At 43.7% G+C, this 46,771-nt stretch carries 54 protein-coding genes and 4 pseudogenes; 43 read left to right on the top strand and 15 right to left on the bottom strand.

The window, feature by feature from the left end:
- Nucleotides 1–93: 93 nt before the first annotated feature.
- The 3 genes and pseudogenes from C4S39_RS12070 to C4S39_RS12060 form a co-directional block, all read left to right on the top strand.
- Nucleotides 94–891: pseudogene (locus tag C4S39_RS12070) on the top strand (transposase); the annotation flags it as partial.
- 87 nt (nt 892–978) lie between these two features.
- Nucleotides 979–1,212, top strand: coding sequence for a hypothetical protein (locus C4S39_RS12065; protein ID WP_103967231.1), 234 nt, complete (start codon nt 979–981; stop codon nt 1,210–1,212).
- Nucleotides 1,213–1,256: 44 nt separating this feature from the next.
- On the top strand, nt 1,257–1,583 hold the full coding sequence (locus C4S39_RS12060) for a hypothetical protein (protein WP_103967230.1): 327 nt from the start codon (nt 1,257–1,259) through the stop codon (nt 1,581–1,583).
- 511 nt (nt 1,584–2,094) lie between these two features.
- On the opposite strand, the gene traF is transcribed toward C4S39_RS12060, so the two are convergent.
- The 4 genes from traF to traJ are packed head-to-tail and all read right to left on the bottom strand — an operon-like array spanning nt 2,095 to nt 6,584.
- On the bottom strand, nt 2,095–2,637 hold the full coding sequence (gene traF / locus C4S39_RS12055) for a conjugative transfer signal peptidase TraF (protein WP_103967229.1): 543 nt from the start codon (nt 2,635–2,637) through the stop codon (nt 2,095–2,097).
- Entirely contained in the window at nt 2,634–4,517 is a 1,884-nt protein-coding gene (locus tag C4S39_RS12050) for a type IV secretory system conjugative DNA transfer family protein (protein ID WP_103967228.1), read from the bottom strand. Before C4S39_RS12050 ends, traF begins: the two co-directional genes overlap by 4 nt.
- Nucleotides 4,514–6,184, bottom strand: a complete 1,671-nt coding sequence (gene traI, locus C4S39_RS12045) for a TraI/MobA(P) family conjugative relaxase (protein WP_103967227.1) — start codon at nt 6,182–6,184, stop codon at nt 4,514–4,516. The genes C4S39_RS12050 and traI overlap by 4 nt, the downstream gene beginning before the upstream one ends.
- A gap of 31 nt (nt 6,185–6,215) precedes the next feature.
- Entirely contained in the window at nt 6,216–6,584 is a 369-nt protein-coding gene (traJ, locus tag C4S39_RS12040; protein WP_103967226.1) for a conjugal transfer transcriptional regulator TraJ, read from the bottom strand.
- A 384-nt stretch (nt 6,585–6,968) separates the two neighbouring features.
- On the opposite strand from traJ, the gene C4S39_RS12035 reads away from it, so the two are divergent.
- From C4S39_RS12035 to C4S39_RS12015, 4 genes are all read left to right on the top strand, one after another.
- On the top strand, nt 6,969–7,406 hold the full coding sequence (locus C4S39_RS12035) for a TraK family protein (RefSeq protein ID WP_146059768.1): 438 nt from the start codon (nt 6,969–6,971) through the stop codon (nt 7,404–7,406).
- Nucleotides 7,407–7,627: 221 nt separating this feature from the next.
- Nucleotides 7,628–8,359 carry a nucleotide-binding protein gene (locus C4S39_RS12025; RefSeq protein WP_103967223.1) on the top strand — a complete coding sequence of 244 codons (732 nt, stop codon included), beginning with the start codon at nt 7,628–7,630 and terminating at the stop codon, nt 8,357–8,359.
- Entirely contained in the window at nt 8,356–8,805 is a 450-nt protein-coding gene (locus C4S39_RS12020) for a hypothetical protein (RefSeq protein WP_103967222.1), read from the top strand. The genes C4S39_RS12025 and C4S39_RS12020 overlap by 4 nt, the downstream gene beginning before the upstream one ends.
- Before the next feature lie 206 nt (nt 8,806–9,011).
- Entirely contained in the window at nt 9,012–9,650 is a 639-nt protein-coding gene (locus C4S39_RS12015) for a DUF4145 domain-containing protein (RefSeq protein WP_103967221.1), read from the top strand.
- Nucleotides 9,651–10,030: 380 nt separating this feature from the next.
- Here C4S39_RS12015 and C4S39_RS12005 read toward each other — a convergent pair.
- The 5 genes and pseudogenes from C4S39_RS12005 to C4S39_RS16095 all read right to left on the bottom strand — a co-directional run.
- Nucleotides 10,031–10,683 (bottom strand): annotated as a pseudogene (locus tag C4S39_RS12005) (IS66 family transposase zinc-finger binding domain-containing protein); the annotation flags it as partial.
- Between the two features lie 140 nt (nt 10,684–10,823).
- A complete protein-coding gene (tnpB, locus tag C4S39_RS15885; protein WP_258039431.1) occupies nt 10,824–10,928 on the bottom strand; it encodes a transposase in 105 nt (34 codons plus the stop codon).
- The gene (tnpA, locus tag C4S39_RS15375) at nt 10,915–11,166 is read right to left on the bottom strand and encodes an IS66 family insertion sequence element accessory protein TnpA (protein WP_181023819.1); all 252 of its coding nucleotides are present in this window, start codon (nt 11,164–11,166) and stop codon (nt 10,915–10,917) included. Before tnpA (C4S39_RS15375) ends, tnpB begins: the two co-directional genes overlap by 14 nt.
- A gap of 221 nt (nt 11,167–11,387) precedes the next feature.
- Nucleotides 11,388–12,479: a hypothetical protein gene (locus tag C4S39_RS11990; protein WP_103967218.1), complete on the bottom strand. Its 1,092-nt coding sequence runs from the start codon at nt 12,477–12,479 to the stop codon at nt 11,388–11,390.
- A gap of 310 nt (nt 12,480–12,789) precedes the next feature.
- Nucleotides 12,790–12,915: pseudogene (locus tag C4S39_RS16095) on the bottom strand (helix-turn-helix domain-containing protein); the annotation flags it as partial.
- An 86-nt stretch (nt 12,916–13,001) separates the two neighbouring features.
- On the opposite strand from C4S39_RS16095, the gene C4S39_RS11980 reads away from it, so the two are divergent.
- Nucleotides 13,002–13,817, top strand: coding sequence for a PQQ-dependent sugar dehydrogenase (locus tag C4S39_RS11980; protein WP_219817955.1), 816 nt, complete (start codon nt 13,002–13,004; stop codon nt 13,815–13,817).
- A gap of 92 nt (nt 13,818–13,909) precedes the next feature.
- On the opposite strand, the gene C4S39_RS11975 is transcribed toward C4S39_RS11980, so the two are convergent.
- From C4S39_RS11975 to C4S39_RS16090, 3 genes are all read right to left on the bottom strand, one after another.
- Nucleotides 13,910–14,350 carry a hypothetical protein gene (locus C4S39_RS11975; RefSeq protein WP_103967217.1) on the bottom strand — a complete coding sequence of 147 codons (441 nt, stop codon included), beginning with the start codon at nt 14,348–14,350 and terminating at the stop codon, nt 13,910–13,912.
- Nucleotides 14,351–14,454: 104 nt separating this feature from the next.
- Complete coding sequence (locus C4S39_RS11970) at nt 14,455–14,709, bottom strand: BrnA antitoxin family protein (protein WP_103967216.1); 255 nt, start codon at nt 14,707–14,709, stop codon at nt 14,455–14,457.
- Nucleotides 14,675–14,896: a BrnT family toxin gene (locus C4S39_RS16090; protein ID WP_219817953.1), complete on the bottom strand. Its 222-nt coding sequence runs from the start codon at nt 14,894–14,896 to the stop codon at nt 14,675–14,677. The genes C4S39_RS11970 and C4S39_RS16090 overlap by 35 nt, the downstream gene beginning before the upstream one ends.
- Before the next feature lie 303 nt (nt 14,897–15,199).
- Here C4S39_RS16090 and C4S39_RS11960 point away from each other — a divergent pair, with 303 nt between their 5' ends.
- The 6 genes from C4S39_RS11960 (at nt 15,200) to tnpA (C4S39_RS11930) (ending at nt 19,722) form a co-directional block, all read left to right on the top strand.
- Complete coding sequence (locus tag C4S39_RS11960) at nt 15,200–15,778, top strand: recombinase family protein (protein ID WP_103967215.1); 579 nt, start codon at nt 15,200–15,202, stop codon at nt 15,776–15,778.
- Nucleotides 15,779–15,882: 104 nt separating this feature from the next.
- Complete coding sequence (locus C4S39_RS16150) at nt 15,883–16,122, top strand: AbrB/MazE/SpoVT family DNA-binding domain-containing protein (protein ID WP_103967214.1); 240 nt, start codon at nt 15,883–15,885, stop codon at nt 16,120–16,122.
- Nucleotides 16,123–16,139: 17 nt separating this feature from the next.
- On the top strand, nt 16,140–16,394 hold the full coding sequence (locus C4S39_RS11950; RefSeq protein WP_181023817.1) for a PIN domain-containing protein: 255 nt from the start codon (nt 16,140–16,142) through the stop codon (nt 16,392–16,394).
- Between the two features lie 1,370 nt (nt 16,395–17,764).
- A complete protein-coding gene (locus C4S39_RS11940) occupies nt 17,765–18,418 on the top strand; it encodes a ParA family protein (RefSeq protein WP_097107564.1) in 654 nt (217 codons plus the stop codon).
- A complete protein-coding gene (locus C4S39_RS11935; protein WP_097107561.1) occupies nt 18,418–18,669 on the top strand; it encodes a hypothetical protein in 252 nt (83 codons plus the stop codon). The genes C4S39_RS11940 and C4S39_RS11935 overlap by 1 nt, the downstream gene beginning before the upstream one ends.
- 615 nt (nt 18,670–19,284) lie before the next feature.
- Entirely contained in the window at nt 19,285–19,722 is a 438-nt protein-coding gene (gene tnpA, locus C4S39_RS11930) for an IS200/IS605 family transposase (RefSeq protein WP_097106033.1), read from the top strand.
- A 97-nt stretch (nt 19,723–19,819) separates the two neighbouring features.
- Here tnpA (C4S39_RS11930) and C4S39_RS11925 read toward each other — a convergent pair whose 3' ends face one another.
- Nucleotides 19,820–20,149 carry a KfrB domain-containing protein gene (locus C4S39_RS11925; RefSeq protein WP_103967212.1) on the bottom strand — a complete coding sequence of 110 codons (330 nt, stop codon included), beginning with the start codon at nt 20,147–20,149 and terminating at the stop codon, nt 19,820–19,822.
- A gap of 153 nt (nt 20,150–20,302) precedes the next feature.
- Between C4S39_RS11925 and C4S39_RS15175 the strand changes: the two genes are divergently transcribed.
- Nucleotides 20,303–20,512 carry a hypothetical protein gene (locus C4S39_RS15175; protein ID WP_146059767.1) on the top strand — a complete coding sequence of 70 codons (210 nt, stop codon included), beginning with the start codon at nt 20,303–20,305 and terminating at the stop codon, nt 20,510–20,512.
- A 421-nt stretch (nt 20,513–20,933) separates the two neighbouring features.
- Here C4S39_RS15175 and C4S39_RS11920 read toward each other — a convergent pair whose 3' ends face one another.
- Nucleotides 20,934–22,001, bottom strand: coding sequence for a hypothetical protein (locus C4S39_RS11920; RefSeq protein WP_258039429.1), 1,068 nt, complete (start codon nt 21,999–22,001; stop codon nt 20,934–20,936).
- Nucleotides 22,002–22,144: 143 nt separating this feature from the next.
- Nucleotides 22,145–23,053 carry a ParB/RepB/Spo0J family partition protein gene (locus tag C4S39_RS11915; protein WP_103967211.1) on the bottom strand — a complete coding sequence of 303 codons (909 nt, stop codon included), beginning with the start codon at nt 23,051–23,053 and terminating at the stop codon, nt 22,145–22,147.
- A gap of 239 nt (nt 23,054–23,292) precedes the next feature.
- Here C4S39_RS11915 and C4S39_RS11910 point away from each other — a divergent pair, with 239 nt between their 5' ends.
- The 28 genes and pseudogenes from C4S39_RS11910 to C4S39_RS16065 all read left to right on the top strand — a co-directional run.
- Entirely contained in the window at nt 23,293–23,676 is a 384-nt protein-coding gene (locus C4S39_RS11910) for a helix-turn-helix domain-containing protein (protein WP_103967237.1), read from the top strand.
- A 62-nt stretch (nt 23,677–23,738) separates the two neighbouring features.
- Nucleotides 23,739–24,701, top strand: a complete 963-nt coding sequence (gene trbB / locus C4S39_RS11905; protein WP_181023816.1) for a P-type conjugative transfer ATPase TrbB — start codon at nt 23,739–23,741, stop codon at nt 24,699–24,701.
- 18 nt (nt 24,702–24,719) lie between these two features.
- Nucleotides 24,720–25,154: a TrbC/VirB2 family protein gene (locus C4S39_RS11900; protein WP_103967210.1), complete on the top strand. Its 435-nt coding sequence runs from the start codon at nt 24,720–24,722 to the stop codon at nt 25,152–25,154.
- A 2-nt stretch (nt 25,155–25,156) separates the two neighbouring features.
- A complete protein-coding gene (locus C4S39_RS11895; RefSeq protein ID WP_097107551.1) occupies nt 25,157–25,468 on the top strand; it encodes a conjugal transfer protein TrbD in 312 nt (103 codons plus the stop codon).
- Nucleotides 25,465–27,999 (top strand): VirB4 family type IV secretion/conjugal transfer ATPase, encoded by a 2,535-nt coding sequence (locus C4S39_RS11890; RefSeq protein ID WP_103967209.1) that lies wholly within the window; start codon nt 25,465–25,467, stop codon nt 27,997–27,999. The genes C4S39_RS11895 and C4S39_RS11890 overlap by 4 nt, the downstream gene beginning before the upstream one ends.
- Nucleotides 27,996–28,751, top strand: coding sequence for a VirB8/TrbF family protein (locus C4S39_RS11885; RefSeq protein ID WP_103967208.1), 756 nt, complete (start codon nt 27,996–27,998; stop codon nt 28,749–28,751). Before C4S39_RS11890 ends, C4S39_RS11885 begins: the two co-directional genes overlap by 4 nt.
- 13 nt (nt 28,752–28,764) lie before the next feature.
- Nucleotides 28,765–29,676 (top strand): P-type conjugative transfer protein TrbG, encoded by a 912-nt coding sequence (trbG, locus tag C4S39_RS11880; protein WP_103967207.1) that lies wholly within the window; start codon nt 28,765–28,767, stop codon nt 29,674–29,676.
- A gap of 1 nt (nt 29,677) precedes the next feature.
- Entirely contained in the window at nt 29,678–30,115 is a 438-nt protein-coding gene (locus C4S39_RS11875; RefSeq protein WP_103967206.1) for a conjugal transfer protein TrbH, read from the top strand.
- Nucleotides 30,116–30,122: 7 nt separating this feature from the next.
- Complete coding sequence (locus tag C4S39_RS11870) at nt 30,123–31,493, top strand: TrbI/VirB10 family protein (RefSeq protein WP_103967235.1); 1,371 nt, start codon at nt 30,123–30,125, stop codon at nt 31,491–31,493.
- Nucleotides 31,494–31,510: 17 nt separating this feature from the next.
- Nucleotides 31,511–32,308: a P-type conjugative transfer protein TrbJ gene (gene trbJ / locus C4S39_RS11865; protein ID WP_103967205.1), complete on the top strand. Its 798-nt coding sequence runs from the start codon at nt 31,511–31,513 to the stop codon at nt 32,306–32,308.
- 32 nt (nt 32,309–32,340) lie between these two features.
- On the top strand, nt 32,341–32,535 hold the full coding sequence (locus tag C4S39_RS11860; RefSeq protein ID WP_103967204.1) for a hypothetical protein: 195 nt from the start codon (nt 32,341–32,343) through the stop codon (nt 32,533–32,535).
- Between the two features lie 32 nt (nt 32,536–32,567).
- Nucleotides 32,568–33,707, top strand: a complete 1,140-nt coding sequence (gene trbL, locus C4S39_RS11855) for a P-type conjugative transfer protein TrbL (RefSeq protein ID WP_258039428.1) — start codon at nt 32,568–32,570, stop codon at nt 33,705–33,707.
- A gap of 26 nt (nt 33,708–33,733) precedes the next feature.
- Nucleotides 33,734–34,474, top strand: a complete 741-nt coding sequence (locus C4S39_RS11850; RefSeq protein ID WP_103967233.1) for an OmpA family protein — start codon at nt 33,734–33,736, stop codon at nt 34,472–34,474.
- A gap of 3 nt (nt 34,475–34,477) precedes the next feature.
- Nucleotides 34,478–34,921 (top strand): transglycosylase SLT domain-containing protein, encoded by a 444-nt coding sequence (locus C4S39_RS11845; RefSeq protein WP_103967203.1) that lies wholly within the window; start codon nt 34,478–34,480, stop codon nt 34,919–34,921.
- 138 nt (nt 34,922–35,059) lie between these two features.
- Entirely contained in the window at nt 35,060–35,407 is a 348-nt protein-coding gene (locus C4S39_RS11840; protein ID WP_258039427.1) for a KfrB domain-containing protein, read from the top strand.
- Nucleotides 35,408–35,412: 5 nt separating this feature from the next.
- Nucleotides 35,413–35,622 carry a hypothetical protein gene (locus C4S39_RS16145; RefSeq protein WP_445641273.1) on the top strand — a complete coding sequence of 70 codons (210 nt, stop codon included), beginning with the start codon at nt 35,413–35,415 and terminating at the stop codon, nt 35,620–35,622.
- A gap of 13 nt (nt 35,623–35,635) precedes the next feature.
- Nucleotides 35,636–37,915 (top strand): zincin-like metallopeptidase domain-containing protein, encoded by a 2,280-nt coding sequence (locus C4S39_RS11830; protein ID WP_103967201.1) that lies wholly within the window; start codon nt 35,636–35,638, stop codon nt 37,913–37,915.
- A 9-nt stretch (nt 37,916–37,924) separates the two neighbouring features.
- Complete coding sequence (locus tag C4S39_RS11825; RefSeq protein WP_103967200.1) at nt 37,925–39,037, top strand: JAB domain-containing protein; 1,113 nt, start codon at nt 37,925–37,927, stop codon at nt 39,035–39,037.
- Between the two features lie 14 nt (nt 39,038–39,051).
- Entirely contained in the window at nt 39,052–39,465 is a 414-nt protein-coding gene (locus C4S39_RS11820) for a hypothetical protein (protein ID WP_103967199.1), read from the top strand.
- Between the two features lie 100 nt (nt 39,466–39,565).
- Nucleotides 39,566–40,171 (top strand): LexA family protein, encoded by a 606-nt coding sequence (locus tag C4S39_RS11815; RefSeq protein WP_103967198.1) that lies wholly within the window; start codon nt 39,566–39,568, stop codon nt 40,169–40,171.
- Complete coding sequence (locus C4S39_RS11810; protein ID WP_103967197.1) at nt 40,168–41,562, top strand: exonuclease domain-containing protein; 1,395 nt, start codon at nt 40,168–40,170, stop codon at nt 41,560–41,562. The genes C4S39_RS11815 and C4S39_RS11810 overlap by 4 nt, the downstream gene beginning before the upstream one ends.
- Nucleotides 41,552–42,838, top strand: a complete 1,287-nt coding sequence (locus C4S39_RS11805; RefSeq protein WP_103967196.1) for a Y-family DNA polymerase — start codon at nt 41,552–41,554, stop codon at nt 42,836–42,838. Before C4S39_RS11810 ends, C4S39_RS11805 begins: the two co-directional genes overlap by 11 nt.
- Nucleotides 42,839–43,231: 393 nt before the next feature.
- Nucleotides 43,232–43,534 (top strand): annotated as a pseudogene (locus C4S39_RS16080) (DUF4062 domain-containing protein); the annotation flags it as partial.
- Nucleotides 43,535–43,992: 458 nt separating this feature from the next.
- Entirely contained in the window at nt 43,993–44,379 is a 387-nt protein-coding gene (locus C4S39_RS16075) for a WD40 repeat domain-containing protein (protein ID WP_374953033.1), read from the top strand.
- Nucleotides 44,271–44,546: an IS3 family transposase gene (locus C4S39_RS16070; protein ID WP_103967193.1), complete on the top strand. Its 276-nt coding sequence runs from the start codon at nt 44,271–44,273 to the stop codon at nt 44,544–44,546. Before C4S39_RS16075 ends, C4S39_RS16070 begins: the two co-directional genes overlap by 109 nt.
- Before the next feature lie 15 nt (nt 44,547–44,561).
- The gene (locus C4S39_RS11785) at nt 44,562–45,905 is read left to right on the top strand and encodes an adenylate/guanylate cyclase domain-containing protein (RefSeq protein ID WP_103967192.1); all 1,344 of its coding nucleotides are present in this window, start codon (nt 44,562–44,564) and stop codon (nt 45,903–45,905) included.
- Nucleotides 45,906–46,135: 230 nt separating this feature from the next.
- Entirely contained in the window at nt 46,136–46,456 is a 321-nt protein-coding gene (locus C4S39_RS11780; RefSeq protein ID WP_103967191.1) for a hypothetical protein, read from the top strand.
- Nucleotides 46,457–46,637: 181 nt separating this feature from the next.
- Nucleotides 46,638–46,771: IS3 family transposase (locus tag C4S39_RS16065; protein WP_181023815.1), on the top strand; the 134-nt coding region annotated here is incomplete at its 3' end.

Below are 46,771 nucleotides of genomic sequence, written 5' to 3'. Positions count from 1 at the left end.
GACTTATCCACAGTGGTATAGTACGCTATACCACTATTTCACCTAGTCAAATTTCAATTAGCACAGGTGGTCAGTTTTCAGTTAGCAGCAACACATATTGAAGAAATGCTGACGGAATATCCACATGGCACGCCCATACCAATACCCAATGGGTTGTTACGCCGCTACTGGGTATTGCCCCATTTATACCAACAACAATATGAGATGTACAAAACCAACACCAGACGTTGTGATGATCGCATCGTCAGTATCAGTCAGCCGTATATTCGACCCATTATCAGGGGAAAGCCCGGCAAGACAGTGGAATTTGGCGCCAAAATAAGCGTGAGCTTGACAGGCAAAGGGTTGGCACATGTCGACAAGCTGCACTGGGACGCACAGCACGAAGGTCATGATCTTGAAGCGCAAGTTGAGGCCTACAAAAAACGTTACGGCTATTATCCCGAAGTCGTCATTGCTGACACGCTATATGGTTCACGTGATAATCGCAGCTACCTGGCACGCAATCATATCCGCTTCGCAGGCAAACCACTGGGACGTCCACCAAAGATTACACCTGCAAACAAAGATGAATTGATGCGCATGAAAGCACAACGTCGACCGGAATATCGCGAGCGCATTCCGATTGAAGGGAAGTTTGGCCAAGGAAAGTATGGATATCGACTCAACAATATCCGAGCCAAGCGGGCTGACACCTCTGTCGCATGGATCAATAGCATCTTCCTGGTCATGAATCTGCTCATCTTGGTGCGGGTTTTTATTTGCCTGAGGAATCTTGCTGCCAAAATAGCATCCTGGGTGACAAAAAAAAGCATGCCAAGAGAAATTCCGTTTGCGCGTGCCTGCCAATTCAGCTCAAACCGGAATTCTTACTTGGCAGCGCATATCTGATCGCTGTATTTCTGAGTAAGCTCTACTTAGGAGCCGTTGCCTCATCTAAAATCAAACCAACTTGAAACAATAAGAAAGGAGATTTAGATGATGATGAAATCAATGAGCCTGGCTGCTCGGAGGGAGTTGCAGGCAATTATCAAGCAGAAGTATCATAATGCAAGTTGGGCGGAGAGGAGTAAGTTATTGGATGGATTTGTTGCTGCCACAGGTTACGAGCGGAAATATGCCATTCAGCTGTTGAACAGTGTTGAAATGCCAGTCTTCCAAAGAAGCGGCCAGCATCCCAAAAGTATGACGAACAAGTACGACAAGCTTTAATTTCAGTCTGGTTTGCCGCTAACCAAATTTGCTCAAAGCGTCTCGTGCCGTTTTTACCGCAGCTGGTAACGGCCATGGAGCAACATGGCCACTTACGGTTACCAGCAGATGTGCGAGCACACCTGCTCAGCATCAGTCCCGCAACTGTAGATCGCATGTTGAGACCAGAGCGAGAGAACATTAAGAGAAGCATCAGTACTACGCGTCGTGGCAATCTTTTAAAGCATCAAATTCAGGTAAGGACATTTGCTGACTGGGACGATGTTACTCCAGGTTTTCTGGAGGCTGACTTGGTCGCGCACTGTGGTGGAAACACTAATGGCGCTTTTTTAAACACACTGGTTCTGGAAATCAAACTGAAAATAGTATAGAGGTATAAAACGTTTTTACCCATTTTGGCGTAGAAACTAGATAACAGATCACTCAATCAGGAGCATCACAAATAGCTGAATACCGGCTGTGCCTTTAAATCCCCTAAATTTCCATTACGCACAACTTCAGGGAAATCGCCCCAATCAGCACTCTCACCGGTACTGCCAAGTTAACTGTAGCTGAGCGATAATAGCGGAATAAATAGTGCAGCGGCCATATACAAACGCCATCGATTTAACTTAAGTCACCGGGACATCGAAGACCGGTTGGCTGAAAAGGAGATCGATGTAACTCATGAATTGATTCGTCTGTGGTGCATCAAGTTTGGCCCAAGATATGCCAGAAAGCTGAGGCACCAACACGAAGATTGGCCAATATTCCGGTTATTCTCGCAGAGAGTTTTAACCATATGAACTATAGATCAAATCTTATTTTGTAATTTAGGTTCTATGTCCCGATCTAAATCCAACGAATATGGCCCTTTATACGGGTATTGCAGAAGAACCCCACTTAATAACCCCAAGTAAAAACCGGTTCAACAACATGTTGAATCTGCAAACTCACAATCAGTCCAAAATACCGCGCATCAAAAGAATTGGGGTTTACATCAGACATAAGCAGATATTCAGAATCACCCAGCATCTTCTCCCCCAAACGATATTGCGGCAGTTCAGAACCATCAATATCTGTTTTTAACTGGACACTGTTAGGCAACAGTTCACCGTTAACCTTAATCCCTGCCCCACCGATAGAAACAGTGTCTCCTGCCTGTGCAAAAACACGTTTCAGCAACATTCCATAACCACCCGGACAATTACCAGTACTAATGTAATGGCGTGCCACAGCCATATCAAAAACTTCGTCTTGTGGTGGGCAGAAAGAGACGTATGCGCCCTTCCCTACCGGCGCATCGATGATCTTGTAAAACCCCACCGGAAGACTCGGCGTATTATTGTAATAAATACCGCTGACACGAAAAACAATACTTAACAAAAATATCCCGACACTGACAGACAAAACAATGCCTGCCAGAATATTGCATGCTTTTCTCATGATGATTGGATTATTTTGTCGCTGTAAGCTGGTGCAGGAACAGCCGTCCGCGCAGAAAACAGTGAATCTTGAAAATACAAAGGTTGCTTGCCATATATAGCAGGATAACCCGCCACATAAATAATCATGTCACCCGGCTTGGTAATTTTGCCTTCAGCATCTTTTTCTGGTGAAGGCATGCGTAAACACTCGTCAGGTGTTAGTAAAGGACGCTGTGTTTCCTGCATGGTTCGTGTCACGTTAGCATGCATCATCCCTACCCGCCTACCACTGGTCGTAATCTGCTCCTTGATGACCGTGGTTTGTCCGGTCAGCTTGGATAAATGCTCGGCTGTCTCAATCCGGTTGGGTGGAAAGGCATTTTGAATATGACAATTGGATGTGATGGCCTCATCGTGGCCGTATCCCGTCTCGCGGCTTTTAAGCTGATTGATGTCCTGACAGATCAAATAGGCTTTAATACCGTAGCCAGCAATAAACGCCAAGGATTCCTGGAAGATTTCCAGTTTACCCAGACTAGGAAATTCATCGAGCATCAATAAAAGGCGGTGCTTATAGTTCGCAACCGGCTGCCCATTCTTAAAATCAAGCCTGTCTGCAAGTGTCCGCACAATCATATTCATCATGATGCGCACCAGTGGCCGTAAACGAGTCTTATCGTTAGGCTGCGTCACAATGTATAAACTGACAGGGCTAGCGTTGTGCATCAAATCACGAATTGCAAAATCCGAGCGGCTAATATTCTTTGCAACCAGTGGATCACGGTATAAGGATAGATAGGATTTAGCGGTAGATAAAACTGACCCCGCTTCCTCAGAGGGACGATCCAGCATATCTCGTGCGCTGGCGCCTACCACTGGATGGTTCTCTCCATTAACATGCGGATAGGTAGCCATTTCCATCCATAGTTCACCAATATCCCGTTCAGGATCCGATAGTATTGAATCCACAAGAGGCAATGTGGCCGCAGTTGCGCCTTCATTTCCTGATTTATATAAAGTATGCAAAATCACACCAACAAGCAGCGCCTGACTGGTTTTCTGCCAGTGGTCTCTGAGCCCCTTTCCATCTGGATCAACAATTAAAGTAGCGAGATTTTGCACATCACCCACTTCAAGTCCATCATGCATCCTGATTTCATCCAATGGATTCCAACGAGCACTACCTTTTGGCGATGCAGGATCAAAGCGAATAACTTTATTCCCGGCATGAACCTTCCGCCAACCGGCTGTTACAGACCATAGTTCGCCTTTCAGATCAGTAATCACCGCACTATGTCCCCATGAAAGCAAGGTTGGAATAACTAAACCCACACCTTTGCCGGAGCGAGTCGGCGCATAACATAAAACATGTTCGAGGCCATTATGTTTAAGATAATGAGTTTTGCCTTTTTTATCCTGCCAGGCACCTACATATACATAATCATTTTGTGGAATCTTTTTCGAAATTAGTCTTTTGAAGAATTGCTGTCTTAGAGGAAGCAGCCTTGCCGCCTGGATGTCCTTTTCATTAGCCCAACGCGCTGACCCATGTAAACTTGAGTTCGGACGCGATGAATTATCCACAACCATTTTTACAATCAGTGTCAGAATCAGCCCGGCTCCTGCAAATAGAACACCCATGCTTCCGGATAGCTCAATAATATCCGGATGCTGGGCATACCATTTATTAGTCCACTCAAAAATCGACCACGGCGGGTATAACTGGCTAAAGTGAACACCAAGCTGCGGTTGATATTGAAATCTATATGCAAAATATTGCGTTGCAACCTGAACCCCACCCAGCATAAAGAAAATCGCCATAACCTGAGTAAGCCGGGTTTTTATCAAGCCTTCGTTTTTTACTAGTGGACTTCCCGCATTTTGGTTTGAACGGTTCATTTTGAACGTCCTTTTCGAGGTGATTTGATACTGATTCTGGACACTTTCTGCTGCAATGGATTCTCTTGCTTATCTAAACCAATCGCATCGCGCCCCTCTAATCCCTGACCAGTTCTGTTATTGATTAAATCTAATCGGCGTTGTTCTAATGCTTCGTCAGCAAATGTAACATCAGAATTTGTATCTACAGCGACTTGAACAACTTTTTCACGGAAATCATCCGACCCATTGATAGTCAATTTCTTACCGTACTTAATCTTAGCCTCTTGTAATATTCCTGAAATTTTCTCTTTGGTCGCACCAGCCATAATTACCAACCGATTGCCGCCATCACGAATGGCGATTGATCCGATATTGCAAATAATCGTGCCCGTTCTGGTAATCGTTTCTATAAAATCCTTATTCTTTAGAGAATCGTCATTAGCCTGTGTACCAGAGACATTATTTGTCTGCGCGCTATAATCTTTTCTTGCTCGCAATATGTCCAGCGCTTCCTGATTTCCCTGCCGGGATTCTTTCACCAGCCAACTCAACCAGTCCATTCTTTTATGGCTTGCTTTTGAGGCTTGATATCCTTCCCTAAAGTCTTTATTAATCGCGTCGATCCTTGTTTTCAATTCACTATAAACGGATGCAACCATTATTTTTTTGGACAACCTACCCGAAGTAACATTTTTGATCAGTAGTCGTTTTAGCTTGGCTTTGGTTTTGACTGCTTCTATGGCTTGATTCTTTTTATCACGCAGTTTATTCCATTGGTTTTTTCCCTGTATTGCCGCCTCATTCTGCTCTTTTGTGTATTGCGCATATAGTTTTGATGTATCAATTTTGTTACGCAGTGGCCTGGGTTCATATTGCTTTGAATATTGCTTTGAATATTGTTTTTTGGTTGTTGTATCATCATCAACCCCGACATAATCACCGAGCTTCTTAACCAAATTGGCCTTTGATAAGGCTCTGTCAATAGAACTGGCTTTAACACCAATCCCATTACTGGAAACAAATACAAAACCATTACCGCGCTCACGCAATTCGAGGCCATGATCCTTTAATACTTGGTGTAACTCAGTCCAGCTTGTCGCAGCTTGAATCTGCGCCAGGCATTCTTGTTGCATCCAACCTATAAGACTCTCCGATCCAGCCTTGAACTCAATATTGGACGCCCTACCCTGCGCGCCACGCTTTTTTGTTTCGTGATTATCTGGTGTTAATCCATACGCTTGTTCCAATTTTTCACAAAGTTCACCAATGACTTTATAGTCATAATGGGGGTTATGTATCGTGTGCCTTTCAGGATGAATTTTGTTGATCGCAATATGCATATGCAGATGATCGGTGTCATGATGCACCACACTGAGTCGTTGATGTTCACCAAATCCAAGGCCATCACAAAGTTGATCCTCTATTTGCTGCAAAGTAGCTTCGGATAGTTCATCATCACGAAAACTAACCACCAGGTGATAGGTTTTGTCAGAAGTCGCGCGTTGATTCATCTGCTGCGTATTAAGTACTTCCGCAACCACACAATCTGGACGATCCGAGTAACAATTAACTGCTCGGATTAAACCGATGCGCTCAGTCTTGTTTTGTGGGTCAACAATATAATTCACCAGTCCGGCAAAGTTGCTTTTCTTAACTGAATTGATTGGGATGTGTTTGGCTATCATGATTATTTTTTAATCAAATTCTCTTAGGATTTTATTTTTTTGAGTTGATGATTTTCATCATGATGGCCGTCATTTGTGTGCGGGTTTCTTCAATGTCTTTTAACAGACCATTAATTGTTTTCTTGTCAAAATGGGCTGCACGCCGATCATCGCTTAACCATAATTTTAAAAGTCCCCCTAGCCTGCCTAGATCACCGTTTATTTTTGCCAGTTCATTTACTTTTTGGTTGTCCATGATGCTGGTTGGCTCATAACCTAAGCCTAGTTTTTTTAAATATTCTGAAATACTCAGGCCGCAATTTTCGGCTTGCTCCCTGATGATTTTTCCTTCTTCAGGTTCAACTGGAACCCTTAGATGGAGTTTGTATTTTCTTTTATTCTTTGGGTTTGTCTTACTCATTGCTTTAGTTGGTTCTTGGTTTTCTCGATTGCTTTTGCTTTGCCTCGCAGAGCAGGATTATCGTTGAGCACACCGTGCGAATAAGTTCCTTGTGATGTGGGATGACAAGTTTACTTGTTAGCTAACTTCACATATCCTGCCCTGTTATGTAGTAATTGTTACACAATCAGTGTATCATCAACATTTGTGCCTATTCAATCATTTATTAACACCATAAACTATAATCAATGGCTATTGATATCTAATTGTCTTAATCGTTTATAATTAGTTATAAGTTATTTGTGTTACTTTGTTTATTATTTTTTATATGCTATTGATCTTATTAAGTCGTAGTATTCTGATCAATAATTAGTTATATTCTTTCGCACAATGGAAAAGAATATCTTGGAAAGGCTTGCCGATAAGACGGCAAAAAGCGGCTCCCTTCATGCCAAACGAAACCTTGCTGTCTTCCTGGCACTGCGTGATCAAATTAACCTGGCTATTAATAGTGGGTGGTCAGTTAAGGATATTTGGGAGTTACTGCACGATGAAGGAAAGATGGTAATCAGCTATCAGGTGTTTTTACGGTTAGTTAAAAAGCACACGGATTACAAAACGCATAAAAGAAGTACCAAAAAAAGCGAACTAAAAAGTGCCGTAGAAGAACAACAAATTAATCGTTCAGACGAAACCCATAAGGAAAACCTTAATGAGAATAAAAAAGATTTAGAACCCGCACAAGAAAATACAGATTCTACTAAGCGCCCTAAATATCCTGATACCGGAAACCCCAATGGATTTGAATGGAGTGCTGACTATAACGTTGACGATATAATTTGATAGATACGATAAAAACAAAAAAAGTGACATTGGGTTATCAACCCTATTTGAGTTTTGTTAACCGATATAAATCAAATAATACTCATCATTCAATTCAAAACAAGCGGCAAGAATCAAAGTTACCGCATCAATATGATCGTTCCAGCAGTACCCATAAAGATTTACCACGTGATCTAAAAGCTGCACTATAAATTCAACTTATCTTAGAAGGGGTTATGCTAATGGCTAAAATACACATGATATTGCAAGGCAAAGGCGGGGTGGGTAAATCTCTCATTGCATCCATACTGGCACAACATTGTTACGCCAAGAAAAAAGATATTCTCTGCATCGATACCGATCCGGTGAATGCCACTTTTCATGGGTTTAAGAAATTGAATGTAACACGACTGGATTTAATGGACGGCGATAATGTTGATCCACGTAAATTTGATCATCTGGTTGAGATGATCACCAAAAGCAAATCTGATGTGATCATCGATAATGGCGCCAGCACATTTGTGGGTTTATCGCATTATTTGATCAGCAATCAGGTTTCTACAATGCTTCGGGAAATGGGGCATGAGTTGGTAATCCATACCGTGATTACAGGCGGTCAATCTCTGACGGATACTGTCAATGGATTCAATAGAATTATTCAACAATTTCCTACTGATGTTACATTTATTGTCTGGCTTAACCAGTTCTGGGGAAAGATTGAAATGAATGGCAAGAAATTTGAGTCTATGAAAGCTTATATTGATAATAAAAGCCGTATATCAGCCATAGTAACTATCCCGGAATATAAGATGGAGACTTTCGGTCGTGATTTGAGGGAAATGTTGCAGGATAAATTGACTTTTGATGAGGCGATAGCAAAACCAGAAATTTTAATTATGGTTCGCCAGCGGCTTAAAATAATTAAAGACGATCTATTTAAGCAATTGGAAGGTGCACAAGCCGTATTGGCATGAGTGCTGCAGAACAAAAGCTGGATGAGGTTATCCAGCACATTGCCTCCATTCATGGGATCATCGTATCCAAAGATGATCCGGTCATGATATTGCATACCTTGAATGAGCGCCTGATTCAAGATAGCACGACTGCACAGCGGGATTTACTGGATAATTTCAAAGGAGAGATTGAGCTGATCGTTTCTGAATTATCCATGGCAGCTAAAGATCATTCGGATCGAGTTCTGAATTCAACCATCGAGACCAGCAAAACAGAAATTGCGCGCGTGATGGAAGAACAGTCCAACATCATCATTGAGCGTTGGAAAGCCGATTTGAATGCCGGACTTTATGAGGCATCCAAAACAATGGCAGCATCACGACAAACCGCAATATTAAATATCATTGCTTCATTCATCACGTCAATTTCTGCTGTCATTATTCTGTATGTGTTTTTAACTATGTAGAGTATCTATTTCAGCTTGCAAATAATGTGGGTTCATTCTCATTTAATCTAAGCTGAAAATGCGATGTTTGCAGGTTTTGCGGATTACCTTTGGAAGCTCTTACAACAAAATTATAATTAACCATGAACAAGAATATACGGCATGTCAGGATTATTATTGGATAAAATACTTCGTATATATTACTTTAGGGCTTTTGGGAGACGGTAGTGCCAGAACAGAAAGAAAAAATCCAAGTGCACTGTGGTGAATGTAAGCGCCACACGAATCACACAGTTTTGACTCAGCGCGAAGTAAATGCTCATCCTGAAGATGACTTCCATTGGGGAGAAATCCATTATTTCTGTCAGTGTGCCGGGTGCAATTGCTACTGTTACGCCATTGCCGAGTTCAGCGAGGATGATTGGAATTCATACACCCGAGAAATGGATTATCGGTGGAAGACTTATCCACGATCCAAAGGGGAGCGTCTGCCAATAGACGACGTATACGAGCTTCCAAACAAGGTCCGAGTGATTTATCAGGAAATCCTCGGCGCTGTGAATGCACAGCTGCCTGTGCTGACGGCTATCGGACTTCGAGCGCTCATTGAAGCAATTTGCAAAGAGCAAATCGTCATTGCAACCAACTTGGAAAAGCGGATAGATGGCCTAGCAACCAATGGTGTGCTTTCGCAAGCTCAAGCCAAAATCCTGCATGGCCACCGGTTCCTAGGCAATGTTGCAGCACACGAGATCGAATCGGCTAAGCCAAAAGAACTTATCGCTGCACTGGAAATTGCAGAAGCCATGTTGAAAACCATCTATATATTGCCTGGCCTCTCAAACCAAATTAGAACAGGGAAATAACCCAAATAAGTCGCTCCAGTCAACGGCCCTACCGGAGCGTAGCAAAGGCAGCGCCACAGCTGAGCTTAGGCGTTAGCTGCTACCGGGGACATCACATGAGTTCTAGCAATGAAAATGGGGGCAACATAGGAGAGACCGCCAAGGCGGTAGCGGAGCTTACGAAATCCTTCCCCATCTATCAAGACGCGATTCAACCTGCCGCAAAAGAGATCGGAAAGTCGCTGCATCTAGTAGCCCGCGCGGTTACCCCCGCGCTGGCTCCCGCAGAGGGCTTGTGTATTTCGGTTTGCATCGTTTTATTTGATTTGTATTCATCGTCACCTCGTTAAGACATTATAAATCTGCCTTTTAAAGTGTCCGGTTTAATTGAATCATTACACCAAAGGTTGCAGTTCAACGCCGCTACGACCGACCCATTCCGCCATTGTTGAGCGGGAAAGTGTGACTTGTTCACGTGCAGCAATCTGTTCTAAGCGATACAACGGCAGGTGATTTAGGTATTTGCTGGTCAGTACCAAGCTCAGCAGGCCGGGTGCTGCCATACCACCATCAATAATGGCTGACGGAATATAGGTGCGGCAGTAACGATTTCACAGGTCTTGCAGGCATACTGTGGGCGAATGTGACTGTGAAGGAAGAACTTTGCTGGCTCCACATCCAACTGCTCGCTAACATCTTCACCGATCTTAACCAGATTGTGGCCACATTGACTGCATTAGCAAGATTCTGGTTCGTAACGGTGTTCAATTCGTGGCAGGTGTTCTGGTAATGGTTGGCGGCCAGCGCGGGAACGTGTTGATTTAGCCGAATCGGCTTTTGCTGATGGGTCGAGCTGTTCGATTTCGGCATGTACCGCTGCCAGATCAGTTTGTAAGGTTTCCTCGAACAAATCGGGGTGTGCAGATAATGACTCGCTCTTTTTGCCAAATAGATTCCGGCGCAAATAGGCCAGTTCCATAGTCAATGCCTGGATTTTGAGCTGCTGAGAATGAATTTCTTTTTGCGATTGCTCAAACAGCATTTGAACTTGCATTCTAGTATCTGCACAAGGTTCAATTGATCCAATTTGGCGAGTGTATTCATGCTGTTAATACCACATAACCCACTGAAACACTGATGAATAAAGGCCTTTGACTATTTTCAAGCCTTTAAATGTGCAGGTGGCAACGCCGATCATCGCTGCCAGTTGACACCGGCTATTAGCCAATTCCACTGTGCTTGCGTCAACGTAAAACAGCGTTCATCTAATTTTGGCCAAACAAATTTACCCTGATGCAAACGGCGATGGCCCTTGCGGACAATGTAAACACAGTGACCCCGATGACGAAGGCTCCAACTTGATCTCAACCGGAATCAAAGTCGACGCAACTGCAGCAACTGGTTGAGAACGATAAACCCGCAACCAGTTCGCGAACGTTTTGGTATTCAGCTTATGCTGAAGACAATACGCCACCTGCGATAAACCACTCGAATGCCAGGCATCTATATGTTTTTGCGGATCTGTCGATAATGCCATTGGTTTTTATCCTCTCAAAAAATGTTTGAGGATAATTGAGCGCATTAAACGATGTTAGATGGTGGCGTTGGACGCTTACCTTACCTAGTCGAATAATCCAAAAGAACATCCCCTTCAGGCTACTCGACCGTATATAGCCTTATCAAAGTCAAAGTTACAACAACCACTAAAACAAAAAGCCCGCAGAAGCGGGCTATTAGAGTGTACCAGTTTTTAATAAATTAGAGTTTTTGATAATCGACATTAAACTTAATATTCACAGTTCCTCTAATTATTTCAGGAGTAGTCTTAATAATTATTTGTGCACTCTTACCATCTTCATCTACTTTCGGAATTGTTCTAACTATAGTACCAACTGCTGCATTATTAGTGCCTCCACTTGTATTTATCCTGCTGTAATCAATTTCTCCAGTTGCATTCAGTAACTTAAATTTAGATGTAGGATCAATAGAAATTGAACATGTCACTTCTTTGTCATTCCCAATATTATTTACTGAATCATCAATAGTTACAGCATTTACGTTAAATTGTATTACCTCCGATTTTGCATATCCTAAATGATTTATTCTTTTAAAATATTCATCAAATATTCTGGCTCCTTTTGGACAAACAACTTTCAGTATTGGATTTTCTTGTGGTGTCACAATAGCGGGTAAAGAGTGAGGTGTATCCCATATCAAAGATTTATCTTCTGCAAAGAAAGCTACATCAACAGCTGCATCATTATTTCGAGTACAAATATCTCCTATTATAGAAAGCCCTATTTTTTTTCCTTTCGCTAAATTATCTGTACAAGTAGCATTTGTTACGACTCGAGACAGTACCTTCACTTTTTCTGTAGACCCATCAGAGTTGTGCTTGACTTGCATAATAAAAGTACGTGGATCTTGACCCTGAATTAATCGAGCATGAAGTCCATATCTGTTAAAACATGCAAGCATATTATTTGAAGCAGTTTCATTAATTTTTCTTACAAAATCTGTTGTGTGGGACTTGTAGCGATCCTCATATGATTGATCAGAGCAGTATTCAGAAGAAAATGTTGACCAACTTTGCTCTTCTTGATTGAATCCTAAATCTAAGGATTCGTAACCTAAGGAAGTAGCTACAGATTGAGCTTCCTTACTACTTGAGAATTGTTTTTGACAAAACCAAGATTTAAATGATGCAGCTCTGCCAACATCAGTCGTACTTAAAGAAACATCATACATACCATGTTCAGCAAATGCTCTGCAATGATCATCTTGTGCAATAGCTGAGAAGGGTAAAAACAGCATAAGGGTAACAAAATATTTTGCGGAAACTTTGTTCATGATTTTCCTTTTAAAATGAAAACTGCGTAAAATGAATAACCCGCAGCAAGCTACTGGGTATCAACAGAGATATAATTTCAATTGTTCGCTGCAAGCAGCGGGGAATTAGACCCAGTAGAGATTAAAATTGTTGGATTTATTTTTAATAACTTAGATAAGAATTTCACCTAAATAAACATGGAAAAATTCTTTGTAAATAATAACAAACTTTTTATTGAGCCATATTAAAAATTTCCATTAGCGGGTGTGTGTAAATGCTTATTGAACGGTACTTTAACAGCTTACAAACAAAAGCTGAGATGTCGTATTTTCAAAGGTTGTCATGTTCTTTGAGTATTTTATAGACCGCTGATCGCCCTCTTCCCAAATTTCTGGCAATATCAGTAGCACCAACGCCTTTATCTTTCATAGCCAGTGCTTTTGCTTGGTCAACAGTCCGTTTCCGACCAAATTTTACTCACCTGATTTTAGCTTCTACCCGTCCTTCATTAGTTCGCTCAAGAATCCTTTGGTGAGCTATATATCGCAAACGCAAATGCTATTGTCAAAGTGCCTTATACGGATGGTCAAACTGAAATCAATACTGTGCCAGTCAAAGTCACTGATCTTCCCGCCGGTATTAACCATCATTGGACGAAGAATTTACTGGCCAGCACCGACGGCAAAAGGCTCTATGTAACGGTAGGATCTAACAGTAACGTTGGAGAAAATGGTTTAGATATTGAAGAAGGAAGAGCTGCCATTTGGGAGTTGGATATTCAGACCGGAGAGAAACGTTTGTACGCCAGTGGATTGCGTAATCCTAACGGGCTCGCTTGGGAACCCGAGACTAATACTTTGTGGACCGTCGTCAATGAACGAGACGAACTTGGTAACGATCTCGTTCCTGACTATCTAACGTCCGTAAAAGATGGGGCGTTCTACGGTTGGCCATGGAGCTACTTCGGCGCGCACGTGGATTCCAGAGTCAAACCACTTCGTCCTGACATGGTAGCTAAAGCAATTGCGCCTGATTATGCGCTTGGCACGCATGTTGCGCCCCTTGGCCTTACTTTCTCAAATCATCATTCAATGCCGCCGGCCTTTGCAAACGGAGCATTCATCGGAGAACACGGATCGTGGAATCGCAATCCCCCGGCGGGATACAAGGTTGTATTTGTTCCCTTTAGCGCGGGCAAACCGAGCGGCATGCCGGTTGATTTTCTCACAGGCTTTCTTAACACAAAAGGAGAAGCATTAGGGCGGCCTGTCGGGGTAACGTTTGACAAAACAGGTGCATTACTCGTGGCTGATGATGTGGGCAACATCGTTTGGCGTGTATCACCGGACGGAACTTAACAATAGAGAATAAGCCTGGTTTGTAATTTAACAATTTTTGGGCCGGACCCCTTACCATTACTAGTGCCTGCCATTACAGCTATTACACATAATTACTCTGCTTTTTCTTTTAGTCGCTTTCCTTCACTTTCTAATACTTCTCCTTCGTTTTCTAACTCTACAATGGCTTTTTTAACTTTTTCTTCATCTCTAAAATCAGAATCTGAGTTTAACAATGTTCGAAGGTCATTTTGTTTTTGATCCCAATGGTCTTTTCGTTGCTTCCAACTATCAATTTCTTCGCGTAATTCGCCGCCTTGTTCTTTGACTTTACTTAAGAGATTATTCATATTATCAAGTGCCTCGTCATACTTCCCATTCTGAAATTTCTGATACTCAGATTTCAAGAGATCTGCGCCAGCGCCTACAACTTCGGCTCCTTTGCTAAAAATTTCTTGCGCCTGCTCTTTTTCCTGAGCGGTGCCATAAAAATAATTGTAGCCCAAAAGCGCAATGACTAAAAAAAATGCCGTGGTGATAATGAATCGAATCATTGTAATTTTATTTATAAAAAACAGTTTTCAAGTGAGAAATAACCACAGAATATTCTGTTGCAAAGAATAGAGCTGTTTTATTATCCTTTGCAATAAGGCGCTAATTACAATTCGTTTTTATGAGCTTCATAAAAGCTTCTTAAAACAGTATTCATTTTGGTTTGGTAGCCTTTACCTTGATTTTTAAACCATTCGACCATATCCGCATCAAAGCGTACCGTTAAACGTTCTTTTTTCTCAGGATGCACAAGTACTGCATTTTTCCAGAAAGTCTTGTCAAGTTCTGGAATGTCGCAGCAATCTATGTCTTCATCCTTAATAGCTTTAATTTCCTTCAGTCGTTTTTTTGATATGCTCATTGTACAATCTCCTTTCTTTCATCTTGGCCGGTCTCGCTGAAATAATACGCGTTAGACCATTTCTATTTGTATGAACAACAACGATGATGATTTTCCCATCAAGCGAACCAATGCTTATTTTTCGCGCCTCGTTGTAATCTTTACGATTATCAATCCATGTAAAAACATCGTTTTTAAAATTTGGCACGCTTCATTAAAACCAATGCCATGCTTCTTTAGATTTGCTTTGTCTTTATCTGGATTCCATTCATAGCGCATTTATTATATGTACAATATGTATGCACAAATGTCAAGCAATGTATGTTTCGTGAAATATTACCAAAACTTCCTACTAAAACCCCCTTTTGACTGTTCTCAAAACGATCGTTTTTAGAACAACAAGCCCCCTACCCTAACATGATATAAAAACCCCTGATAATGTGTTCCAAAACATTGTTCCGAATAAATCGTTCTGTTAATATCCTAAAAAACCGTTTTAGGAACATAAAATATGTTGATTGGCTATGCGCGAGTTTCCACCCTGGATCAAAATCCACAATTACAGATTGAAGCGCTGAAAGAAGCGGGATGTAAAAAGATATTTACTGAAAAAATATCAGGAGCAAGTACAAAACGATTTCAGTTGGAAGATGCGCTTCATTATATGCGTGAAGGCGATACGCTGGTAATCTGGAAACTCTCCCGTCTAGCACGATCGCTGACTCAAATCATTAACACGGTCAAAAATCTTGAAGATCGCCAGATCGGACTCAAAGTCATCACGCAAAATATCGATACCGGCACCCCGGAAGGCAGATTGTTCTTTCACATGAATGCGGCTTTTGACCAGTTTCAACGCGAAATGATTGTTGAAAATACCCGGGCAGGTCTGCAATCCGCACGCAGGAATGGTCGTATTGGCGGCAGGCCCACATTAATGACAGGGGATAAAATACGCACAGCACAAGCCATGCTCAAAGATACCGAGAATTACCCATTTATCTCCGACATCATTAAAACCCTTGGTATCGGCAGAACAACCTTCTATCGTCACTTCCCACCAGAACGGTTAGGTCAGTTTAGAACATGACATTATGTGCTTGGCGCATCACGAGGAAATCTTAACCTCCAGCTGCCTTACCAATATGTAAGGAATACAATGAAGGCTATCTCTTAGTCAAAGAAAAATTAATTATGTCGACAGCGAAAATTACCAGCAAAGGTCAGATCACCATTCCAATTGAGATCCGTACTTTATTAGATCTCCAGAATGGTGACAAAGTTAATTTTATCGTAAGTGATTCTGGGCAAGTCAATTTTATTCCTGTAACCAAAAATATTACCACTTTAAAAGGCATTATCCCCAAACCAGAAAAAGCAGTCAGTATCGAAGATATGAAAAACACCATTAAAGCCAAAAGCACCCAGTCTTGAAAGGTTTAGATACTAATGTGTTGGTACGCTATTTGGCCCAGGATGATCCCAGTCAATCGACTCAAGCCACTCAATATATTGAGATGTATTGTACGACTGACAGTCCATGTTTTATAAGTCAGATAGTTTTATGTGAATTGGCGTGGGTATTGGAAAATAATTATAATCAGAGCCGTGATGACATTGCATCGATGGTCGAAAACATATTACAAGTTAGCCAGTTGGAAGTAATGGAATCAGAAGCAGTTTGGCGAGCACTCAATGACTATTAAAACTCTAATGTTGACTTTCCCGATCATCTATTGGCATGGATCAATGAAGCGAAAGGTTGCACAGAAACAATGACGTTTGATAAGAAAGTATCCAAACAACCTGGCTTTCAACTGCTAAGGTGAATCAACCTAGTAGCTTCGTAGTAAAAATACCTGCACCAACGTTCAATAGCTCAAATGATCGGTGAAGCACCCTACTCTATCTGTGCATCGATTTGAGGATCAAAAACTTGAGAATCATCCGATTTTGAGACCCTTGCATAACCAATTAGCATAATTTTATCAATTTCAGAAACGACCCCTAATGTGCCATGTCAAAATCACAAAAACAATACATTGCGATCTATGTCTATAAATGATGACTTGGGACACACTACTTCTTGCTTACACACACCAAAAAATTAGATACGCAAAACCTGAGGCTAAATTCCTCTTTTTACAAAATTTGATCTGCGCGCTCTTTAACTATACCCGTGTTGCCTTACGGTGCAGAAAATCAAGAACGGCGCGATATGCTAACTTCAAAAACAAAAACTATAATGTTCTCCGTGGTAAGATCACTGGGGCTTACAAGTTTAAATCATATTAATGATATGGTCTTATCATGTTATGTTGAAAACATGATAAGACCATATCATGAAATAACTATACTCATAAACAACGTCATATCGTTATCAAGATACACATATATCTAGTATCTGTTTCCTGACATCATGCTATCTCATTAACAACATATCCATACATCATGATACTAATATATCATGTAATTTAGTTATCATGGTATCTATATACCATTTTATCTACATAATTAGATGGCCATATATCCACTTAACTTGATATAATGTTTTCATGATACGTTGATATCCTAGTATTCGGATTTCGATGCCCTGCTATCTTATTAACTACATATCCACATATCATGGTATATACGTACAATAATAGCTTATTTATTGCCGACATGATTTCATGGTATCTTCTTACATTGATATCTACATACAATGATATATTGATAACATGATACATAGATATCCTATTATCTGTATTTCATGAAACATGCTATTTTATTAAATCCATATATCATGATATGTATATTACTATTTATCATGGTACTTATATATCATGAATTATTGTTATCAAGTCATCATAATACCATGTTATCTATATAATATTATAACCGTATATCCACTTAACTTGATATAATGTTTTCATGATACGTTGATATCCTAGTATTCGGATTTCAATGCCATGCTATCTTATTAAACACATATCCAGATATAATGATATACGCATATCACATTATCATGAAACGATGTTATATGGTAAGCTTGATATCCTCGTATAGAGATATGTTTATAACAGGATATCATGATATGTCTTATAAAATAGCAATGGTTGCTCAAAAAGGTGGGGTAGGAAAATCGACTTTAGCAAGAATTATCGCTGTAGAAGCCGCTAAAGGGGGCTTAAAGACTAAAATAGCAGACTTGGATACACAACAAACAACAAGCGTAAACTGGTCAGCCAGACGCGCAGAAAACGGTATTACACCTGATATCCGCGCAGAAGCTTTCAGTTCAATTGAAACAGCATTAAAGGACGCAGATAACTTTGATCTCTATATCTTTGATGGAGCACCACACTCATCAAAAGAGACACAAAAAGTTTGTCATGTAGTCGATATGGTTATTATTCCTACGAGTGAAGGATTAGATGACCTTCAACCTTCTGTAGTCTTAGCAAATAATCTCTTAAAAGCAGGTATATCTGCTAAAAAAATAGCTTTTGCTCTGTGTATTACATCTGATTCGGAGCGAGAGATTTTAGGTGCAAGAGAATATCTTGAGCAAACCCCATATACAGTATTAGAGGGTGAAATACCATTTCGCTCTTCCTTTAAGACTGCAATGGATAAAGGAAAAGCGATTACTGAAACATCATTTCCAACACTTCGAAAGAAAGCTGACACAATGGCTCAGAACATAATTGATGCCGTTGCGATAGCTGCAGAAAAGGAGATAGCATAATGGCCAATCTTACAAAACTTAAACCTAAATCAGGAAAGGGAATACCGCCTGCACCCGAAGAAACAAATAATAATCTACAAGCCCCGGCACGCGAAAAATCAGATAAAAAAACTGTTTTGCAATTTTCTATTCCTGAGACTATACAAAGGGAGTTTTCAAGTGAAGCAGGGCACCGTTTCGGATTTAAGAAAGGTTCTAAATCGGATTTATTCGTTGCTATGTGGGAAGCATATAAAAATAATAAATCATGATATCCAGTTATCATGATTTATTGGATTATAGACATAATTTACTATACTAGAATGCGTACAAAATAATACCGAAAAGGAAGTAGGGGATATATTTGCGGAACTTAAGATCGTAATAAAGTTTCTGAAATAACATCGCTAAGGTAAAAAAGTTTAGCCGATATTCCGATTATTTTCATTTAAAGTTAATGGATCCATGTTCCAATTAAAAATTGGAAAATCAGAAACTTTTTTACGCTTAAACTTGCAATCCTACGTGGTTTTGCCACGGTGGGAGGTGCAGGATGTGGGAAGAGAATTTATTTTACGGTTTTAAAAAAGGTAATATTGTTTCATTTTTAAGTGTGTAATAAGAAACCTATCGTGCGTTATATACCTTTATGCAGATTATGCTTGTGCGTGCCAAAATACTCTGTTAGCTTTGCTTGAAGGGCACGTTTAACCCAAGTTTTGGTGAATTGTTCGAGAATATTATTTTCTCCGATTAAATCTTCTGTCTTTTTGTATTTGGTTAATAAATTGTCAATTAAGACGATCGAGAGTTATGTGTAGTTGTTTTTAACTTGCGATTCCCCGTGGTCTTGCCACGGGGATCTAATTAGGCTTTAGAATGATGGGATGCGAGATGTCGTAGAGAAGGCGATCCACTGTGCGTGGCAGATACATTATCACATTGTATTTCCTGTGAAATACAGACGGGGACTGTTAGATGACGCAGTTGTAAAAATCATTATGATGACTGCGAAAGCGATAGAAGATCGATACGACATTGAGTTTGAGCAGATAGGTTGCGACGAAGACCACGTACATATACTTTGTACGGCACATCCGAAAATTGCACCGGGTCAGATTGTTAGGGTGTTCAAAAGCATAACAGCGCGGGAATTGTTTAAGTGGAAGCCGGATTTGAAACGAGATCTGTGGGGTGGTGAGTTTTGGACGGATGGCTATTATGTTGCAACTGTAGGGGAAAGAGCGGATTGGGGTGTGGTTGAGCGGTATGTAAAGAATCAAGGCAAACCAAAAGAAGAACTGCGTCAACTTGAGCTTTTCTAATACCCCGTGGTCTTGCCACGGGGTCTTTTATTCTAAAGGTCTATAAGAAATTTCCTGTTAGTGACTATTTACACTACCGTTATAGAAAAATTTAAGCTTACAATTTAAGATTCTGACCAAGTTTTAAAGAAACTTCAGTTGTATGTGTTTTATTATTTTCGTATTTTATATTTACGACGTGGCCTGTTTTTGGGATTTGATCAAAACAAGTTAAGTCATGCTTAATATAATGAGATCCATTTTTTTGATAAAGTACATTCTCTTTTTTATCGATATGGATTATTTCTCCAATATTCTCTTTCGATTGGTCCGCATTAACAGCATTGTATAAGTTATATATGCCAGGCTTAACTCCTTCAGCTTTGATGACTTTTTCTGTTTTCCACTCACCAGCAAAATCGTTTTGAACAAGTTTTTGGCCATTCATAACAAGTAATCGTTTTTTCATAATATCAAAATTGTTTATTTTTAAATGCGATTTTACAAGTCAACGAAAGCTTTGTTTTTCATTTATTTTCTTGGCGTTAGTTTTTTTGAATTGATTTTTATTGCTTATTCTGTAGTGAGGATTTCATAGTTATTGATTACTAATGATATTTCATATTGTTTAAGATTTGGAAGTATTTTGAATAAACTTTATGTGATTAATAAAGCACCCCGCCGCAAGCAGCGGGGTATTAATTTCGCTCTTCAATCTGCTGGTTTTCAACCAGCTTTCGCCCCAAGGGGCGGGGAATTAAACCCGGAAGAAATTAAAATAATGCTTAGTATATTTATAAGATTAAAATAAGAAAAGAATAGCAAGTTATCCACAGGATAGAAAGCCAATAATATCAATAAGCTATAGTTGTATAATTGTTTTAACTGCTGGTTAAACCTATAACTGATATTTTAATTGCTGGTTAAACCTATAACTCACTTATGTTTTTGCTGGTTAAACCTATAACTATCGTTGGTTAAACCTATAACTTAATTACTTATCTGCTAGTTAGACCTATATCTTTTTATCATATCTGTTGGTTAAACCTATAACATATTGAATGTCTTTTAGTTAAACCTATAATCAATTGCTGGTCAGACCTATAACTTCAAAATCTATTTGCTGGTCAAACCTATAACTAACACCGGTCAGACCTATAACTATCGCTGGTTAAACCTATAACTATTGCTGGTTAAACCTATATCCCGCTTACTTTCTGTTAAATCTGCCACTATGGTTTTTTAATTAACCGAATACCTGATTTTTGCGCTATAGTTTTTATATCAGTTGTTCGTTTATTTGAAGCTATTTGTTCTTTTATAAATTGCGGTGTTGCTTTAATTGTATATTTTATATCTGTAATTGCTCTAGCAGTCTTGCGTTCATCTGTAACATAACTTTGTATTACGCCCTTTTCTTTTAACTCTTCAAAGGCTGATAAAATTTTACTTCGATTGTTTCCTTCTTTATTCTGTTGTAATAGCCCACTTGCTTGTTTAATATCTGAATACATACAAGAGTAAGTCGTTATGTGACTGGCCTGTGTAAAGCGATTAATTAGTCGTTTATATAACCATCGGGTTAGTTGTTCATTACAACTCATTAAACGGTCATAGTTAAATTGCCGATAATCGAGGTTATTGATGCTATGACTGATGAAGAGGGGTAATCTAGCTATGTGATGGGTATCTGTGGAAGCGAGATATTCTTCACGACCAACGGTTACAAGATCTTGGAGAATAGCACCGCTCCATATTTCTTTTTTATTTTTATATAAAGCGATGTTACATTTATTCATTACCTCAATTGCTTGTTTAATTTCATCAATGCTTCTGGATCGTCCTTTCGTTTTAAGCGCCTTTTGTATCATTCCTAAAGTAAATTTAATCCAACTTTCTGTCTTTTCAGGGTCATGAATAGCATATTGTTGATCACTAAATATCTTCTTTAGTGCTTCTTCTACAAGTTCTTCTGTAACTCCAGGGAAAAAAGCTTTGTATTTTTTATCTTTTTGTTTAATCAATGCGGGTTGAATGGAAACGGTATATTCGTTTTCGTTTTCCTTGTATGCCCATTCGAATGGTTTAGCTAAACCATCAATAGTACGCAGTTTTTCAACTTGTTTAGAAGTAAAGAAATACTTCGGTATGCGCTCCCAAAGTTCAATTGTGTTAGAAACTTGACTTAGATCGTTAGTAACGAATTGAGAAAATAACTCAAGTTGTAAGCTTTTAATAGGAGCCTTAGGTGGTTTTTTCATTTGTTTGACTGTGTTTATTAAAACTGGCAGATTTTCCATTAGAAGCAAACCCCTTATTATTAACCCTGAAAGCAACTAGAAGGTTTTTTTACTTCAACCTTTCATCGTTTAAATCCAGTATAAAGAATATTAGCTAATAAAGAAAACCATTATATCGTTTGTTTTAGTAACTGTTGTTTAAATTAATCGCCTTTAATAGTTTTTCCAAACGTCACGAGTTTGTTGAGCAAGAATGTTAATTGGTTTTTTTCTTCTTTGCTTAATAATGTCAGTGTTTTGTCCAAGACATTGTTTTCCTTCTTTATAATTAAATAAAATTCATCGATCAATTTTACCATTGTAAGCAATGGTGAATGGCATTTAGTTGTTGGAATAGGGCTTGCAGACGCTGCAGTTATTTCTTCATGGGTAATATCATCTACTTCAGGATAATGAGTATCTTTATTTTTTATAAATTCGCGGAAAAGTTTAATGGAGCTGCGTGTGATCTCTTGATCCGGATTATGCAGCCATTTGGTTAGTCTTGACTGATCTTGTCTATAAGCTCTTACCAGGTCATTGATAATCATCACGTCTCGAATTTCACCTGAATTAAATAATTTCGCAATGGGATCAGGTAAATTCAGCAAGGTAAGATGTTGTGACACAAACCCTTCTGATTTGCCAATTTCCTTGGCAACTTCCACGCTCTTTAATCCTTTAGATACCTGTCTACCGATAAAATCAGCTATTTCTCTTGCCGTTAAATTGTCTCGCTGCAGGTTCTCAATAAGTTGATCTGATTGCGTATAATCAGAATCAATGAATGCGGGGATTGATTTCTTTCCGGCAAGGATCGATGCACGATAACGCCGCGCTCCGTGATTAATGATGAAATGCCCATCCTTATTCAGGTTGGGGTGCACGGAGATAGGTGTTTTTACGCCTCGAAGACGAATGGTGTCTGCAAGTTCTTGTAGGGTTATGGGGTCAAATTCGGTGCGGGGTTGGTTGGGGTCTTCTTCAATTAAATTTAATGGAAGATCTAAAGAGTCTACTGTGCTGATTTTATCTTTTTGTGGTTCTTTTAATGTATCAACGTTTTTCTTCATAACTTTTGTAAGTGATTTATATTACGTAATATTATTTATAAATGTCAATTCAGTAAATAAAGATTCTTTATTATCATTGTTCTTTTGATATATAACAGTAGCGACATATTGTAACTTAATGTTTAGCAGCGACAAATTGTCGCACTGGGTCGTGTAATTTAAGTTTATAGTTGTTCTCGAACAACGGGTTGTCTTTTTCTGAAAAAGAAACTAATTAATTTAATTTAATGGATAATAATTTGTACAATAAAATTCTTCTAACAAACATATTACGTCTAATCGAAGAACTGGGCATCAATAAAAAAAAGCTAGCCGAAAGATCAGGGATATCAACTTCATTTTTGTCTGATTTGACGCATGATAAAGCCAATCCATCACTTAGAATCATGGAGTCCATTGCCGATGCTTTAGAGACGCCACTTCCCGCACTCCTGGAGCTGACAAATATTGATAAAGCAGTCGTGGATGAACTTATGAAAGGTAAGCCTCAATCCAGATTGCCAGAAGGGTATGTTCACGTAAGTGCGCTCCTTACTGATTTTCAGGCATATCAAGTATCTCTTTGGAATGAAGAGAATAAGAAGCAAGTATTAACCCATAAAAAAAGAAAAGACAAAAAGTAGTTGCTTTAATTACATTCACGTTATATTGTAAATATAGTTAAACAATAAAACGGGATATATCCATGTTGGAATCTGAGGAAAGCTGCTCTACGCTGAAAGACAGAGCCAAGCGCAAGCTGGATCGAGACATGGGCCCATTATTAATCAATGCGCTAAATGATCCCCAAACCGTTGAAATAATGGTCAACGCCGATGGCCGCGTCTGGCAAGAAAAACTGGGTGAAACCATGGCATGTATCGGTGATTTGCGTCCAGCTCAGGCCGAAGCGATTATCAAAACAGTGGCCGGATACCACAGCAAGGAAATCACCAAGCTAAAACCTATTATTGAGGGCGAGTTTCCACTCGACGGCTCGCGCTTCGCGGGCCAACTTCCTCCCATCGTGTCATCCCCAACATTCGCTATCCGTAAAAAAGCCATTTCTATATTCACGTTAGAACAATACGTTGAACAAGAAATGATGACGGTTAAGCAATGCCGCATCATCAAATCAGCCGTTGCCGAACATCGCAATATCCTGGTTGTGGGTGGTACCGGCTCCGGTAAGACTACATTGGTTAATTCCATCATCAATGAAATGGTGATCCATGATCCGACTGAACGGATTTTCATCATTGAAGATACCGGCGAGATTCAATGCGCCGCTGAGAATTTCGTGCAATACCACACCAGCCTTGATGTTTCGATGACCCAACTACTCAAAACAACGCTGCGTATGCGCCCGAATCGGATATTGGTCGGGGAGGTGAGGGGAGAAGAAGCACTGGACTTACTCGATGCCTGGAACACGGGACATGAAGGCGGGGCAGCCACACTACACGCGAATGACGCGCTTTCAGGATTAACCAGACTAAACTCATTGATTACACGAAACAAATCAGCACCAGGGGATATTGATGCACTGATCGGAGAAGTTGTTCATTGTGTCGTGCATATTGTGCGCACCCCAACGGGTCGTCGTATTCAGGAAATCGTCGAAGTAGAAGGTCACAGGCGAGGAAGTTACCGCATCAAAAAATTCTAAATCTAAAAAGGGTATTAAATGAAATATGCAATAGCACTGGCAATCCCGAAGTTTAATGCTCTTAGTAACGTATTAATCTTATTAATTCTTTTTCTGCTGTTTGTTCCGGAGCTGGCACTTGCATCCGTGGGTGGCGGTGGCGCATTACCGTATGAAACCTGGCTGGTGAGTCTGAGAAACTCAGTCACGGGCCCGGTTGCTTTTACGCTCTCCATTGTCGGTATTGTTGTGGCCGGGGGTATTTTGATTTTTGGTGGTGAATTGAATGCTTTTTTCAGAACATTGATTTTTATCGTTCTGGTCATGGCGTTATTGATCGGCGCACAAAATATTATGACCAATCTTTTTGGCGGTGCGGTCATTTCATCCAGTGGCGAAGCATTACAACCCGCGCCAGAAACAACCCCTGAATTATTTACGCCAAGAAATAATATAAGCGAGGGTAGGGGATAGCCATGTCCCTGCGCCAAACACAAATCCGGCAATCGGCGAATCGTCCCAATCTTTTTATGGGGGGTGACCGGGAACTGGTCATGTTCTCCGGATTATTGGCTTTTGCGCTGATATTCAGTGCGTTTGAATTCAAGGCGTTTGTTTTTGGCACAACATTGTGGGTTTTTGCCTTGTTTGCGCTGCGCCTGATGGCAAAGAATGATCCGCTGTTACGCAAAGTGTATTTACGTCACCGCAAATACAGAACCTATTATCCGGCACGCAGTACGCCTTTCTACCAAAACACAAACACGCAAGGGAAACAATACCGATGATTGAGAGCGTCGTTTTCTTCTTCTCTGGCAGCGGGATGGTGATGCTATTCCTTTTGTTTCTGCGCATGAACGTCGTCGGGGGCAAATCAAAACTGGCTAAACATCGCGCTCAAGTTCCCGGTTTTGTGGATTTGCTTATTTATGCCTCGGTGGTTGATGATGGCGTGATTGTCGGCAAAGATGGATCACTTATGGCGGCGTGGGCCTATCAAGGTGTAGACTCCAATAGCAGTACGGAAGTTGAACGCAATCAAGTATCCTTACAAATTAACCATGCGTTATCACGCATGGGTTCCGGTTGGATGATCCATATCGATGCGGTTCGCAAACCCGCCCCAGGGTATTCAAATAAGGATGATTCATATTTTCCGGATGCGGTCTCAGCCGCGATTGATGAGGAACGACGCGAATTTTTCGAGCGCGTGGGTACGTTATACGAAAGTAGTTATGTGATAACCGCGACTTATTTACCGCCGCTGTTGGCACAACAAAAGTTTGTGGAACTGATGTTTGATGACGAGGGCGTGCCGGTTGATTCCAAAACCAGAACCATCGCCTTGCTTAACCATTTCAAGCGCGAATGCGCAAATATCGAATCACACCTGTCCAGTGTGTTCAGAATGAAGCGGTTACAAGGTAAAACGATAACTCAGGAAGATCATACGTCGGTTAACTATGATGCTTTTCTGCGCTGGATCCAATTTTGCATCAGCGGCCTTGACCATCCAGTGATTTTTCCCAAAAACCCCATCTATCTGGATGCGTTATTAAGTGGTCAGGAGTTTTGGGGTGGGGTGGTGCCTAAAATCGGGCACCATTTCATACAGGTGGTATCGATTGAGGGTTTTCCGCTGGCTTCATCGCCAGGGCTCATTAATTCACTCGCTGATTTGCCTTGTTTATACCGCTGGTCAACGCGATTCATTTTCATGGATACGCACGAGGCGGTCGGCCATCTGGAGAAATTCAGTAAAAAATGGAAACAAAAGATTCGCAGCTTCTTTGACCAGGTTTTCAATTCGCATAGCAGTCATGTTGATCAAAACGCCATGAATATGGTGAGTGACGCGCAAGCGGCCATTGCCGAGACCAATAGCGGCGAAGTTGCACAAGGCTACTATACCAGCGTGGTTGTGTTGATGAGCGAGAACCGGGGGGATTTAGAAGCATCCGCTCGTCAAGTGGCTAAAGCAGTCAATCATATGGGATTTACTGCCCGTATTGAAACCATCAACACCATCGATGCGTACCTGGGCAGCTTGCCGGGGCATGGGGTTGAGAATGTACGCCGCCCTCTATTGAACACTATGAATCTGGCTGATCTGATGCCAAGCAATACCGTATGGCCAGGAAAGAATGAAGCGCCTTGCCCGATGTATCCGCCCATGGCGGCACCCCTGATGCACTGTATTACTCAAGGGGCCACACCCTTTCGGTTAAACCTGCATGTGCGCGATCTGGGTCATACCTTCATGTTTGGCCCCACCGGTGCCGGTAAATCAACCCATCTGGCACTGATAGCCGCGCAATTGCGGCGTTACAAGGGCATGTCTATTTATTGCTTTGATAAAGGCATGTCCATGTATCCACTGACTCAAGCTGTCGGCGGCAAGCATTTTTGCGTGGCTTCCGAGGATGACGCGCTGGCGTTTTGCCCGCTTCAATTCCTGGAAACAAAAGGGGATCGCGCCTGGGCGCTGGAATGGATTAGCACCATTATCGAACTGAACAACATCACGATTATCCCGGCGCAACGCAATGAAATCAGTAACGCGATTACCAGCATGCACCGAAGTGGTGCCAAGACGTTATCGGAATTCGTGGTGACGATACAAGATGAAGCCATTCGCGATGTACTGGCGCAGTACACCATTGATGGCATGATGGGGCATTTGCTGGATGCAGACCATGACGGTTTGAGCCTGTCATCATTCACAACCTTTGAGATCGAGGAACTCATGAATCTGGGCCAGAAATATGCACTGCCCACGCTGTTATATCTGTTTCGACGCATAGAGCGAGACTTACACGGCCAACCGGCGGCAATCATCCTGGACGAAGCTTGGCTAATGCTCGCGCATGTCGCTTTTCGTGAAAAAATTCGTGAATGGCTAAAAGTCATGCGTAAAAACAATTGCCTGGTATTGATGGCCACGCAAAGCTTATCCGATGCCGCCAATAGCGGAATTCTGGATGTGATTGTCGAATCCACCGCAACCAAGATATTTCTGCCCAACGTACACGCACGTGATCAGGATACAGCGGCGCTGTATCGGCGCATGGGACTCAATAGCAGCCAGATTGAAATTATCGCCTCGGCGGTTTCCAAACGTCAATATTATTATGTATCCGAAGAGGGTAGAAGGCTCTACGACCTGGCGTTAGGCAAAGTAGCTTTAGCCTTTGTCGGCTCATCAGATAAAGAATCCATCGCCACCATTAAACAGCTGATCGCAAAATTTGGCGATAGTTGGGTTAAGGAATGGCTCGATATTAAAGGATTGAAACTAAATAATGAGGCCATGACATGAAGTCAATACAAGCATTACTCAATCTTCATCCCAAAAATGCACGATTAGCTGATGAATTCATAGAGGGTGGCCGCCGTGACGGGGAAAATGATAACCCTTATTTGTCGGCGCGGCGCTCCTGGAATGATCACATGGAGTCGGTGGCTGCATCGCGCAACATGTGGCAAATACTGGCAATACTGTCCTTAATGATCACCCTGGCAGCTGTGGGAGGGATTATTCATATTGGCAGCCAGTCGAAGTTTATTCCCTACGTGGTACAAATTGATCACCTGGGAGAGGCGATAGCAGTGTCACGGGCAGATATGGCGGCCCCGGCGGATCCTCGGGTGATTCATGCATCGGTTGCCTCGTTTATTAATGATTTACGGATGGTCACACCGGATATTGCACTTCAGCGCCGCGCAATATTTAGGGCCTATGCCATGCTCTCATCGGATGATGCGGCAACAGCTAAAACCAATGTTTGGTTAAACGGTACCGATACCAGCAGCCCTTTCAAACGTGCCGCCAATGAAACCGTCAATATTGAGATTATCTCAGTGATTCCGCAAAGCCCTGAAACCTGGCAGGTGATCTGGCAAGAATCGGTGTATGACCGTCAAGGGCATCCCAAGGAGCCGTCTTTCATGATGCGCGCGCTTTTGACGATCTATAGCATCGATTCAACCGCCAACACAACCGAAGATCAAATTCGCAATAACCCGCTCGGCATCTATGTTCGGGATTATTCCTGGGCTAAACAGATATAACAAGGCAATGACCATGAAATACGCTCACTATGCACTGATTGCACTCAGTATGGGTTTGCTTCCCTGCGAAGTCTTCGCGGTCGGCAGTAATTTTCCGGATTCCTATTTTGCAAAAGACAACCCAAAGCTCACGCCACAGGAAAGAGCATCCATTGAAATAGCCAGGAAATGGCAACAATCCAGTGCCACGGGGATCAAACCGGTTGCCGGACCCGATGGCACCATCCGCTTTTTATTTGGCGCACAACAACCCAGCATTGTCTGCGCAGTGCTGCAGGTTTGCGATATTCAGCTGCAACCCGGCGAACAAGTCAATTCCATTCACCTGGGCGATCAAGTGCGCTGGCAAGTCGAACCGGCAATCACCGGGCGTGGAGCATCCGAAGTGCAGCATTTAATCGTCAAACCGCTGGATGTCGGACTGGAAACCTCACTGGTCGTGACTACCGATCGGCGTACTTATCACCTGAGATTGAGATCACACCGACAGGAATTCATGCCGCGCGTGGCCTTTATTTATCCCGAAGATGCCCAGGCGAAATGGGATGCCGTGAAACTAAGAGAAACCCGCGCCATTGCCATTAAACAAGCCAGAATCATACCGTCAACGGGGGAGTATTTAGGCGATCTGGATTTTTTGTATAGCGTGTCAGGAACAGCTGCTTGGAAACCGCTGCGCGTCTATAACGATGGCAAGAAAACCATCATTCAGATGCCGACCACATTTTCGCAACAGGAAGCGCCGGTTTTAATGGTGGTGCGCAAAGAAGGGGGCTTTTTCTCAAAAGACACGCAGGTGATGGTGAATTATCGTTTGCAGCATGACCGGTACATCGTGGATGCAGTTTTTGATAAAGCGTATCTGATTGCGGGTGTAGGTAGCGATCAAAGCCGTGTAACGATTACCAAAACACAAGGAAATTAAAATGTTGCGGTTATCAATGCCTATTTTGCTATTCATGCTGGCCGGTTGTGCCACCACACCATACGGCAATTTTGTGGCGGCGAACGATGATACTCACAACAAAAGCATCGCTCATGATGTGACGCAGCAACTGATAGCGCTTTATCCACCGGCGAGCACTCAATTCAATCTGCAACACCCAACGACGGATTCATTTGGCGATGCTTTAGTGGAAAGTTTGCGAACCGGGGGCTATGCCATTATTGAGCATCAAAAGCCAAGCCATAACACTTCAACGGATACATCTTCATCGGGTGGCATGACACTTGGGTATATCTTTGACCGCATGGACGGCTTATACCGCCTCACAGTTCTGGTAGATCAGCATGTGCTGACTCGCGCGTATATTTCCAGCGAGAACACCATAAACCCAGCAGGTTATTGGGTGCGCAAGGAATAATATGAGCATGGCTGCTGACACATCGCCTGATACCGTCTCGTCATCGGGTGTGCGCCGGGTTAACAACCTACCGATTTATATTGTTGTCGGGATTATGCTGGTCTTTTTGCTGATCATGATGATAGTGGCGATGAACCGCGCAGAACCGCGAGAATCCGCGAACGCCGAGGAAAGCAAAAAAACGGGATCGAGTAATACACTGGCCGCGTTTATTACCGGTGAATACAAGGAAGGTTTTATTGAGCCAGAAAGACCGGCACCGATGGAACCTGCGCTGGATTTACCATCCGAAATCATCATTGCACGCCCTGGTAATCATGACAATTTGGATTTACCGCCTTTGCCACCGCCCACATCGCTCAGCATGCAAGAAATTAACCCGGATTTAGAGCATATTCGCATGATGAAATTGCAGCTATTCGAGCAAGCGGTCAAAGCAAAAACACATGTGCCAATGGAAGCACCGCGCAGTGCGGGTTCAGCCTTAACATCCACCCCTAACAGGGAAGAAGCCTTGGCGCGAATAGCCGCGGTCAGACAACAAGTCGACGCACAAGTCAAAGATGATCCTGCCGCTAATTATCTGGCGCGATTGCAACACATCAGAGACAGTGGGGCTATCAGTGGCCGGGATAGTCTGGATGGCCTGGATAGCATGAATAGTTTGGCGCCGGAATTAATCGACGCCGATTCAAAAAGACCCAATAATGATTATGCAAACTTTGATGCAACAGGGCAGGGGAATCGTTGGGCGTTGAATAGCCAACCAGCAGCACCCGAAACACCGTATAGCCTGCTGACCGGATTTGTCATACCGGCAGTGCTTATTTCCGGTATTAATTCAGAACTGCCCGGCCAGATCATGGCACAAGTCAGCCAGGACATTTATGACACGCCCATTGGCAAACACCGTCTGGTACCTCAAGGTGCGCGGCTGGTTGGAGAATATTCCAGTGAGGTCGCCTATGGCCAATCGCGCGTGCTGGTGGCCTGGCAACGGATTATCTTCCCGGATGGCAAGACCATGGATATCGGTGCGATGCCGGGTGCTGACGGTATCGGTCAGGTGGGATTCAAGGATCAGGTGAATAATCATTATTTGCGCATATTTGGTTCAGCTTTATTGATGTCGGCTGTGATTGCCGGTGCCACGTACAGTCAGCGTGATGCCGGGGGAGGGGGTGTCTTCGGGCGGCAAAATGCCGGTAGCATATTAAGTCAATCGCTAGGCCAGCAACTGGGCCAAGCCACCACGCGCTTAATGATGAAAAACCTGAATATTGCGCCCACACTGGAAATACGTCCAGGGTTTAGATTCAACGTCATTGTCACCAAGGACCTGGTGTTTACTAAACCATATCAATCATTTGATTATTAATCCAAGGAGCATCTCGCATGATAAACCGTAAGAATCTAACCGCCCTTGGGGTAGCAATCCTGCTTGCAACCGGCGACGCTGGGTATTCATCCATAAGCCGGGCAGGGGGGATGGCTGTGATTGATCTATCCAACATAAAACAGACTACGGTTACCGCTTATGAGAGTGTAGAGATGCGGCTCAAGCAGATCGATCAGTATCGAACGCAATTGCAGCAATATGAAAACATGCTCAGAAACACGGTAGCACCGGCGGCTTATGTTTGGGCCAAAGCGGAATATACGATGAATCGGTTAGTTCAAGCGTCCAATACCCTTAAATATTATCAAGATCAGGGCGGGGTAGAGAACTATCTGAACCGGTACCGAAACGCGAGTTATTACAGTGGTTCACCCTGTTTTAATCTCGGGGGTAATTGCTCAGACACCGCCTGGGATTTGATCAAGCAAGGGCAAACAACCAGCACCAACGCGCAAAAAAGTGCTAATGATGCATCATTGCGGGGCTTGGAAATCCATCAAGACGGAGTACCTCTTGATGCCGCGCATTTGCAATTGCTGCAATCGCGGGCTGAAACTGCAGGCGGGCAGTTGGAAGCGATTCAGTACGCCAATCAATTGGCGGCCTATCAGTCCAATCAACTGTTGCAACTGCGCACCATGATGATTGCACAGTTTAACGCAGAAAATGCAAGAAATCAGGCGCAAACGGATCGAGAAGCCATGCAGCAAGCCGCACATCAGGCTGCAACCAAACGCCTAAGTCCAATTAATTTTCCGGCACCAAAAATCTGGAATGTCAGAGACGCATTTTAATTTAATTTAATTTAAAACCAAAGGACACAATCATGAAAACAATCCAAACCATCATTATTGCGATGAATGCGACTTTGCTTCTGACCTTGGCTGGTTGTCAGGAGCCTAAGGGATATTTGGAGCTTAAGGAACCTAAACCGGAACTTAAAGGAGACGCAATACGCTGGACTGTGGATGGGCCTGTTGATGCATCAGGTAATCCTATCGAACTTCAAGAAGTAAAGTAGCAATAGAAATCTAGTGATAAGAGGATCAACCTGTGAAGAAATCGAGCCTATATCTTTTTTTTAGTGCTTTGGGGCTGATGCTGCTCTCAACTGGTGCATTTGCTGAATTAGCCTATATTGATCCCGTAACTAATCAAAGTGTACTGGACCAAGTTGCTCAAAAATTTTTAACCAAAGCAAAAGGATGGCACACTATTTTAGAGGGCGTAGCCATTCGTTTGTTCTGGACGTTGGTGTTAATTTCCATGGTGTGGACGTTTGGCATGATGGCATTGCGCCAAGCGGATATTGGCGAATTCTTTGCTGAATTTACCCGATTCATCATATTTACAGGGTTTTTCTTCTGGCTGCTGACCAATGCTGTATCAGGGCACAACATTGCCGGATCAATTATTACTTCCATGCAGATATTGGGTAATCAGGCATCCGGACAAACCGGCTCGGGTCACGGCAATATTGTTGAGGTAGGTATCAAAATGTGGCATCTATTCCTCCAGAATATATCTTTTTGGAGTCCTATTGACAGCTTCATTGCCTTCGTCCTTACGCTCATTATTGTAATCATTCTGACAGTCATAGCAGTCAACATGTTATTGCTGCTGATTTCGTCATGGGTACTTTTATATGCGGGGATTTTCTTTTTGGGTTTTGGTGGAGCTCGCTGGACCACCGATTTTGCCATTAATTACTACAAAACAGTTTTAGGCATTGGTATCCAGTTGCTGGTTATGACGTTGATTGTTGGGATTGGAAGTGATTTTCTGACCAATTATTATGGAAAAATGAGTAAAAACATCATGAACTTTGAAGAATTGGGCGTGATGTTAATTTTTGCTGTTGCCTTTTATTTCCTGGTTTCAAAACTACCGCCCATGATAGCTGGAATTATTACAGGTAGCAGTATTAATGCCGGAGGGGTAGGGAACTATAGCGGTGGTCAGGTAGTAGGGGCAGCCGCAGCCACCATGGCTGTTGCCAGTATGGGCGCGACTTATTTAGCGGAGGGCGCTCGTCAAATGGCTGCGGCTGGAGCAGTGGCTACCGATGCGGCGAAATCTATCGATACTGGTGGAACCCCTTTTGCCACGCCGAATCCGGACGGCAGCGCACAAACTGTATCCCATGATCCATGGGAAGTCCCTGATGATCATCTGACAAGGAAACCCAAGTGAGGAAGAATCTAAATGATGGGATTGTTATGCATAACAAATCAATTCTGTATGTCTTCGTGCTTGTGTTTGCGCTGGGTGGCTGTGCCACTATGAGCGAATCGCAGCAAAGCACAGCAAAAGGAACGGTCATGGGTACGGGCGCGGGTGCCGCGGTTGGTGCCATTATTGGTGCTATAGCCGGAGACCCTGCTCTGGGTGCCGGAATTGGTGCGGGTGTTGGGGCAGTGGGTGGCTATATCTGGTCCAACCGGATGGAAGAACAAAAAAGGAAAATGGAAGCGGCGACCGAAGGCACAAAAGTTTCGGTGACTCAAACCCCCGACAATCAGCTAAAAGTCAATGTTCCCAGCGATATTTCCTTTGATACCGGGCAATCCACCATAAAACCTGAAATGCATCCGGTACTCAATAGCTTGGCCGCAGGACTCATGAGTAATCCAGATTCCCAGGTAACCGTTATTGGTTATACCGATGATACCGGCAATGATTCCATTAATAACCCTTTATCGGTCAATCGCGCTGCCAGTACACGTGCGTATCTGGTAAGTCAGGGCATTGCATCCAATCGTATCAGTATTGATGGTCGCGGTTCTGCTGAGCCGGTAGCACCCAACACTTCCCCTGAAAATAGAGCAAAAAATCGTCGGGTCGAGATTCTGGTGAAAGAAGCGCAACCACAGCCACCACAACAGCAGCCACAAGTACAAGAACAAGAACTGCCGCAGGATCAGGATCAGCAACGATATATTCAGCAACCGGCGTATTAATCCATGATGGATTTGCCACCCGATCAGCAAGATAGAATCGTGTGTTCAATCACGGCGGCGATCAAATACGAAATACCGGCCAATATACTTTTGGCCATTGCGGAAAAAGAAGGGGGCAAACCGGGACAATGGGTGAAAAATCGCAATGGAACCCATGATGTGGGTTCTATGCAATTCAATACGGCCTATCTGGGCGATTTGGCACGATACGGGATCACAACTAAAGATGTCGCACAACCCGGTTGCTATCCCTATGATCTGGCAGCTTGGCGAATACGTCTGCATATCAAGCAGGATAAAGGCGATTTATGGACAAAAGCGGCCAATTATCATTCGCGTACGCCAAAAGTTAATGCAAAGTATCGGGCTGACTTGATGGCTAAAGCTGTTAGATGGGCGGATTGGCTGGAAAATAGTTTTATGACAGCGGACAACCAGAAAAAATAAGTTACTAACAAATCCCGTGGATAGAACTGTGAATAACCTATCTATGTCACGCAACGGTAATGTTATTTGAGTTCCGCCTAAATGACAGGCAAAATCCTATGAATCCTTTGTGGGAATAGACCAGGAATGAAACAGAGAATGATCGTAATGAATGGGTTTCGAATTTTGCAAAGCCACAATGGCCCGGGATGGGAAACTGTGGGCACAATAAAGAAGGTTGAAAAAGGTATTGTGGCGGGTGTTTATAACATATTTTTGTCAAAAGAAGCTGAAGCAAACAATACCGTTTATGAAGGAATCATTCTTTATATAGACAAAGAAAAAGAAATTGTTTATCAAAAAGTAGATAAAGGATTTATCACACACAAACTGAAACCATTTAAAACCAAACCACCCATTGGCAAGAATGTTTCTATTCGGTACGACAATAACCAATTAATTTTGAATCTTAGTAAATCATCGCCTATAAATTCCTTACAGGAGTGAGTAACATGAATAAGACAAAAAATGGGATAAATGGGATGTCGGTGGAAGACCTGAAGATCATGGACGAGATCATAGATGCGAAGCTTCAGGACGCTGAAATACCCGGCTTTCAGGCTGAATTTGATCCAATGGAAGCTGAAAGGATTGGGGCCTTTGTGGAAGATGCTCTGAGCGAACAAGATGCATTGGATAGCGTGATAGACCAACAAGTATAGGGGTTAATGCGTGATGGAAAAAATCAAAAAGACTTTTCATGAGCAAATAGCCGAAAATTTGATTGAGCAACTAAAGAAGGGCACCGCACCTTGGCAAAAGCCGTGGCAGCCAGGAGACCCACTTTTAACATTACCGAATAACCCAACAACGGGTAAAAACTACAAGGGCATTAATGTGTTGCAATTGATGTGTCAGGGGCGCACTGATCCGCGCTGGCTGACGTACAAGCAGGCAGTAAACTTTGGCGCCCAGGTTCGTAAAGGTGAAAAAAGCACACTGGTGCAGCATTGGAAATTTGCGGATGAGCGCATCAAAAAAGATGACAACGGCAATCCTGTTCTGGATAGCGAGGGTAGGCAAATTAAAGAACAGGTAAAACTTGAGCGTCCGAGAGTATTTTATGCATCCGTATTCAATGCTGAGCAGATTGATAACTTGCCCAAGCTTGAAATTAAGGCCCCCGATTGGGAGCCGCTGGATCGTGCCGAACAAATATTGCAACAATCCAATGCCGTCATCCATCATGGTGAAAATGACCGCGCATTTTACCGGCCATCAACGGATAGCATTCATTTGCCGCATAAGCACCAGTTTCCGACACCGGATCGGTATTACGCAACGGCCCTACATGAACTGGGACATTGGAGTGGATCAGAAACACGTCTGAATCGTGATCTCTTACATCCATTCGGTAGCGAAGGTTATGCAAAAGAAGAATTGCGTGCTGAGATTGCCAGTATGTTGCTAGGGGGCGAATTGTGCATTGGTCATGATCCAGAACAACATGCTGCTTATGTGTGTTCATGGATCAAGGTATTGGAAGAAGACCCGAAAGAGATTTTTAGAGCGGCGGCTGATGCTGAAAAAATCAAGGATTATGTACTATCATTCTTACAGCAACAGGAAATTGTTGATCAGGAGGAAATCACGATGGATCAGACCAACCAGCAAAATGATGCAGATTCACGTAAATACCTATTTGTTCCTTATGCAGAAAAAGATCTGGCGAAAGCTGCCGGTGCTTGCTGGGATAATACGGCTAAAGCCTGGTATGTAGGGCCAGAAGCGGATATTCACACCTTGCAGGGTTGGCTGCCTGAGAATGTTTCCAGACAGCAGGATCCCGCTATGTCGCCTGAAGCTGAATTTGCCGACTTACTGCGCTCTCACGGTTGCGTTGTTGAGGACAATCATCCGCTAATGGATGGCAGCAAACACCGGGTCAAGGTTATCGGTGACAAGCCCGGTGAAAAATCCGGGTTTTATGTGGCACATCTGGACGGGCATCCTGCCGGATATTTCAAGAATAATCGGTCAGGGCTTGAGACACGCTGGAAGGCGAAAGGATATTCTTTAACGGATGAGCAAAAAGCCGCCCTTGTAATAAATGCCGCCATCAAACAGCAAGGTAGAAAAGCCGAGCAACACGAGCAGCAATTGAAAGTTGCGGAAGCTATCAAGGAATTACTGGCAATCGCACCACTTGCGGATTCTGAACATCCTTACCTATTGGATAAGAATGCACGGCCAGGTGATTTGAGAATCGTACCTGAGAATGTAGATGCTTTGCCCGCTGATTCTATGATTAAAATTGGTAAAGACTGGAAGGAAGCCAAGGCATTACGTGAAGAAAACCCAGGCAGCATCGTTTTAACAGCCGGTGATTTGTTGCTACCGGCAGAAGACATCAATGGACAAACCTGGACAGTGCAAACGATACAACCAAGTGGGGCCAAGTTTTTTGTAACAGGTAGCAAAAAAGAAAGCAATTTCTATGTGGTTGATAGTGAATATCGGGGTTTGGCTGCACTCGACAACGTTAAGGCGATTGTAATCGCAGAAGGCTATGCAACTGCAGACACGCTATCCCAAGCACTAGGTGCTCCCGTTGTTGCCGCGTTTGATTCAGGAAATTTGTCCAAAGTTGCTCAAGTTTTGCATGACAAATACCCACAGAAACCGATTGTGATCGCAGGTGATGATGATTTCACACAAGAATCAGTTAATGGCTTAAATCCAGGTAAGGAAAAAGCGATGGAAGCTGCCCAGCAGGTGAATGGTGGGGTAGTCTTTCCGACATTTGCACCTTATGAGCAAGTGTCACAGAAACTTAGTGATTTTAATGATCTGGCGAATAAGAGCACTCTGGGTATTGAGGCTGTCAAACGACAAGTTGGATCGGTTGTTGAAAAAGCATCTCAGCAGGCTAAACAGGACAGCTTATTGAAGTTACAAGTCCATAATGAACCTAAGCAGCAGGAAATCAAACAAAAACGGACATTGGTCAGGTAATCTTATAATATGCTGAAGATTTCAGGAACCCCATCTCATCCTGATGAAGGTGATCTTTATGAAAATATTGAGACTCGTCCCGGTACTACCGAAAAGCAAAAGGAAGCAGGTCGATGCGCCTATACAGAACTGCTTGAAGCTCATGCTCGATGGGCAGGTGGCACCTTACTGGGTTGCGATTTCCCAAAAGACTTTCGAGAAAAAGGAGGAACTATCTTCCTGAATCAGCCCATTAAGTCAGGTCATGATCTGGCAGTGATGGCGCAAATACTGCGTGATCCGCGTTATGAGACGCTGAGAATCTTCTATACCCGTATGAATCGCATTATTCATCATACTGCTGTGAGTTCCAGATTGCCGGGTGCAGTCTATTTGGAAAAGATTGGACATGCCAAACATGAACTGGGTGTTTTGGTAGAAAAAACTAGACGTCATGTTAAAGCAGATGGTTACTGGTTATTGCATAACCACCCATCGGGTAACGCTACGCCATCGAGTGATGATGTCAGGCTCACAGAAATACTGGCATCCATTGTTTCGGGTTTCAAAGGTCATGTGGTTATCAATACCAGTCAATATAGCGTCATTGATAAAGACGGTCATGTCGATTTTGTGAATTGGATGGGGGATCAGGCAGGGGGTTATCAGAATAATCATTATAAAAGTCATGAGCTGCTGTTGGAGAAAATAGCCTCACCGGAGGATCTGGCAAAGATAGGCCATGCTTTAAAAAAGCGGGATCAGTTTTTTAACTTGATAGGCATCAGTGCAACAGGTTTTGTATTGTCGCTAAGTGAGTTACCCTTATCGGTACTTAATCGCCCTCACAATCTGCTTCTGGCGCGACTACAAAATTTTGCACGTAATTCTGGCGTCAATACGGTATTTGCCATCACGAATGCCAATGATTACAGACACTCAGTATTATCTAAAGCCTGTGAAGCTGGCATACTAAAAGATGTGCTAACCATAGAGGGCTCTGATTATCGTTCATTGCGAGAAGAAGGGTTATTTACGTCAATACCCGGTGAAATAAGCGCCATTTTTAGGAAGCCCAGAACCTTAGTGAAGGAAGATGCCGCACTGGTCAAATACCCAAGGGGCAGAGGACTCAGTAGGTAACGGGCGGGATAGTTATGTGTGGCGGGATTGAATACCAGGATCAGAAGATTTATTTCCCGCAACCGGATGCGCGCTTACCTGTTCGTTTACGAGATGGCAATATTACCTGGATAACGTGGGGCAGACGCAAGGATGAAGCCATCGGTAAATTTCCGAATGGCGGTTGGGCGCGACTAAATTCCATCAAAAATGGTAAATGGAAGCCCTGGCACCCGAGACCGATTTTAATTGCCGCTGACCAGTTCATGGAAAAAGACCATGGTAGTCAATCCCATTGGATAGAACTGGATAAGCGAATGGTGATTCAGGGATTATTGGCCGAAAGAGACAAAGAAACTCGGGTTTATGTGGTGACGATCGATACACCATCAGAATATGCCTGGATACATGATCGCTGGCCAAGATTAGTACGATTAAAAGATCAGTAATATTTCAATGGCATGAGTGTAGAGCGTTTTGTACATTTGACATGGTTGATGATGGTGTGTTTGAATATCGTCACGAATTTCAATATGGAGTCATTCGAACATGTCAAATCGAGGCGGAAAACGAGAAAATGCCGGCAGGCCGCGTGGCCAGGGCAAATATGGCGAACCAACTGTTACAGTGCGTATACCGCAAAGTCAGGGAGTTACTGTCAAAAGCTTTCTGGATGCTTATCAGCGCAAAAGAACAGAAAGTGATCTCGAAACAGTTAATATGGATGATATCTTCACTCCTGTCATCAACGAGCAACCAATCAGGCTTCCCCTATTTTCCACCAAGGTTGCTGCTGGTTTTCCAAGTCCCGCTGATGATTATGTCGAGAAGCGCCTTGATATCAGCGAATTTATGATCGATCACGCCGCTTCAACGTTCTTCGTCACGATCAAGGGAGAGTCGATGATCGATGTCGGTTTGCTGCCGGGTGATAAAGTGGTCGTGGATCGCTCCAAAACGCCCAGTATCGGCGATATTGTATTGGCCGTAGTGGATCGTGAATTTACGATCAAAATCCTTGATCAAGGGGCAAACAAAATGCCACGGCTGATGCCAGCCAATTCATCGGGCGTTTACCGGCCCATTTACATTTGTCCCGATACGCAATTTGAGATTTTCGGTGTCGTCATAGGATCATTCCGCCGCTTTAAATGAGTACGTTATTGCCGTGTTATGTGTTGCTGGATCTGGAAACGACAGGAGCCACCCCAACCCAGGATTGCATCACTGAAATCGGCTTGATCCGTTATGAGAACGGCGTTGAAATCGGCCGCTGGAATACGCTCATCAATCCTGAAGTCAATATCTCGCCTTTCATTCAGCGACTCACTGGAATCACCCAGGACATGGTCAATCATGCGCCTACTTTTGCTCAAGTGTGTGAAACGCTGCTGCAATGGCTCGATCAGGCAGTATTGTGCGCGCACAATGTGCGTTTCGATTATGGTTTTCTCAAAAACGAATTCAAGCGCATCGGTATTACCTTTCAAAAGAAATTGCTGTGCACAGTCAAACTTTCGAGAAAACTCTATCCAGAGCATCATTCACATAGCCTCGATGCCATTATCGATAGGTTCCAGCTAGTCTGTAACCAGCGCCACCGCGCTATGGACGATACGGAAATGATGGCGGCATTCATCAATGTCGCGATTCGTGAACTGGGAGAATCGACGGTTCAGGAAACCGCACGGACACTCCTGAAGCAGCAAGCGATTCCAACGGGCCTCGATCATCTGGATGTCCATACCATTCCGGAGACGTGCGGTGTTTATTTATTCCATGGCAATAGCGCATTACTGTATGTCGGCAAAAGTGTTTCATTGCGGTACCGGGTATTTAACCACTTCCAGGGTGATCATCGTTCAGCCAAAGAAATGCGTATCGCACAAGAAATCAAGCGAGTCGAATACCGCATCACCAGCGGTGAACTCGGCGCATTGTTACTGGAATCTCGCCTGATCAAGGCATACCAACCCATTCATAACCGGCAGCTCAGGCGCGAGCGGCAACTCTGTGCCTGGCAAGTATCGAGCGACCCCAAGGCCAAGCCTCTGCTGACCTTGATCAATGACAGCGACATCGACTGGCGTGCCACAGAAAATGTATATGGCACTTTCAAAACCAAACGGCAGGCTTTGGAGGTCTTAAACAAGTTGGCCGACGAGTACGGGCTATGCGATAAAGCATTGGGGCTGGAAAAAGGCTCCGGTGTGTGTTTTGCGCATCAATTAAAACATTGCAAGGGCTTGTGCGCGGGCCTCGAATCCGCCGAGTCACATTGGCTGCGCCTACTCACTGCATTAAGCCAATATAAGTTGCTGGCATGGCCATATGCTGGCCGTATTGGCATCCGGGAACACAACCCGGACTATGACATCACGGAAATTCACGTCTTTGATCAGTGGTGCCATCTGGGTAGCGTCAAAGATCATCAGGAATTGGATGAATTATCAGCACGTCCCTGTTTTGACCGGGATACCTACCGCTATCTGCTGAAATTCCTGAACCGGAAGCAAGTGGAGGTCATAACGCTACATGGATACTAACAACCGTTCCATTGCGCTGATCGATGTCAACAATTTCTATGTCAGTTGTGAACGGGTATTCAACCCTCAACTGGAAGACAGGCCGGTCGTGGTGCTATCCAATAATGACGGCTGCGCAGTCGCGAGAAGCAATGAAGTTAAGGCGCTGGGCGTCAAAATGGGTCAACCGTGGTTTCAACTCAAAGACCTGGCAAGGAAACACGGAATCATCGCTTATTCATCCAACTATACCTTGTATGCCGACATGAGCAATCGCGTCATGAGTATTCTGGCAATGTTCAGTCCCAATCAGGAAATCTATTCCATCGATGAATGTTTTCTTGATCTCACGGGGTTTAGAACAAGAAACCTGACTCTCTATGGCCAGCTTATTCGTCAACGAATTAAGCAATGGACGGGACTACCGGTGTGCGTGGGAATAGGTGCGACAAAAACACTATCCAAGTTGGCTAATCATCTCGCTAAGAAACAGCCGCAATTCAACGGCGTATGCGATCTGAGCAGCATGACATCATTCCAGCAGGAGGAATGGTTTGAACGTATCGAAATAGGGGAGTTATGGGGCATCGGGAGAAAACTAGCACCAAAACTAAATGCCATGAATATTTTTACAGTATCTGATCTAAAGCAGGCGTCCATTCCCAGCATGCGCAGCAGATTCTCGGTGGTGATGGAGAAAATGATCCGAGAATTAAACGGTACACCATGCATAGAGTTGGAAGAAGTATCTCCGGCAAAGAAAGAAATCGTTTCTTCACGTTCGTTTGGGATCAAGGTGACTGATTTAGCAAGCCTGGAAGAAGCTGTATCCTTATATACCCGCCATGCCGCTGAGAAATTGCGGCGACAGAATTCGTACGCCGGAGCAATCACGGTGTTCATCAATACCAGTCGTTTTAATAAACCTGAAGAAAATTATGCAAATGCATTTAGGGTTTCTCTATCCCCTCAAACAGCAAGCACGATCGTGTTAACCAAGGCTGCCATATGGGGATTACGTAAAATTTATCGGCGGCGTTATCAATATCAAAAAGCCGGGGTTATGCTCAGCGGATTAGTAGATGCCCAAACCCGGCAGACGGATTTATTCGGCTTATCACCGATCAGCAAAAAGACTGAAGTCATGAGCGTGATCGATACTATAAATGTCCGGATTGGCAGAGGAACCATCAGATTAGCTTCCGAAGGTATTACAAAAAACTGGCTAATGAGACGCAGCAATAAAAGCCAGAACTATACGACTGACTGGGAAGAGTTGATCTGTGTTACAAAATGACTAGTGCTTGTCGTTAAAGCATTGCTCTGAATTTAGAATTAAAGCTGCCTGGTTTACTGTCAATGACTGAGATGGGAGGGAGGCGTCCATCCCATCTCCGCTATTTACAGAACAACTCGATGACCTGGTTACCACCGGCCCCACGCGTACCAATGTGAACGAACTACCGGGTGATCCTGGTTTGGTAGGGAGTTCTTGTAAATGCTCGGTGTTGTTGACACTCAATATGATATTCGATAGATTCATCTCCAATCTCTTCGGGTTTGAATTTTTTACCCCGGCATTAAGAAACAACAAAGACGTTTTGTGGTTTTATGTTATCATTATTTTTAGGGAAATATTGTCTATTTTATTGTACCTACAAGATATTTTTACCGCGAGGGATGAAGCGCAATGCCAGAATCGCAAGTAAGGCAAATAAATATCATGATCAGTAGCACCCGTGCTGATCTCGCACAATATCGAGAAGAGGCGTCACGAGTTATTGAAAATGTTCGCGTAGAAAAGGAAAAGCGGGTTCAGCTTCTGGAGAAATCCATGGAGAAAGAGACGCAGAGCGGCGATCGTGAGTTCGCTGTTGCTGCCAGCAAACAATTGGTAGAGGAGTCTAACTGGGTTGTCGTCATCGTCGGATGGAACTACGGTACGATTTCCGACGAACCGGGCGCCGATGGCCTGAGCGTGACCGAATGGGAGTATAACCATGCATGTCATGAAGGCAAAAAGGTATTTGTATTTATTGCTGGGGAACCGGCCACCGCAAATCAATATCGTGTCTCTGAGGAAGAAAGGGAGGATCTCAAGGACTGGAAAGATAAACAGACAGCGGAACAGAAGGAAAAACTCGAGAAATTCAAGCCAAAGCTTTGCAAGCGTCACGTCGAGATGTTTAAAAACCTACCAGCATTCCGGGAACGCTTGGAAAAGACACTGAAGGACGCTACCGACAATCTTCCTCCTGAAATCCAGCCAGGAACCCCATTGGCTGACCTGATCGTCACAGTCATGCCGAGCATTCGTGATTGTATTCGGAAGGTGACTTTGATTGCCAATTGCAAGAGGATTCATGATCGCTTGCACGAGCTTCGCCAGCATGTAATACGTCCGTTACGGGAGGAAGTGCTGTTGTCGTTTACAGCCCTGATGGCAAGACTATTGCCACAGGCAGCAAAGATAAAACAATCATTCTCTGGCAGGCCGACACGTTGGAGTCAAAGCAAAAAATTAAGGGACGCGATCTGGGCATCCTCGATCTCGCCTTTACACCAGACGGTAAACGACTCGTCAGTGGCAGCAAGGACAAGACAGTGCGCGTCTGGGATGTTGCGACCGGCAATCGGCAGGCCGTACTCGCAGCCCATAGCGACGTTGTCAATGCGGTCGCGATCCATGGCGACTACCTGGCCACGGCGGGTGAGGATGGTATCCGTCTGTGGGACTTGCGGTCACTCGAACCCGTGCCGGTATTCCCCTCGCGCAGGGCGTTCTCAATGGCAATTGCTGGGATAATTCTCCTACAGAACGTTTCTTTGGTAGTTTAAAACGCGAGTGGCTGACGGGTAATGTTTACAAAACCAGAGAATCCGCTATAGCAGACATACAAGCGTATATCGCCTACCACAACGCTCAGCGCATTCATACAACCATTGGTGATATGTCGCCAATACAATTTGAAAAAGGACTTAGCAAAGTGTCCGGTTTTGTTTGACCACAACACAGAGCCATGGAAATTCCATCAGTTCACTATGCCAGGAGCGGCGAATTTCATATTGCCTACCAGGTGCTCGGCGCAGGGCCGATCGACCTCGTATTGGTGCCTGGCTGGATCAGCCATCTTGAAGTGGCCTGGGAGCAGCCGAGGCTGGCTCACTCCTTTCGCCGGCTGGCATCGTTCAGTCGCCTCATTTTGGTTGACAAGCGCGGGACCGGCCTGTCTGACCGGGTTTCGTCGAAAAGCCTGCCAACGCTTGAAGATCGCATGGAGGACCTCCATGCGGTCCTCGACGCCGTTGGCTCTAGCCGGACCGTTCTATACGGGATTTCCGAGGGCGGGCCCCTGTGCATGCTGTTTGCCGCGACCTATCCTGAACGAACCACAGCCTTAGTGGTGTATGGCTCGTGGGCGCACGCTCTCAAGGCGCCAGATTACGATTGGGGTTTTGATCCGATTGAATTCGAAAGCTTTTTGACCTCGCTCGAACCCCATTGGGGTGATGGCGCGGCCGTGAACGTCGTTGCACCGAGCTTGGCGCATGATGAGCAATTTTGCGCCTGGTGGGGTCGCTACGAGCGAATGGCCGCGAGTCCCGGTGCAGCTGTAGGTCTTCTTCGCATGGGCTTTGAAGGGGACGTTCGGCATGTATTACCCACGATTTTTGTCCCCACTCTGGTTCTTCACCGGGCCCATGACGCCTTTGTGGATGTTCGACACGGCCGGTACATTGCCGAGCACATCCCTGGTGCGCGATACGTTGAACTGGAAGGCGGGGATCACTTTCCCCTTGGCGGCGACTTGGACGCGGTAGATCAGCAAATTGAAAATTTTCTGTCCGAGCTCATTGGGGTGCGGCGAGGCCCCAGCACGGACCGGGTGCTGGCGACGGTGCTTTTCACCGATGTGGTCGGATCGACCGAGCGCGCAGTCGCTTTGGGAGACGAAAAGTGGAAAAAACTGATCGCCATCCACGATGATCACGTTCGCATGGAGCTTGCTCGTTATCGCGGCAAGGAGATCAAGACGATTGGAGACGGTTTTTTGGTGACGTTCGATGGTCCGGGACGAGCCATCTGCTGCGCTGACGCAATCCGCAACTCCGTGCGTTCACTCGGATTGGAAATCCGAAGCGGCTTGCACACCGGGGAGATTGAGATGATGGCAAATGACATAGCCGGAATCGCTGTAAACATTGCGGCGCGCGTTTCAGCATTGGCCGGACCAGGCGAAATCCTGGTATCCAGTACCGTGAAGGATCTTGTGGTCGGTTCGCGAATTGAATTCATAGACCGCGGCTCCCACGTGTTGAAGGGGGTGCCCGGCGAGTGGCATCTTTTTGCTGCCGTCTTATGAGGTGCTGCGAACGGCGCGGGCAAAGATCTTACCCCCGGATAAGGTGTTGCTTGAATTCAAGTAATAAGTGCATAACCCACCAATTTTTCAGCGTCTGTGCCCGACAATTCGTGGAATATCTCGTAAGGCGCCCTAAAACCCAGGCACTTTTTTGGCCTGTTGTTAAGTTTGTGTACTGGAGTTGCCCCCTTTGAACGGACACATTATGTTCTGTTTAAAGGAGAAGAAATATGACACAAAACTACAAACCTGCTTACCCACCTGAGTTTCGTCAGCAGATGGTGGAATTGGTAGCATTAGGCAAATGCCCCAAGCAATTATCCAAGGAATTTGGTTGCCACTACACTTCGATACAAACTTGGTGTCGAGCAGCAGGTGTACCAATTAGATCAAGCCAGACAATTGCTTCCGCTGCAACATCGAGTGTTGCTTCCTTGAGTGCCAACGAACGGCAGGAGCTGCTGGAATTGCGTAAGAAGCTCAAGCGTGTGGAGATGGAGCGTGACATATTGGCAAAGGCTACGGCCTGGTTTGCAAACAACAAGGATTGATGGGGAAGGTGTACCAATTAATCAAGGCAAACCGGGCCCAATTTCCGGCTCGTGTTCTATGCGAGACACTCGGTGTATCGCACAGCGGTTACTATGACTGGGCAAAACGCACACCCAGCCGACGGGCCATTACCAACTGTCGATTGATCGAGCAGATCATGGCCATATACCGTACAAGCGATTGTACGTATGGCCGCCCCCGCACATTACCGTTGAGCTAGCCGATCGTGGAGTCAGGGTCAATCATAAGCGCGTAGGCAGGTTGATGCGTGAAGCTGGAATTAAAGGGGTGAGTCGCAGGCGAGGCTTTGTGAT

Origin of the sequence: Nitrosomonas ureae, from assembly GCF_900108305.1 — a bacterium.
GTDB lineage: Bacteria > Pseudomonadota > Gammaproteobacteria > Burkholderiales > Nitrosomonadaceae > Nitrosomonas > Nitrosomonas ureae_B.
Note: the sequence above shows the minus strand (reverse complement) of the source record. Positions and strands in the feature narration are given on the sequence as shown.

What these genes read in the sequence shown, in the direction of transcription:
- C4S39_RS11815 (WP_103967198.1), top strand. Translation starts at nt 39,566, where the DNA reads ATGTCAAATCGAGGCGGAAAACGAGAAAATGCCGGCAGGCCGCGTGGC.
- trbJ (WP_103967205.1), top strand. Translation starts at nt 31,511, where the DNA reads ATGATAAACCGTAAGAATCTAACCGCCCTTGGGGTAGCAATCCTGCTT.
- C4S39_RS11785 (WP_103967192.1), top strand. Translation starts at nt 44,562, where the DNA reads ATGGAAATTCCATCAGTTCACTATGCCAGGAGCGGCGAATTTCATATT.
- C4S39_RS11875 (WP_103967206.1), top strand. Translation starts at nt 29,678, where the DNA reads ATGTTGCGGTTATCAATGCCTATTTTGCTATTCATGCTGGCCGGTTGT.
- C4S39_RS11915 (WP_103967211.1), bottom strand. Translation starts at nt 23,053, where the DNA reads ATGAAGAAAAACGTTGATACATTAAAAGAACCACAAAAAGATAAAATC.
- traI (WP_103967227.1), bottom strand. Translation starts at nt 6,184, where the DNA reads ATGATAGCCAAACACATCCCAATCAATTCAGTTAAGAAAAGCAACTTT.
- C4S39_RS11850 (WP_103967233.1), top strand. Translation starts at nt 33,734, where the DNA reads ATGCATAACAAATCAATTCTGTATGTCTTCGTGCTTGTGTTTGCGCTG.
- C4S39_RS11830 (WP_103967201.1), top strand. Translation starts at nt 35,636, where the DNA reads ATGGAAAAAATCAAAAAGACTTTTCATGAGCAAATAGCCGAAAATTTG.
- C4S39_RS11860 (WP_103967204.1), top strand. Translation starts at nt 32,341, where the DNA reads ATGAAAACAATCCAAACCATCATTATTGCGATGAATGCGACTTTGCTT.
- C4S39_RS11990 (WP_103967218.1), bottom strand. Translation starts at nt 12,479, where the DNA reads ATGAACAAAGTTTCCGCAAAATATTTTGTTACCCTTATGCTGTTTTTA.
- C4S39_RS11900 (WP_103967210.1), top strand. Translation starts at nt 24,720, where the DNA reads ATGAAATATGCAATAGCACTGGCAATCCCGAAGTTTAATGCTCTTAGT.
- C4S39_RS11805 (WP_103967196.1), top strand. Translation starts at nt 41,552, where the DNA reads ATGGATACTAACAACCGTTCCATTGCGCTGATCGATGTCAACAATTTC.
- C4S39_RS11925 (WP_103967212.1), bottom strand. Translation starts at nt 20,149, where the DNA reads ATGAATGGCCAAAAACTTGTTCAAAACGATTTTGCTGGTGAGTGGAAA.
- C4S39_RS11840 (WP_258039427.1), top strand. Translation starts at nt 35,060, where the DNA reads ATGATCGTAATGAATGGGTTTCGAATTTTGCAAAGCCACAATGGCCCG.
- C4S39_RS11975 (WP_103967217.1), bottom strand. Translation starts at nt 14,350, where the DNA reads ATGATTCGATTCATTATCACCACGGCATTTTTTTTAGTCATTGCGCTT.
- C4S39_RS12065 (WP_103967231.1), top strand. Translation starts at nt 979, where the DNA reads ATGATGATGAAATCAATGAGCCTGGCTGCTCGGAGGGAGTTGCAGGCA.
- C4S39_RS12020 (WP_103967222.1), top strand. Translation starts at nt 8,356, where the DNA reads ATGAGTGCTGCAGAACAAAAGCTGGATGAGGTTATCCAGCACATTGCC.
- C4S39_RS11885 (WP_103967208.1), top strand. Translation starts at nt 27,996, where the DNA reads ATGAAGTCAATACAAGCATTACTCAATCTTCATCCCAAAAATGCACGA.
- C4S39_RS11810 (WP_103967197.1), top strand. Translation starts at nt 40,168, where the DNA reads ATGAGTACGTTATTGCCGTGTTATGTGTTGCTGGATCTGGAAACGACA.
- C4S39_RS11920 (WP_258039429.1), bottom strand. Translation starts at nt 22,001, where the DNA reads ATGGAAAATCTGCCAGTTTTAATAAACACAGTCAAACAAATGAAAAAA.
- C4S39_RS11845 (WP_103967203.1), top strand. Translation starts at nt 34,478, where the DNA reads ATGATGGATTTGCCACCCGATCAGCAAGATAGAATCGTGTGTTCAATC.
- C4S39_RS11895 (WP_097107551.1), top strand. Translation starts at nt 25,157, where the DNA reads ATGTCCCTGCGCCAAACACAAATCCGGCAATCGGCGAATCGTCCCAAT.
- C4S39_RS11970 (WP_103967216.1), bottom strand. Translation starts at nt 14,709, where the DNA reads ATGAGCATATCAAAAAAACGACTGAAGGAAATTAAAGCTATTAAGGAT.
- C4S39_RS11890 (WP_103967209.1), top strand. Translation starts at nt 25,465, where the DNA reads ATGATTGAGAGCGTCGTTTTCTTCTTCTCTGGCAGCGGGATGGTGATG.
- traJ (WP_103967226.1), bottom strand. Translation starts at nt 6,584, where the DNA reads ATGAGTAAGACAAACCCAAAGAATAAAAGAAAATACAAACTCCATCTA.
- trbG (WP_103967207.1), top strand. Translation starts at nt 28,765, where the DNA reads ATGAAATACGCTCACTATGCACTGATTGCACTCAGTATGGGTTTGCTT.
- tnpA (WP_181023819.1), bottom strand. Translation starts at nt 11,166, where the DNA reads ATGGCATTATCGACAGATCCGCAAAAACATATAGATGCCTGGCATTCG.
- C4S39_RS16150 (WP_103967214.1), top strand. Translation starts at nt 15,883, where the DNA reads ATGTCGACAGCGAAAATTACCAGCAAAGGTCAGATCACCATTCCAATT.
- C4S39_RS11820 (WP_103967199.1), top strand. Translation starts at nt 39,052, where the DNA reads ATGTGTGGCGGGATTGAATACCAGGATCAGAAGATTTATTTCCCGCAA.
- tnpA (WP_097106033.1), top strand. Translation starts at nt 19,285, where the DNA reads ATGCGAGATGTCGTAGAGAAGGCGATCCACTGTGCGTGGCAGATACAT.
- C4S39_RS11940 (WP_097107564.1), top strand. Translation starts at nt 17,765, where the DNA reads ATGTCTTATAAAATAGCAATGGTTGCTCAAAAAGGTGGGGTAGGAAAA.
- C4S39_RS12025 (WP_103967223.1), top strand. Translation starts at nt 7,628, where the DNA reads ATGGCTAAAATACACATGATATTGCAAGGCAAAGGCGGGGTGGGTAAA.
- C4S39_RS11960 (WP_103967215.1), top strand. Translation starts at nt 15,200, where the DNA reads ATGTTGATTGGCTATGCGCGAGTTTCCACCCTGGATCAAAATCCACAA.
- traF (WP_103967229.1), bottom strand. Translation starts at nt 2,637, where the DNA reads ATGAGAAAAGCATGCAATATTCTGGCAGGCATTGTTTTGTCTGTCAGT.
- trbB (WP_181023816.1), top strand. Translation starts at nt 23,739, where the DNA reads ATGTTGGAATCTGAGGAAAGCTGCTCTACGCTGAAAGACAGAGCCAAG.
- C4S39_RS11780 (WP_103967191.1), top strand. Translation starts at nt 46,136, where the DNA reads ATGACACAAAACTACAAACCTGCTTACCCACCTGAGTTTCGTCAGCAG.
- C4S39_RS11870 (WP_103967235.1), top strand. Translation starts at nt 30,123, where the DNA reads ATGGCTGCTGACACATCGCCTGATACCGTCTCGTCATCGGGTGTGCGC.
- C4S39_RS11935 (WP_097107561.1), top strand. Translation starts at nt 18,418, where the DNA reads ATGGCCAATCTTACAAAACTTAAACCTAAATCAGGAAAGGGAATACCG.
- C4S39_RS16145 (WP_445641273.1), top strand. Translation starts at nt 35,413, where the DNA reads ATGAATAAGACAAAAAATGGGATAAATGGGATGTCGGTGGAAGACCTG.
- C4S39_RS12050 (WP_103967228.1), bottom strand. Translation starts at nt 4,517, where the DNA reads ATGAACCGTTCAAACCAAAATGCGGGAAGTCCACTAGTAAAAAACGAA.
- C4S39_RS11825 (WP_103967200.1), top strand. Translation starts at nt 37,925, where the DNA reads ATGCTGAAGATTTCAGGAACCCCATCTCATCCTGATGAAGGTGATCTT.